The sequence below is a fragment of the Ruegeria sp. YTSC325 genome (assembly GCF_059609525.1).
This window is the reverse complement of the sequence record NZ_JBXWLY010000008.1, coordinates 57,672-113,814: the sequence shown is the minus strand read 5'-3', so window position 1 is coordinate 113,814 and position 56,143 is coordinate 57,672. Positions and strand designations below refer to the sequence as shown.

Below are 56,143 nucleotides of genomic sequence, written 5' to 3'. Positions count from 1 at the left end.
CCCTGTAAACGAGATATGGTGGACGCCCGGATGCGCCGACAGTGCCGCTCCGGCTTCGGCCCCTAAACCTGGCACCACGTTTAGCGCACCAGCTGGCAAACCCGCTTGTTGGGCCAGATGAGCTAAGGCCAGCGCGGTCAGGCAAGCCTCTTCCGCCGGTTTCAGGACGCAGGCATTGCCCATCGCCAGTGCCGCCCCGACCGAACGCCCGATGATCTGCATCGGGTAGTTCCACGGCACAATATGGCCCGTCACCCCATGGGGTTCGCGCAGGGTATAAACGGTATAGCCGTCCAGATAGGGAATCGTCTCACCCATCACTTTATCCGCCGCACCGCCGTAGAATTCGCAATACCGTGCCAAGGCCACCGCATCTGCGCGCGCTTGGGTCAGCGGTTTGCCCACATCCATCGCCTCTAACGCGGCCAGATCGTCCACGCGTTCGAGTACCAACTGACCTAAACGAGTCAGGATGCGCCCGCGTTCCAGGGCGGTTTTTCGGCCCCAATCCCCATCCAGTGCCGCCTGCGCGGCTGCGACCGCCGCGTCGATATCGGACGTGTCCCCCCGAGCGATGTGACAGATTTCCGTCCCGTCCGAGGGGTTGATCAAAGGCAGGTCGACTCCAGCAGAGGGCGCGATCCACTCTCCACCGATCAAACAAAGTGCGGGGTTGAACCAAAGAGGATTGGGCATCTTTCTCTCCATTCAAGCTCTAATCATACATTTCAGCCAACAAGCGCTCCGATATCAGGCAGCACCGGCGCGGCGTCGATCAGGGTGCGGGTATAGGCGTGCTGCGGATTGGCAAAGACCTGCTCAGTCTCGCCTTGTTCCACGATCTTGCCCGCCTGCATGACCATCACCCGATCAGTGATCGTGCGCACCACGCTCAGGTCGTGGCTGATGAACAGATAGGTCAGGTCATAGGTCGCGCACAGCTCGGCCAGCAGATCCAGGATTTGCGCACGAACTGAAACATCGAGGGCCGAGACCGCTTCATCAAACAGAATCAATTCGGGGCGGATGATCAAGGCACGGGCAATGGCGATACGCTGACGCTGCCCGCCCGAAAATTCGTGGATGTATTTCCCCGCATCATCGGGGCTGAGGCCCACGGCGGTCAGCATTTCTGCGATCCGGTCCTGCCGCTCGGTCCCTGTGGGCGGCGTGTCCAGCAAATGAAACGGTTCGGTGATCAAACGCGCGACTTTGTGGCGGGGGTTGAAGCTGCCATAGGGGTCCTGAAACACCACCTGCATTTTACGGCGCACCGCAGGGTTTGGCTTGTGGCCCGTGAAAACGAGTGCACCATCCAGACGGATTTCCCCCGCTTGTACCTCTTCCAAGCCCAGAATAGCCCGTGTTAGGGTCGATTTTCCACATCCAGACTCACCTACCAAACCCAGCCGTTCACCACGATTGAGCGTAAAGCTGACCTGGTTCACCGCGCGGTGATGGCCCGGCTTGTCGAACAGACCCTTGCGCAGCAAGCGATAGTCGCGGACGACCTGAGTGACCTCTAACAACGGGCGATCCCCCGCTGTGTCGGGCAAGGCTACCTGATGATCCGAGGCCTCAAACAGCATACGGGTATAAGGGTGCTGCATGTTGCGCAGCAGATCGTCGGTGGAACCGGCTTCCACGACCTCACCGTGCCGCATCACGACGATCTGGTCTGCCATGTCAGCGACCACGGCCAGATCATGGGTGATCATCAGCAGACCCATGCCATATTCGCGAACCAACCCTTTCAGCAGATCGAGGATTTGTGCCTGCGTGGTCACGTCCAGCGCCGTTGTCGGCTCATCCGCGATCAGCAGCTTGGGCCGCAAGGCAATAGCCATGGCAATGACAACGCGCTGGCGTTGTCCGCCTGACAGCTCATGCGGATAGCGAGACAGGGGAAAGCGGTCCGGGGGAAGGCCCACGCGGCGCAACACTTCCTTTGCGCGGTCCAGAGCCTGCGTGGCAGGCATAGCCTTATGGATCAGGATCGTTTCCATGACCTGATCGCCGATGGTCTTCACCGGGTTCAGGGCTGTCATCGGCTCCTGAAACACCATCCCGATTGCGGCCCCGCGCAGGGCACACATCTCGGCTTCGGGAGTGGTCAGCACGTCGCGCCCTTCCAGCCGGATCTCGCCCTGCGTCTGCGCCCCGTTGGGCAACAGTTGCATCACGGCCAAAGCGGTCATCGACTTGCCCGAGCCGCTTTCACCTGTCACAGCGACGATCTGTCCGGGATCAATGGACAGGTTGACCTGTTTCAGGATCGGCGCCCCGTGGATGGACAGCGACAGGTTTTCGACCTCAAGCAAACTCATGCGCGCGCCACCCTGATCCGAGGGTCCAGCCAATCGCGCAGCCCGTCGCCCAGCAGGTTCAGACCCAGCACCGTGACAATGATCGCCAGCCCTGGAATCAGAGCCAAATGCGGGGCAAAACTGACCATTGTCTGCGCATCGGCCAGCATTCGGCCCCAGCTGGGCGTAGGCGGTTGCGCACCAAGTCCGACGTAAGACAGGCCCGCCTCGGCTAAAATCCCAAGACTGAACTGAATGGTCCCCTGCACGATCAACAGATTGGCGACATTGGGCAGGATATGTTCCGCTGATATGCGCGCAGCACCCTTGCCCGAGACACGGGCGGCTAGGATGAACTCACGCTCCCACAGGGAAAGCGCCGCGCCACGGGTGATGCGGGCGAAGACAGGGATGTTGAAGATGCCGATGGCGATGATGGCGTTTATGGCCCCGGCACCGAATACGGCTGTGATCAGGATCGCAATGACCAGCGATGGGAAGGCAAAGACCAGATCATTGCCGCGCATGATCACCTCATCCAGCCAAGATCCCTTGCGCGCCGCCGCTGTCAGGCCAAGCGGCACGCCCAGCGCCATACCGATCCCCACGGCAACCAGAGCAACCGCAATCGACGTGCGCGCACCGACCATAATCATCGAAAACATGTCGCGGCCGAAATAATCCGTCCCGAACCAGTTCTGTACGCTTGGCGTCTTTAGCTTGCCGGGAATATCCAACGCGGCGTGGTCGTAAGGTGTCCAGACAAAGGACACCAAAGCCGCCAGCAGAACCAGCGAGGACAGCAGGGCGCCAAGGATCAGGTTGCGGCTCATGTCCGGCTCCTGAGGCGGGGATCGACGGCGGCATAGGCCAGATCGACCAGGAAATTCACGGTGATGACGGCAAAGACCAGCAACATGACAACCGATTCCACCACAATCAGATCACGGGCCGAGATCGCCTGAAACACCAAGCGCCCAAGGCCGGGCAGGTAAAAGACCTGTTCGATGATGATCGATCCGGCCAGCAGGAATGAAAACTGCAGCCCAATGATGGTCAGCACAGGAATCAGCGCGTTGCGAACGCCGTGCCGCCACAGGGCCTGACGGCGCGACAGACCCTTGGCGCGGGCGGTACGCATGAAATCCTCGCCCAGAATATCCAGCAGAGAAGACCGCATGACCCGTGCAAGGATCGCGGCTTGCGGCAAGGCCAGCGCGATGGCGGGCAGAGTCAACGAATGCAGCCCGGTCCAAAGCCCCTGATCCCAGCCAGCGAACCCTCCGGCGTTGAACCAGCGCAGGTTGATGGCAAAGATCAGCACCAGCATCATAGCAAACCAGAAATTAGGTACCGCGATGCCCAGCTGCGTCGCCCCCATTACGGTCAGATCGCCAGGCTTGCCCCGACGCGCAGCAGCATAAATCCCGGCGGGAAACGCGATCAGCGTCGACAGGGTCAGCGCGTATAGCGCCAGCGGCAGGGACACCCACATACGGTCGGCGATCATTTGGGAGACCGGCGTGCGATAGGTATAAGAAGTACCGAAATCACCCACCAGCATTCCGCCGACCCAGTTGAAGTAGCGCTCGAGCTTTGAGCCATCCAAGCCCAGCTCGGCCCGCAACGCGGCCAGTGTGTCCTCTTGCGCGTTTACGCCCAGCATGAAAGACGCTGGATCGCCCGGCGCGACCTCGATCACCGCGAAGATCACGACCGAGGCAACGGCCAAGCTGATCATCAGCGATATCAGGCGTTTGAAAGCGTAGCGCAGCATAGATCGCACGTTAGGGTCACAGGTGTCGTTGGTCCAGCGTCTAAGGTATCAGCAAATAAGCAGAAACCGCGTAGCCGACGATCGCGGCATAGCCCAGAGGATAGATCCACTTAACCGCGTAATTGTCCAGCTTGCGCGCCGTGTCTTCGCGCCCGGCGACCTTGAGTCTGCGCAAGGCGACATTGAACACAATCAGCGCCCCGGTCATCAGGAACATCCATTGCAGAACGAAATCCAGAAAGGTCAGATAGCCCAGCTTGGGCAGATCAGCAGAAATCGCCCAGTTGAAAGCAACGAAGACCAGCAGGTTGCCGCCCGCAATCTCGATCCGTTTGCGGTATTCGTCCAGAAAGAACAGCGCCCAGCCAACAGCAACGAGTACCAGCATGGGCATGAACACCCGGATCATGTAGTAGGTTTGATGCCTGCTGCCCTGAAAGGCCAGCGCCAACTGATCGCTATCTTTCCCCGACAGACCCTGAACCTGAGTTTTCACCATTCGCGCATTGCCCAGAACCCATTCTTCCTCGCCCAGCAGATCGCCCAGACCCGAGTAGTCTTCCAGCGGGTAATACGTCACGTAATCCGCGGGAAAGACTGAAACGACCTCGAAATAGAAATCCTGCGTGTCGAACGGGTACTTACGGAAATCGAAGTGAGGTGCCTGCAAGGTGAGCGAGGATTTCTCGACGTAAACCACTCGCCCGTCACTGCGCACCGAGGCGGCGGCCTCGTGTATCCATTTGTTGGATTGCTGATTGTGGATCACGAAAGCGGGCATGACGGCGCCAATCTCGGCCGCGTGGTCCGCCAAGTCAGACGGGTTGAAGACCCGAATGTCCCGCCCCGTCTGCGCTGCGTCAAACGCCAGCAGAGGGTCCGTCCATTCGAACCGCAAAACCGCCACCGCCCCATAGTTTTCCGCTTTTTGATCAACGCCGGTGATCTGGTCGATCCTGATCCCGACGCCCACATTCAGCGGATTTTCAGGGGTGCCAGCCAGTGCGTCCAACCGGGTGCTCAGCGCATTTTGCGCACCGGCCATCGAGGCCAGCCCGCACAGCGTTAACACGCATAGCAAAAGAACACGAAAAGACGTCATGATACCGTTCACCCCGACCCTTGAAAAACTGCGGCCGCAAAATGCGACCCCAGTTCCGGTCATTCAGACCAACTGATCTGCGTCAGATCGATGGCAGCTGTGGGCGCGTTCTCCCACAGGCCCTGCACACCGGCTTTGGCAACACCCAGCTTGGCCAGCTGGAACAGGTAGCCATTGACGAAATCGGTGGCTATCAGGCGTTGCGCATCGCCCAACAGGTTCTTGCGCTCATCAGGGTCCGTGGTCTCGTTCAGAAGTTTCATCAACGCTTGAAAATCGCTGCTGTCATATTGGAAGTAATAGTCGGGCCGCGCATAGATGCCGATATCCATCGGCTCGGTGTGGCTGACGATAGTCAGGCCGAAATCCTTGCCCTTGAACACCGATTCCAACCATTGCGCCCATTCAACATTGATGATCTCGGCTTTGATCCCAACCTCCGCCAGCTGCGCGGCGATGATCTCACCGCCGCGACGGGCGTATGAGGGGGGCGGTAGATGCAGCGTGGTCTCGAACCCGTCGGCATAGCCAGCATCAGCCAGAAGCTGCGCAGCTTTCTCGGGGTTATAGGCCGAATTGCCGGTCAGATCGACATAGGCCGGATTGTGCGGCGCGAAATGGGTGCCGATGGGGGTTCCATAGCCAAACATCGCGCCGTCGATAATTGCCTGACGGTCGATCGCATGGGCCATAGCCTGCCGCACCCTTATGTCGTCGAATGGTGCTTTCTTATTGTTGGTGGACAGGATCGTTTCGCCCTCGGTCGAACCGACCAACACTTGAAAACGGGGGTCGGCCTCGAATTGCGGCAGGTTCTCGGGCGCCGGGAAGTTGTCGAACACGTCCACATCCTCGGCCATCATCGCGGCAAAGGCTGCGGTGGGGTCCGAGATGAACTTGAACGTTGCTGTCTCAAGGCTGGGCTGATCGCCCCAATAGTTCGGGTTGCGATTCACCGTGATGCTGTCGCCCTGCACCCAGTTGCCAAAGGTATAGGCCCCGGTTCCGACCGGGTTGGTCTTGATGTTGTCGATACTCTCAGGCGCGACAATCACTGCGTCGCCCCAAGCCATATTGAACAGGAAATTCCCATTCGGCGCGGACAAAGTGACCTTGACGGTCAGCGGGTCCATGACCTCGACGCTGTCGATCCCGGCGAACAGAGCTTTCTGCGCATTCGCGCTGTCTTCGGCGCGGGCGCGGTCAAGGCTGAACTTGACGTCCTCGGCATCCATGGTCGATCCATCGTGGAACGTCACACCTTCGCGTAGCTTGAACGTATAGATCGTCCCGTCTTCCGAGATCTCCCAACTTTCCGCAAGACCGGGCACGACCGAGCCGTCCCCCATAAAACGGGTCAGCCCTTCGAAGATATTGGTATAGACCACCGAATCGATGGCTTGCGCGGCGGCGCTTGTCGGGTCCAGATGCGGCGGCTCAAGCTGCATCGCAATGGTAATATCTGATTTGGCCAATGCCTCGCCTGCGAACAAGCTGGCACCGACGGCCAAAGCGGACGCAAAGGACCGAAATCTCTGCTTTGTCATGAAAATCACTCCCCACTGAAATATGCAGCCGCGTGTTTTTTCGGGCTATTGTCAGACCAATCTTCCCATAAACCTACAGTCAATCAAGGAAATGTTCGCGCAACCGGGGTTTCTATGCGGTGCCGCAATCTGCTATGCCGCGCTGCAACATAAACCCCGGAGGAGCGATCATGAGCGCCACCGCCCGCAAAAAAGCCCCCAACGCCGAAGATATTCGGGCGCGCAAAGGGGGCGAGCCTCTGGTCTCGCTGACCGCCTACACGACGCCGATGGCCCGATTGATGGACGACCATTGCGACTTCGTTCTTGTCGGCGACAGCGTCGGCATGGTCCTGCACGGACTGGAATCGACGTTGGGCGTGACGATGGAGATGATGGTGATGCACGGTCAAGCCGTCGCCCGCGGACTGAGCAATGCGATGATGGTCATCGACATGCCCTTTGGCAGCTATGAACACTCGCCTGCCGACGCGTTCCGCAACGCAGCGCGACTGATGGCTGAAACCGGCGCGGGGGCCGTCAAACTGGAGGGTGGGGTCGAGATGGCCGAGACCATCCGCTTTCTGGTCAAGCGCGGCATTCCGGTGATGGCCCATATCGGCCTGACCCCACAGTCGATCAACACGCTGGGCGGCTACAAGGTACAGGGCCGCGATGATCAGGCCGAGGCGGTTCTGGCCGACGCCCACGCCGTCGCAGGCGCAGGCGCGTTTTCGGTCGTGTTAGAGAAAGTTCCGCAAGGTCTGGCCGACCGCATCACGGCCGACGTTGCGATCCCCACCATTGGCATCGGCGCCTCGGCTGGCTGTGACGGGCAAATCCTTGTAGTCGACGACATGGTGGGCTTTTTCACCGCCTTCAAACCGAAATTCGTCAAACGTTATGCCGAACTTGGCCCGCTGGCCGAGGCCGCCATCGCCGAATACGCCGCCGAAGTGCGCGCCCGCAGCTTTCCGGCGGACGAACATGTCTTTGCCGATCAGGCCCCGTCCAAAGGACCAAAGACATGACAGCCCCCATCCTGCGCCGCCTTGCCGATCTGCGCGCGTTGACGACAGAATGGCACCGCAAGGGTGAGGTCATTGGCGTGGTCCCCACCATGGGCGCGCTGCATCAGGGGCATCTGTCGCTGGTTCAGGCCGCCAAGGTGGGGGCCGACCGCGTCATTGTCACGATCTTTGTGAACCCCAAGCAGTTCAACAACCCTGAGGACTTGGCCAATTATCCGCGCACGGAACATGACGATGCGCAGAAACTGGCCCCCTTTGACGTGGATGCGATCTATGTGCCCGACCCGGATGAGATCTATCCGCAGGGCTTTGCCACCACTGTGTCCGTCACTGGCCTGACCAATGTGATGGAGGGTGAATTCCGCCCCGGACATTTTGACGGCGTTGCCACCGTGGTTGCGAAACTGTTCCTGCAGACACAGGCAGACAGAGCCTATTTCGGGGAAAAAGACTATCAACAGCTGATGGTCGTGCGCCGTATGGCCCGCGATCTGGATATCCCGATCGAGGTGATCGGCTGCCCCACCGTCCGCGAACGCTCGGGGCTGGCGATGTCCTCGCGCAACCTGCGTCTGTCGCCCGAGGGGTTGGAGGTTGCTGCCCACAAACACCGGATCATGACCGAACTGGCCTCCGCTTTGAAAGATGGCACTGCCTTTGACGTTCTGGCTGCGCAAGCGCAGACCGGTCTGCTGGCCGCAGGGTTCACGCAGGTCGAATATATCCAACTGCGCTGCGCTGACAGCTTAGAGCCGCTGACTCATGCCGACCGCCCCGCCCGGCTGTTTGTGGCCGCTTGGGCAGATGGCGTGCGACTGATCGACAATATTCCGGTCTGAACGCTCTGGCACCCGCGCTATTGTTTGCGCTAAAGTCCTGCAAAACCAATACCGGAGGGGGGCGCGGGGCATGACCTATATTCTCGCTATTGATCAGGGCACCACATCATCGCGGGCCATTCTGTTTGACGCTGAAATGCAGCGTGCGGGCACCGCACAGCACGAATTCACCCAGCATTTCCCGCAGGAAGGCTGGGTCGAACACGACCCCGAGGAAATCTGGGACAGCGTTTTGCGGGTCTGCCGTGAGGCGATGGAAACCAATGGCGTCACCCCCGACCAAATCGCCGGTATCGGCATCACCAACCAGCGTGAAACCACCGTGGTCTGGGATCGCGCCACCGGGAAACCGATCCACAACGCCATCGTCTGGCAGGACCGCCGCACCGCCGATATTTGCGCCCGCTATAAACAAGCAGGGTGTGAGGACGACGTGACGGCCCAGACCGGTTTGCTGCTGGACCCATATTTCTCGGGCACCAAGGTGAAATGGCTGCTGGATACCGTCCCCGGCGCGCGCGAAAAGGCCGAAGCCGGAGAGCTGCTGTTCGGCACCATCGACAGCTTCCTGATCTCGCGTCTAACCGAAGGCCGCAGCCACGCCACAGACGCCACAAACGCCGCCCGCACCCTGTTGTTCGACATCCACAAAGGCGAATGGAGCACGGAGATCTGTGATCTGCTGGACGTGCCGATGAATATGCTGCCGCAGGTCCATGATTGTGCCTCGGACTTCGGGGAAACGACTCTATTAGGGGGGAATATCCCCATTTTGGGCGTGGCGGGCGACCAACAGGCTGCCACCATTGGGCAGGCGTGTTTTCAGCCGGGGATGATGAAATCCACCTATGGCACGGGCTGTTTCGCGCTGCTGAACACGGGCGACAAACCGGTTGAGTCGAAAAACCGCCTGCTGACTACCATCGCCTACCAGCTGGACGGCAAACGGACCTATGCGTTGGAGGGCTCGATCTTTGTCGCCGGGGCCGCGGTGCAATGGCTGCGTGATGCGTTGCAAATCATCGAAACGGCCCCCGAAAGCGGAGAATTGGCGCAACAAGCAGACCCTAATCAGCATGTCGTGCTGGTGCCCGCTTTTACCGGGCTGGGCGCGCCTTACTGGAAACCTGACTGCCGGGGCGCAGTGTTTGGTCTGACCCGCAACTCAGGTCGGGCCGAGTTCGCCAAAGCCACCTTGGAAAGCATCGCCTACCAGACCCGCGATCTGTGGCACGCCATGCAGGGCGACTGGGGCGCGGATACCGATGTGACGCTGCGCGTCGACGGTGGCGCCAGCGCCTCGGATTGGGCGATGCAGGGTTTGTCGGACTATCTGGGGGCCGAAGTTGACCGTCCGGTGATGCAGGAAACAACTGCTCTGGGTGCGGCGTGGCTGGCCGGAATGCGCGCGGGGGTCTATCCCGATCAGCAAGGGTTTTCGGAAACATGGGCGCTGGATCGCCGGTTTAAACCAGAGATGTCGCAAGAGGACCGCGACGCCGCCTATGACCGTTGGAAACGGGCCGTGTCGGCCGCGATGGCGTTCTGAATCCGGTGAAGGATCAGCTGTGATCCTTCATCAGCCGCTGTTTCTGACGTGACCAGTCGCGTTTGGCTTGCGTCTCACGCTTGTCGTGCAGTTTCTTACCCTTGGCGATTCCAATCTTCAGCTTGGCCCGGCCCTTGTGGTTGAAATACAAAACCAGCGGCACCAGCGTCATGCCCTTGCGCTGAGTAGCGTTCCACAGACTCGACAATTCTTTCCGCGAAACCAACAACTTGCGACGGCGGCGTTCTTCGTGTTTGAAGACTTTCGCCTGCTCATACGGGGCGATATAGCTGTTGATCAGCCACAGCTCACCGTCGTCGACCGAGGCATAGCTTTCGGCAATGTTCGAGCCACCTGCGCGCAGGGATTTGACCTCGGAGCCTTCCAGCATGATGCCGCACTCTATATCCTCTTCGATCGCGTAATCGAAGCGGGCCCGCCGGTTTTCGGCGATGACTTTGTAATTCGGGTCGGTCTTCTGCTTTTGCTTGGCCATGACGCGTTGATTTAGGCGGCTTGGGGCGGCCTTGCAAGCCCTCAGGTCTTGGCCGAGATGATCAGGTCGGGGCCGAAAATCGTGTCGGCGTGGTTGTGCAGATAAATCTTGAGCCAGGGCGTGAATCGCGCGGGGTGGCGCTGCACCTCGGCCAGAAGGTCGTGATAGTCGATCCAGCGGATATCCATCACCTCATCTGGGTTCGGTTCGATCTGCAATGGCCCACGTACATGGGCGAGGAACACGTCCACCACCTCATGCTCGATCATCGAATTGCCCACATCAGCGTGGTATTCCAGCCGGTGGCGATACTCTGGATAAAGCCCGGCAATCCCCAACTCTTCGCGCAGGCGGCGCACCGCGCATTCCGAGGGCGTCTCACCCCAGTCAGGATGGGTGCAGCAGGTATTCGCCCACAGGCCCGGCGTGTGGTATTTGCCCATCGCCCGGCGTTGCAGCAAAATCTCGGTGCCTCGCACGACAAAGACCGACACCGCCTTGTGCCGCAAACCCTTTTCATGCGCTTCAAGCTTGTCCACGGGGGTCAACTCGCCATCGACCCAGGCCGGGATCATGATTCCCATCTTTCAACTCCTGCTGCCTGCCCGACGGACAGGTCGGACTCGTTCGGCTGCGTATTTCCAAGGTGGCGATGTTGAGCACTCATATCAATCGCACGAAAGGCCGCAGGGGGACTGCGGCCTTTCGATGAATCTCAGGAGATCGGTGTCAGATATTATTCGCCCGAAACACTTACGATATAGGCATAGACGTCTTCACCGCCGGATTTCAGCCGGAAGGTCATTTTCGACTTGGCCGCTGTATCATCCAGATAGGTTTTCAGGAAGGCTTTGGGGTCCTGAGAGTACTCGACAAAGGTTGTCTCATCCCAGACCAGACCGTTTTCACCTGCGGCCACGATGCTGTCACCGTATTTGAAGTCTTCAACCGTGCCAGCAGTGCGGCCCGCGATACCGTACAGGTTCGGGCCGGTCTTGCCACCTTTGACGATCACTTCGCCATCCGGATCAGCGATCATGTGGCAGGATTTGCACTTGTTGAAGGCTTTCTTGCCAGCTTCTGCGTCACCTTCAGCATAGGCAGGAAGGGCCAGAAGGCCGACAATTGCAGTCGCGAGAATGCGATTCATGGCTTTTGCTCCGATACATATTGGCTGCACCGAATGGAACGCCGGCACAGAAAAGAGTCAACGCGCAGATTGCCGCGCAACGACACAGTGTCACAACCCGACTTTAGTCGTCCTTAACCAAAGTCGTGCTTCTGTGACCAACATGGCAGCAGATCGCCCACCTCGGGTGTGGCCAGATAGACGGTGCGGGCAATGGCCCGTGCAAGGCAGATCGAGGCCGTGTGGCCGATCAGCGCCAGATCCGCATGCGACGTCAGGGGTCGCGCACAGGTGCTGACTCCAAAGACCAGATCGCCATCTCCGGGCGTGTGGGCGGGCAGGATCGCACGGGCGATGCCGTCATGAGCCGCAACCGCCAACCGCTGACATTGCGGCTTCGATAGGGTTGCATCCGTGGCGACAATGGCGATGGTTGTATTGCCCTTGTCAGGTGCTGCCGGGTGCATGACCTGCGCCTTGAGGCTGGGCGCGGGCTGTCCAAGCCCCGCGGTCGGATCAGGCCCTAAACCGCCGAATTCGCCGCCCAGTTCGAACGGGGCGGCCCAGAAATGACGGTCGCTGGCTGTGGTGACACTGCCAAGCGGGTTGGCGGCTACCAATGCGCCGACAGTGACACCGTTTTCCAGCACCACCGAGGCAGAACCCAGCCCGCCTTTATGTCGGGCGGCCAAAGCTCCTGTGCCTGCGCCCGCTGTGCCCAGAGCGAAATCAGAGGCTGCGTTCTCGAACGCGGTGCGGCCCAATGCGCGATAAGGGTTCTCGGTCCATGTCTTATCACCCCCGTTCAGCAGATCGAACAAGATGGCTCCGGGAACGATGGGGACGATGGCGGGGCCGACGGCAAAGCCCCTGCCTTCCGCGCGCAAGGCGTCCGAGACGCCTGAACAGGCGTCCAACCCAAAGGCCGAACCGCCAGAGAGGGTAATCGCATCCACCCGCTGCACCGATTTGTCCGGGGCCAGCAGGTCGGTTTCCCGTGTCCCAGGCGCACCGCCCATCACATGTACCGAGGCGGTAAAGGGCGCGTCCGCCGTCAGCACTGTTGTGCCGGATTTCAACGCGCCGTCTTGCGCGTTGCCGACGCGCAGGCCGGGGATATCGGTGATCAGGTTTTTCGGTCCGGGCGTCATTTCTAGGTGATCCTGTGGGGAGGGGAAGCGCGCAAGCGCGCTGCCTCCGGCGGAGGTATTTTTGGCCAGATGAAGAGCGGATCAGATACAGCGGCCACCGTCGACTTCCAAAGCTGTGCCGGTGATCATGCTGGCCTCGTCCGAGCACAAGAACAGGGCGGCGTTCGCCATATCCTGCGGGGTTGAGAAGCGACCCAGCGGGATGGTGGACAGAAATTTGGCGCGGATTTCGGGGGTGTCCTCGCCCATGAAGGATTTCAGCAGCGGAGTTTCGCCCGCCACGGGACAGATGGCGTTGACGCGGACGCCTGATGGGGCAAGTTCGACGGCCATGGTTTTGGTGGCGGTGATCATCCAACCTTTCGAAGCGTTGTACCAGTTCAGGTTCGGGCGCGGTGACAGGCCCGCCGTCGAGGCCACGTTCAGGATTGCACCCGCTCCGCGCGCCTTCATCTGCGGAACAAAAGCGCGCGCTGTCAGGTAGACGGATTTCATATTCACGTTGAAGACACGATCGAAATCATCTTCGGACACGTCCTCGAGCGGGGTTGGCAGATGGGTGACGCCCGCATTATTGACAAGAATATCGACGGGGCCGAAAGCATCGCTGGCCGCATCTGCCATGGCCTGAACCGAGGCGGAGTTGGCCACATCGACCGTTTGGGCGGTGGCGTTTTCGTGCTGTTTCGCCAATGCTTGTGCCGCATCGCCATTGATATCGGCGATCATGACCCGTGCGCCTTCTGCCAGGAACCGCTCGACGATACCGGCACCAAAACCCGACGCGCCGCCGGTTACGATTGCGGTTTTGCCCTTAAGCCTCATGGTCTTGCCCTCCCGTTTGGAGGTCAGACTAGCAAGGCGTGGTGAAACTGCCAGTTCAATCTTCGCTGACCCGCCCACGCAGCGCCTTGACGTCTCCGCGCGCTTTTTTCGCCGCCAGCCGCCGTTTGACCGAGCCATAGGTGGGCTTGGTCGCAACCCGTCGTTTGGGCTTGATCAGTGCGCGGGCGATCAGCTCGGCCAGACGGGCACGGGCCAACTCGCGGTTGCGGGCCTGGCTGCGGGTTTCCTCGCACTGGATGATGATCGCGCCCTCTTTAGTCCAGCGTCGCCCGGCCAGCTTTTTCAGCCGGTTTTTCACCGGATCAGGCAGCGACGGAGACCGCGCAGCTTCGAACCGCAGCTCAACGGCAGTTGAGACCTTGTTCACGTTCTGCCCGCCGGGACCGGAGGACCGCACAAAGCTTTCGGTCATTTCCCAGTCTTGCAGAATGATATCGTCGGTGATGCGCAACATAGGCGCGACCTTAACTGCCCGAGCACAAAACAAAAAGGGCCGCCCCGGCGGGACAGCCCTTCGAAAGTTCAGGAGGTTGGGTCGGTTAGATCAATCGACCAGCCGGAGCGAGCGCTCCGCCAAGGGCTGCCCTAACAGGCGATCCCCCCGGTTGTTCCGACACCTCTCTCCAATCTCTTTCTCGACACTGGATCACCTCCTTATCTATCTGTTGCGGTTGATAAGGATGGTGACACAAGATGCGCCAATCTCCAAACGTTTTTTTACGCAGGCTGTGCGGTCAGGCGCGAGACGATCACTTTGAACGGGATTAGCGCGATCATGGCCAGCGACAGTTTCACCAGCCAATCCGCGAAAGCCAACGTCACCCACAGGGGGGCCATTGGACCGGTCAGCATGAAGGGTACCGGCTCCCACGCCCAGTTGATCGCGGCGTCGGCATTGGCGCCAAACACGGTGATCGAGGCCGAGAACGCGATGGTGAAGAACAGCGCCGTATCCAGCGCCGATCCGACCAGGGTCGAGACCAGCGGCGCGCGCCACCAGCGGCCTCCGCGCATTGCATTGAACACGGTGACGTCGGTCAGCTGCGCGATCAGGAACGCGGTGCCCGAGGCCACGGCGATGCGCAGCGGCACGGCGGCATAGGTGAACCCGTCGCCCTGCAGCATGATCTGGCTGCCGATCAGCGAGCAGATGATACCGGTGATGAAACCTGCGAACACGACCTTGCGGGCCGTGGCCACGCCGTAGACGCGGTTCATGATGTCTGTGACCAGAAAGGCCAGCGGATAGGTGAAAGCACCCCAGGTCAACAGCCCGTCAAAGATCAGGAACTGGACCAGAATGTTCGAGGCCACGACGATGGCGGCCATGGCAAGAATGCCGGGAATGTAAGCGCGTTGCATATTTTGATGCCCGTTTTGTCAAGGTAGCGGCGACTTGGCCAGGGGGTATCCCAAGGCAAGCCGTGCGTTTAGACGCTTGGGGGACCTAAGTCAATCGGGCAGCAGGTATTCCACCAGCTCGGTGCGTTGTAAGGCCAGAAAGTTGTCATCCGAGATCATCGTTGCCCGCAGCCGCCCCTGATCGTCGCGCCAGATGGACAGACCTTCCAGGTTGTCATGCGCGCCGGTGCCGGTCTGGAACAGGGTTTCTTCGGTCTGAGGCCCGTCTGCGTCAATCTGCCAGCGCCGCAACCGGGACTTAAACCCCGTCCACCCCAAGGCACGCTCCAACACGTAAAGCCTGCCGTCGGGGTCGAAATCGGCCGATACAGGCAGGAATTTTCCGCTCTGCGGCAGCACAAACGGTGTCGACCACGCTTGCCCATCCCAGCGATAGACGGGGATGTCGCCATGCGGAGTCCGGCTTTTCTCGGGCATGGTGTAAAGCTGACCTGCAGCGTCAATTGCCAAAGCTTCGAAAGACCCGTTCAGGTCATGGGTTTGGAATGCTTGCGACCGGGGTAGCACACTGGCTTTGGCACTTGGGGCGCGATAATGCGCCACGCGGTGCAGGGCCTCGAATGAGATGTAAAAGCTGCCATCGGACGCAAAGGCGATACCCTCGGAATCGCCAACCCTTCCTGTCAAAGGTCGCCCCTTGCTGGACAGAACCGGCCAGTGGCCTGTGATTTGGATATCTCGGATACCGTTCTTATCCCGCGCAATGGTCGCGCTCACCAACGTCGCCCGATCGCTAAGCACGACCATCTTGCGGCCACCCTCTGACATCTGCAGGGCCGAAAACCCGCCGAACCAATCAGCGGTGTGACGCCACACATGGCTTTGCAGATGGGTCGCGGACTTGACCTCGACCGCTGTTGCTGCCCCCGCAAAGGGCAGCGCGCAGATCAGTTGGATTGCAGAACGGCGGCGCATTGCTGAGGCAGATCGGCCAAACGATATTCACGCCGGGGCTTCGGTGCAGGCGCATTGGGATCGGGCGGAGGCGGGTTGAGAATGTTGTTCACCCATTGCTGCGCTTGATCACAGCCATCGCCCTTGGGTGGCGGGTCCTGATTGACGCATCCTTTCGAACCACGCGGACAGGCCAGTCGAACATGGAAATGATAGTGATGCCCCCACCATGGCCGGATTTTTCGCAAATAGGCGCGGTTGCCCTTTTCATCCTTGCACATTTGCACCTTGGCGCCAGGAAAGACAAAAATCCGCGCCACGCGCTTGTCCTTGGCGGCGGCTTTCAGGATCTCGTGGTGTTGTCGGGTCCAGTTGTCATTCACAAAGGCCCCTGCGGACCGGCGCAGGGAAATTGACGAGATGTTCTCGCGCGCTTTGCGCCCCAGTCGCATGTTGTCGCCGGGCAGCATCCAGATGTCGATATCGAGGCCCAACTGGTGCGAGCGGTGACCGGATGTCATCGGCCCGCCCCTCGGCTGGCTGATATCCCCGATATAAAGCCCATTCCAGCCTGGCTGTTTCGCAGCAAACCGGCTGAGATCCTGCACATAGTCGATCGCCACTGGGTGCCCCCAGTTGCGGTTGCGCGACAGGCGCATGGCCTGCCAGGTAGGTCCAGTTTCGGGCAGCTGCACCGAACCGGCGGCACATCCGCGCGAATAACTGCCGAACGCGGCTGGTTTTTGCTGCGAACTTTGCTTTTGCGCCCCGAAAAGCTGTTTGGCCAGCGGCTGTGCGCCCACTGCGCCCGCCCATGCAATGGCCGCCAATACGGTCAAAAAACGTAATAAAATCATCTGCTCTGATCCCCTTCCGGTTTAACCCAGCGCATTAGGAACAAGCCCAGAATAAACAAAGCAATGATCGGTGACACCCCCAGACGCGCACTTCCTGTGGCCGCCGTGACAATCCCCACCAACAAAGGCGCGGCAAATGCGGTGGCCCGGCCCGACAGGCCATACAGGCCAAAGCTCTCGACCGGGGCTTTTGGGTCCGTGTGGCGCACCATTAACGACCGGCTGGCCGATTGCAGGATGCCCCCCATACCGCCGATCAGGACGCCACAACCAAAGAACACCATATCCGGCAGGCCCGACCCCTCGGTTAAAGCAATGCCGTAAATCTGTGTCCGGTCCATCGACACCACGGTGATACAGACAAAGATCAGCACCCAGATCGCGATCAAAATCACTGGTTTAGGGCCGTATTTCTTGTCCGCCTTGCCCCCGATCCACGCAAAGATGGCCGAGGCCAGAACGCTGACAATCCCAAAGACGCCGATCTTGATCAGATCCCATTCCAGCACCAACCGTGCGTAAACGCCACCGAAGCTGTAAAGCCCGTTCAGCGCATCGCGGTAGAACATGGATGACCCCAGATAGGTCGCCAGACTGACCCGGTGCCGCAGATCCGAGATGGATTTGCCCAGCAACCGCAGCGCCTCAGCCAGGCTACCCGTTTTCTGGGTCTGCGGATCGTCGCGAACCCACAAGAAATAAGGCGCCATAAACAGCACGAACCACAACGCGGTGAAGGGGCCGACAAAGCGCGTCCCCTCCTGCGCGGCGGCGTCTAGTCCAAAGGCTGGGTCCAGGCCGATCAGTGTTTTGCCATTGGGCTGTTCCACAAACAGCAGCAACATAATCGCCAGCGAGATCAGCCCGCCAAAATAACCGAAGGCAAAGCCCGATCCCGAAATCTCACCCACTTCGCTGTCATCGCCCAGATCAGGCAATTGCGAGTTGATGAAGATCAGCGCGTATTCCGCCCCCACAAAGCCCAGACCAAAGGCTGACAGCATCAGCCACATGTTCGACCCATCAGGCAACGTATACCACAGCGCAGCCGAGCCCACCGCATACATCACCGAGAACGCAAATATCCACGGGATGCGCCGCCCTGATACATCCGCCATAGCGCCCAGCAAGGGGGCACCAAAAGCGATGATCAGCCCGGTGATCGTCAGGCAATTGGCCCAAACCGTTTGCGCCCGCGCGGCGGCGGCCTGTGCATCCAGCCCGGTGCCGCTGAAGTACCCCGCCGCAACGCCCGCAAAATAGGGGCCAAAGACAAAGGTGACCAACAACGTGTGATAGGGCTGACTGGCCCAGTCAAAAAACCACCAGCCCCAGATGCGCTTGCGCTTGGAAATCTCTGCCATGACTGCCCCTGTTATCGTTGTCTTTATAAGACGGGGCTTTACCCCAATTCGCAAGGGTTGTGTTGGCGCGGGCTTGCTCTTTGACGCCGGGGCGCTTACGTCTCGACAAAGCAATACCCCGGAGGCCCCATGCTGTCGCTGATCCAAATCCTTCTGCTGATCCTGGACATTGTCTGGTTCATCATTCTGGCCCATGTGATCATGAGCTGGCTGATCAATTTTCAGGTGCTAAACCTGCATCAACAGCTGGTGGCGCAAATCTGGTACGGCCTGAACCGCATACTCGAGCCGATATACGGACCGATCCGCCGTATCCTACCCGCGATGGGCGGGCTGGACCTGACGCCTCTTGTCGTGCTGGTCGGCGTCTATGCGGCGCGGATCATTCTGATCAACAATATGGTCTATTTCGTCTGACCTCTTGTTCACCGAATCTTAGTGTGTGATTGTCCTGTCTTAAGAGCAGATAAACCTTAAAACAGGGCAACCCCGCAGATGTTCGACTCCGCGCCTTTGCTGCGAGATGTCTTTGGATTCGACGATTTCCGACCCGGTCAGGAAGAGATCGTCGACGCCGTGACGGCAGGCGAGAACGTTCTGGCCATCATGCCCACGGGTGGCGGTAAATCCCTTTGTTTCCAACTGCCTGCCCTGCTGCGCGACGGCGTGACGGTGGTGATTTCCCCCCTGATCGCCCTGATGCGCGATCAGGTGCGCGGGTTGCAAGAGGCCGGGGTTGAGGCTGGCGCGCTGACCTCGGGCAACACTCCCGAAGAAACCGATGCGGTCTGGGAGGCATTGGAGGCCGGGCGGCTGAAACTCCTATACATGGCCCCCGAACGTCTGGCCGCCGGGTCGGCTTTGGGAATGCTGCGCCGGATCAATGTCAGCCTTATTGCGGTGGACGAGGCGCATTGCGTCAGCCAATGGGGCCATGACTTCCGCCCCGATTACCTGCGGATCGGAGAGCTGCGGCGCGCGCTGAACGTCCCCTTGGCAGCCTTCACCGCCACAGCGGATGCCGAAACGCAGGACGAGATTGTCGAGAAACTGTTCGACGGCACCGCGCCCCGCAAATTTCTGCGCGGGTTTGACCGACCCAACATCCATCTGGCCTTTGCTGCCAAAGACGGGCCACGCAAACAGGTGCTGGATTTCGCCGCCGCGCGCAAAGGGCAATCCGGCATCGTCTATTGCGGCACCCGCAACAAGACCGAAGTGCTGGCGCAGGCCCTGCGCGCCGAGGGACACTCGGCCTGTCACTATCACGGCGGTATGGACCCCGAAGATCGCCGCATTGTCGAAACCCGCTTTGCGCGCGAAGATGGACTGATCGTGGTCGCGACCGTCGCCTTTGGTATGGGCATCGACAAACCCGACATCCGCTGGGTCGCCCATGCGGACCTGCCCAAATCCATCGAGGCATACTATCAGGAGATCGGCCGCGCGGGCCGCGACGGCGGCCCGGCCGAGACTCTGACCCTGTTTGGACCGGATGACATCCGCCTGCGCCGCTCGCAAATCGACGAAGGGCTGGCCCCGGCTGAACGGCGTATGGCCGACCATGCCCGTCTGAATGCTCTGCTTGGGTTGGCCGAGGCGCTGGTCTGTCGCCGTCAATCCCTGCTGGGCTATTTCGGCGAAAAGGCCGAGCCCTGCGGCAAATGCGATCTCTGCGACACCCCGCCCGAAGTGTTCGACGGCACCACCCCCGTCCGCATGGCCCTATCCGCGATCCTGCGCACCGAGGAATGGTTTGGATCGGGCCATCTGATCGACATCCTGCTGGCCAATGAAACCGACAAGGTCCGCGCGCGGCGGCACGACGCCCTGTCCACATGGGGCATTGGCAAGGACTGGTCCCGCCCGCAATGGCAGGCAATTTTCCGGCAGATGATGGGACATGATCTGGTCCGTCCCGATCCCGACCGCCACGGCGCGCTGCGCATGACCAAGGCCGCCAAGCCGATCCTGAAGGGCGAGGCGCAGATCAACCTGCGCAAGGACACGATCCGCAAAGCCACCCGGCGCCCCGCCGTCAAGGCTATGGTGGCCGAAGAAGACGCGCCGCTGCTGTCGGCGCTCAAGGCCAAACGCCGCGCGCTGGCAGAATCCCAACGGGTTCCGGCCTATGTCATCTTTCCCGACCGCACCCTCATCGAAATGGCGGAAACCCGCCCGATGACGCTGGACGATATGGCCCGGATCGTGGGTATTGGCGCGAAAAAGCTGGAACGCTATGGCGATACTTTCCTTGAGGTGATCGCGGGTGAGGCCGCCGCCCTGCACCCGGCCCGCCGCAAACTGGCCGGGCGCGATCAGGGCGAGATCTACGACCAGCTTCTGGCCGCACAGAATGACCTGACCCGCGGGCCGGATGGGATCGACAAACCGCTGACGTGTTCGGCCTCGCAACTGGCCAAGGTGGCCCAACTGCGGCCCGGCGATCAGCGCGGGCTGGAACAGGTGCTGGGCGACCGTCGTCACGAAAGGTTTGGCGCCGCCTTTCTGGACGTGCTGGAACAGGCGGGCTAAATACGCCCTATCAGGCAAGGAGTAAGGGCGGATATGCTGGTAGTGATTTCCCCGGCCAAGCGGCTGGACTGGGCCGAGCGCGATGTGACGGTCACTCAACCCGATTTTCAGGACGACGCGATCCGGCTGTCGAAAACCGCCCGCAACCTGACGCTGGGCGATCTGAAAAAGCTGATGGACCTCAGTGATGATCTGGCACGCCTGAACCGCGACCGCTATCGCGCCTTTTCTGATGCGCCCGAGGCCGATCTGACCCGCCCCGCAGCGCTGGCCTTTGCCGGTGACACCTATCAGGGGCTTGAAGCCGCATCTTTGGATGCCGACGAAATGGCATGGGCACAGGATCACCTGCGCATTCTGTCGGGGCTTTACGGCGTGCTGCGTCCGCTGGACGCCATTCAGGCCTATCGGCTTGAGATGGGCAGCAAGCTGAAAACCCGGCGCGGCAAGAACCTGTATGAATACTGGCGCGATCAGCTGAGCAAGGCTTTGAACGCGCAGGGCGCGCAGATCGGGTCGGACGTGCTGGTGAACTGCGCCAGTCAGGAATATTTCGGCGCGGTTGATCCACAAGCGCTGAAACTGCGGGTGATCACTCCTGTGTTCATGGAGGACAAGGCGGGCACCCCCAAGATCGTCAGCTTTTTCGCCAAGAAAGCGCGCGGGGCCATGGCTCGCTATATCATTCAGCACCGCCTAACCGATCCGGCTGGTCTGTTGGATTTCAACACTGGCGGATATGCCTATCGTCCCGACCTTTCGTCTGACGATAAACCGGTCTTTGTGCGCCCCTATTCGTCCTGATTCAGCATTGAAGGATCATAGGCTACCAACTCCACAGTGTTGCCCTCGGGGTCTTCGGTGAAAATCCCTCGCCACCCGATCCAGCCGAACTGCTCAACCCGGTAGGGTTGGCCCATTTTGTCATACCAGCGCATCACGGCCTCTTGCTCTTCGAACGGTAGCGACAGCGCGATGTGGTGCAGCGATGATCCGGCCCCTGTGGCAGGTCGGTCGGCACCGCTGGGGTGCAGCCCCGGTCGTGGGGCGGCAGCATGATGGAACAGGGCCAGCACCTGCGTATGACCTGAAAAGCCTTCGGCAATGCGGAAAAAGGTGATGGCGCTGTTGTAGTCGCCGCTCAGGCGCTGCAGGCCGATGACGTCTTCGTAAAACGCCACCATCGCCGCCATATCAGCGCAGCGGATGGCGATCTCGCCCAAGGCGCGAGGGTGAAAGCCGCGGAGTTCAGTCATTGTGAAAGCCTAGCCCGGCACATGCGCATCGGCAATCAACGGGTGTGTCCCATCAGGTTGGTGGTTTTGGATCATCAGATGAATTTTCCGCTTTTGCAGCGGCTTGGTCAGATAATGGTCCAACCCCGCCGACAGGATACCCTGATCATCTCCTGCCATTGCATGCGCCGTCAGGGCGATGATGGGAACGTGGCGGCCTGTCTCAATCTCTCGTCGTCGGATTTCTGCCGTCGCCTGTTTGCCGTCCATGCCTGGCATAGATATGTCCATGAAAACAAGATCGGGGTCGAAGTCCTGATAAGCCTCAACAGCCTCAGTTCCGTTTGCTGCAAAGCGCAGATCGATGTTCAGATCTTTAACCATTTTTTGCAGGATCAATTGGTTGGTCCTGTTGTCTTCGGCGGCCAGAACCCGCATGAGCCGTTTTTGCGATCCGTTGGACAAGGAAGCCGCTATGGTTGTAACAGGCGGTACGTCATCCGTTTGCGCTGCGCGACCCAAAGCGGTCAGTCGCGAATAGAGTTCGGCTCTGGGTATGGGTTTCTGCAGAACACCTTCAATAAGATGGCGGGCTGGATTGGCGTGGATCATTGCTGGGTTGGCCGACATCAGGACAATGGGCAGGTCGTCCCGTCCCCGGTCCTTGAGTGTGGTGGCAAGCTCTAATCCATCCATGTCAGGCAGATCGTGATCGCACAGAATAAGTCCCACGCTGTCTTCAATCTTCGACAACGCTTCGCTGCCAGAGCTACAAACCGTTACCCGAGCCCCCAGACGACTGAACTGTTTGGCCAGGATGGCACGGTTTACAGCCATATCTTCGGCCACGATGACGTGCCTCAGCCCCTCCGCCAGATCGGGCGGTTCGGGCTGGGGGCCTTCAATTGTCGGCAGAGAAATTCGGAACCCGAAGCACGAGCCCTCGCGTGGTTCACTTTCAACCCAGATCATGCCACCCATCAAAGCGATCAACCGTTTAGTGATGGCCAGACCCAACCCTGTTCCTTCAAACTGCCGGTTGCGTTCATCCTCGACCTGGTTGAATTCACCAAAAATATGGTCAATTTTCTCGGCATCGATGCCTATCCCGGTGTCCTCGATTGCCACATGGATATCGCAGGTGCGCAGATCCGTATTGGGTACTCCTGTTACCCGAATGAGCACATGACCGTGTGACGTGAACTTGACTGCGTTGCCAACCAGATTGGTCAAAACCTGACGCACGCGCCCCGGATCACCCATGAAGAGAGTTGGCAGGAAAAGGTCGTAGTCGACCAGCAATGTCAGCCCCTTGTCCCGAACACTGGGCTGCAGCAGCATAGATACTTCCAGTATGCATCGCTCAAAATCGAATTGTTCGGGATGCAGGATCAGCTTGTCAGCTTCGATCTTCGAATAGTCCAAAACATCATTGATGATGACCAACAATGCCTCGCCCGAATTGCGGATAGTATTGAGATAGAGCCTTTGTTCTTCATCCAGTGGCGTTTCCGAAATCAGTTCGGTCATGCCCACGATACCATTCATCGGGGTTCTGATTTCGTGGCTCATATTTGCCAAAAACGCAGACTTTGCGCGGTTTGCGGCTTCAGCCCTTTCACGTGCGGCTTTCAGCTCGGCCTCGTGTCGGACCGACGCAGAAATGTTCAGCGCCAGGCTGACCACGTCCCCCCCGTTGCCGCGCTGGTCAATCAGTTTGAAGTAGTGGCCGTTCCAAAGGCGAATAATTTCAGGCTCGGGGTTCGTTTTCGCCCACCTGGCCTGCATTCGCCGTATCCAATCGCACGCAGCTTCATCGCCAAGATCAATCAATCCCTCGGTCGTGAGAATTTCCAGAATACGGGGATAGGCGATACCGGGCGCAACCTCGTCAATACCTTCGAACACACTCAGGTAGGCCGTGTTCGCTCCGATCAGGCGATTGTCGCCATCGAAAAACGCAAACCCGTCATGGAATGTCTGTATCGAATGCCACAGCCGACGCTCGGCCACTTCGATCTTGGCATTGGCCAGCGTCAGATCAGATTTGACCTTTTCGTTCTCATCGCGAACGGTCTCAACCTCGGCCTGCGTTTCGCCAATACGTTTGGTCAGGGCCATCGCGTGCAAGCCAAGTTTGCGATTGGCCGCCGACAGCTCGGCCTGTTTCATCTCAAGCAACCGTTCGGCAGCCAGCCGCGCGCGTCTTTCCTGTGCCAGTTTTGTTGCAAGACTCATCCGTGACGATCCCAAAGCATTTCCAACCCAGCATCGCGGCAGAGCGTGAAGAAGTGTTTAAGCCGTCACCTGAGCAGCTGATCGTGGATCAGGGATTGGATGAAACCTAAGGAGCTTCATGCCGCGCACAGAAAATTGTCAGCCATCGGCCCTGTCGCTCGACGCTGTCAGAATGCGTAACAGACGGCCAGATCGGTTTGCCCAAGCTTGCATGCCAAATACTCTGACCACCCTGTTGCCAGCGGGCGGAACGACGCTCGGTGCTCTGACCAAACGGGGCCTTGTCGTCAGAGACTTCGGGATCAACGCCGCCCTTCGCGCATCCATCCACCAATCAGGAAACCGCCAGCCAACAGCAAAACCAACCATGGCGGCAACAATCCGGCCTGATTCACATCCCGCGTTTCATAAGCGTTGCGCGGCGTCAGGCCGATCCAACCGCGACCCGAGGCCGGTCGACCGGCCCGCACATTGCGGATTGACGGCATACCATCCTCGATCCGGATGGTGCCTCCGCGCAGCTCCGCCAGAATAGGGTCCAGCACCTCCGAGGTGGCAATCGTGCGCTCGAACTCTTTTGGCGCGGCCGGGCCAAGGCCGATCACCGCCGAGTGCTCACCCTCCTGCAAACGGTAAAGGCCAATCTCGGGCCCGTAATATTGCGCTTCGAACCGACCGGGTGAGACCTCGTCCAATGTCACCTCAAGCGTTTCGCCATTGGGTTGCGTGACAGTGACCGGGCCAACTTCATCTTCCAAAGTCTGGCGAATAATGCGCATGACTTGGCCGTTGGCTTCGGCCCACAGGGCCTCTTCTTCCAGCTCGGGCTCTTTCATCATCCAATGCGCCAGACGGCGCAACAGTTCTAACTGCGGCCCGCCGCCTTCGAAACCGCGACTCCACAGCCAGGCGTGATCCGAGGCCAGCATGGCCACGCGACCCTCGCCCACCCGGTCCAGCACCAACAATGGCCGGTCTTCCACTCCGGTCATCAGCACGTCACCCTTGCGTTGCTTGACGTCGATCTGGCGTAACCACGCCCCCCATTGATCCGAGTCGCCCAAATCGGTCGTCACCGGATGCCTGCGACCCAGATCACTTACCATCGGAACAAACCGCTCCTCGATCACACGCGCGGTCGGCTGTGCGGGAAGTATGGGCGCAAGCGGAGATCGAAAGATACTGTCGGCGCTGGCAAAATCCGGCCCCGCGGCGATCAGCACAGCGCCACCTTCGTTGATATAGTTGCTGACATTGTCCAGATAGATCGCCGGAAGAATGCCGCGACGCTTGTAGCGGTCAAAGATGATCAGGTCGAAATCGTTGATCTTCTCGAGAAACAGCTCGCGCGTTGGAAAAGCGATCAGCGAAAGTTCGTCAACCGGTACACCGTCCTGTTTCTCGGGTGGGCGCAGAATGGTGAAATGCACCAGATCAACCGAGCTGTCGGATTTCAGCAGGTTCCGCCAAGTCCGCCCGCCGGGGTGCGGCTCGCCCGAGACCAGCAGCACCCGCAACCGGTCGCGCACACCGTTCATTTGGATCAGCGCTGTATTGTTGCGGTCGGTCAGCTCGCCCTCGGCCTGTGGTACCGTGAACTGCAGAACATTGCGCCCGCCATGGGGCAGCGTGATGGGCAACTCGACATCGACACCGATGGGAATGGTAAAATGCTCTGCCTCGGCGCCATCGACCGAGATTTCTAGCGGGGCGGTTGCCGCACCCGCCGGAGCGGCACCGCTGTCTTCGACCCGCAATGTCAGGGTGACGGGCTCGCCGATAATGGCAAAGGCCGGAGCGTTACGAACGATCAGACGACGATCCCAATCATCGGCACGTCCCGTCTGCAAAAGGTGCATTGGCGCAGGAAGGTCCGGCGCCTGCTCTGCGTCGTGGATGATACCGTCCGAGACGACCAGAATGCCCGCAATTCTGGCGCGGGGCTCTTCGGCCAGCGCTTCGTTCAGCGCAGCCATGACCTGAGTACCCTCGTCGCCCTCACCGTCGCCAACTTTGATACGACGCAGTTCGGTGTTGTCGCGAGACTCGATCTCGGCGGCCAGATTATCGGCGGTTTGGACCGTTTGTTCAGCCCGGTCCGACAAAGTCTGGCTGGCGCTTTCGTCTTCGATCATCAATACGATGTCGGTCAGCGGAGCGCGATCTTCGACCTGATAAACGGGCCCAGTCAATGCCGCGACCACCACCAGCGCCGCCAAACCACGCAACGCCCAGCCCGACAGCCCACGCCACAGGGCCAACGCCACACCCGCCACGGCAATGGCAGCCACAACAGCCAAAACCGTCCACGGGATCAACGGGTCAAAAAGTACGGTTCCGGTCATTGTCCCAACCTGTCCAACAGCGCAGGTACATGTACCTGATCCGATTTGTAGTTTCCGGTCAGCACATGCATCACCAGATTGACCCCGAAGCGGTTGGCCAGCTCACGCTGACGTTCCCCAGCATAGCCGCGCCCAACGGGCAAAAGCGCCTGACCATTTCGATCCACGGCCCATGCCCCGGCCCAGTCATTGCCGCCGATCACCACAGGCGTCACATTGTCGTTGAGGTTCCTGAACGGCATCCCGTCGATCTGCTCAGCATCCAGCGGTGCAGACTCGACCCAAACATCCGTGCTTGCATACCGACCGGGAAAATCCTGCAGCAGATAGAAGGTCCTCGTCAGCACATGGTCACGGGGAATAGGTTCGAGCGATGGGATGTTCAGCGGTCCTGCCAGTTGCTGCAACTTGCGGCCATTGGGACTGGCGGCGCCGAACCGCGCCACATCTGAATCGCGCGTGTCAAACAGGATCATCCCGCCCGACCGCAAATAGGCGTTCAGCTTGGAATATGCCTCGGCCGAGGGTTGCGGTTGATCCGGAGTGATCGGCCAGTAGAGCAACGGGAAAAAGGCTAGCTCATCACGTTCCAGATCCACTCCGATTGGGTCGGCCGGTTCGACCGATGTGCGGTAGAACAGCGTCTGCGCCAGCCCGCGCATGCCCGCGCCTGCGATATCGTCAACCTCTGCGTTGCCGGTCAACACATGCGCCAGCACCAGCTCGGTCGTGGCATTCAAGGCAAACTCGGTATCTTCTGGCGTCTGCGCCTGCGCGTCGGGGGCAATCAGCACAGCGCCCAGCGCCACAGCCGCAGCGCGCGCCAATCCCAGACGTCCTGACAGCGCAAGTGACGCTATAACATCCAACGTCAGCAGCAAAAGCGCGAGGCTAAGGAGTATGCCGCCGATCGGGGTCTCGCTACTGATCTCTTGCCCCTTGATCGGCACATCAGCTGGCCAGGAAATAGGGGTCAGAGCCGCATCCTCGGTCAGAACGTTAAGCGCCAGCTTTTGTTTACCACTTTCATACAGCCCCGGACGCAGATCCGGGCCGATCTGGCCCAAGACAAGATCGACACCGTCCACACCGGACAGGTTGCCTGCATCCGTTAGGGTACCAAAGCCGTCCATTACCTGAATCGGCTCCCACGTGGTGCCCTGCAACTGTGACTCTTGCCGTGACTTGGCCGCCGACGCGACCGCCAGACGGTCCAGCATTTCGACGAACAGACCCGACAGCGGCAGGCTGGACCATTCCGCATCTGCAGTCACATGAAACAGCACCACCTGCCCCAGACCCAAAGCCTTGCGTGTCACCAGCGGTGTGCCATCCGAAAGCGAGGCAATCACCCGATCCGCCAGATTAGGGTCGGGTTGGGCCATTACTTGCGTGGTCACCGAAACGTCCGACGGCACCTCGAGCCCGTAAAAGGGCGATTCTTCCGGGAACGGAGCCAGCCCCTTGGCCTCGCCCCAGCTCATCGCACCTCCGACCGAGCGGCCCCCGCTGCGCAGGCGCACCGGCAGCAAAGCATCCTCGGCGTCGCGACCCAGATCGCTGGCGGCCATACGTGGCCCGGCAAAGCGCAACAGCAACCCGCCCTGTTCAACCCATTCGACCACGGCCTCTTGCTCACCCGCGGACAGTTTCGCCACATCAGCCAGAACGATCACGTCCGGGTTGGCGGGCAAAACGTCCAGCAAACCACCCTCGACGAAATCTGCCGTTGGGATCAGCACCTGCGTCAGGTAGTGCAGCGGTGACAACAGCTCGAGCCCTTCGCGGTTCAAGGTGCCGGCGATCAGGGCAACTTCGCGTCGCCGCAGGCTGTCATCGGTCAGTGTCAAAGCGCCGGCCGAGCGTTGGCCCTGGATTTCGAACCGCGTGATGCGGGCGCGCAACTCGGACGGTAAGGAAAGATCGACCTGGGCCTGTGTTTCACCGCTGTCGAACGTCATATCCACCGACTGCAGAACACGCATCGCACCGGCTGGATCGCGGCCCTGTGCTAGAACAGAGATTTCCTCAGCCGGTCCGGCCTCAGACCGTTGCGCGGTCAGTTGTATAAGCCCGTCCTGATAAGACGCCGGCAGGATCGCAAATACAGGCGAGGCAGACTGATACACCGTCACTTCGCCCCGCCGCTGCAACTCTGCAAGGATCGCGTCATACCCGTCATAGTCCAATCGGTCGCTGAACCAATGCGTATCGAACCCGCCATCTAGCTGGTTCAACGCAGCAGCGCTTTGTTCTATCTGGATCTCGGTTGGCTGCCACGGGGCGGGCGCCAGACCGGGCAACCTGCCGCGCCAGTCTTCGGCAGACTGGAACACCGGCATCTCAGGTTGGGTCAGGCTCAGGATTGCAACGGTCCGCCCAGCGCGCCCAGCCTCAGCCAGTTGCGCATCGATCTGGTCCAGCGTCGACGACCACTGCGTGGCCCCGGCCCAACTGGCATCCAGCACCAACATCAACGGTCCTGACCCGGCTTGATCACGCGAGGGGTTCAGAACCGGACCTGCAAGCCCGATGATGATCGCCGCAGCTGCCAGCATTCGCAACAGCAATAGCCACCAGGGTGTCCGATCCGAGACGCTTTCTTCATCTTTCAAGCCCAGCAGCAACGTCACCGCCGGGAACAACCGACGGATCGGCGCAGGTGGCACAGCACGCAGGATCAGCCACAGGATCGGCAAGGTCAGCAAACCCAGCAGCACCCAAGGCGCAGTAAAGCCAATACCCGCCAAAACCGTCATACAGACCCCCGATCCAACGCACGATAGAGCCACAGCAGAGCCGCCTGCGCGCTGTCACCCGTGTGGTGCAACCCAAGCTGCCAGCCAGTCGCGCGACACAACTGCGTCAGCGCGTCCTTGCGTCTGGCAAGCCGATCCAGATAGCGGTCGCGCAGCTCTCCGGCTTTCAATGTCTCGTGGCGGGTCGTGCCGCCGACGCTTTCGAATATGGTCCGACCGCGATAGGGAAAACTTTCCTCGTTTGGGTCCAGAACCTGCAACAGAACACCGCGCACGCCCCGGTCGGCAGCCTTGGTCAGGGCCAGTTCGACCTCATCCATCGGTCCGAGAAAATCGGAAATGAACACAGCCCGCGCATGTGGGATCATGGCGCGGTGTTCGGGCGGCGCATAATCGGCCTCGGCATCTTCGGACCAGGCCTGCGCCAGCCGCACGATCTGTGCGTTGCCGCGCCGTGGCGGTAGGGTGGTGCCGGTCAGGCCCACGCGTTCTCCGCCTCGCACCAGTAGGATGGCCGTGGCCAGCCCCAGCAGACGCGCACGGTCGGCCTTGGTAGGGTGGTTATTGTCAGACGCAAATCGCATCGAGGCCCCCTGATCGACCCACAGCATCACCGATTGCGCAATCTGCCATTCGCGTTCGCGCACAAACTGCTGATCCCCGCGCGCCGAGCGGCGATGGTCGATCATCCGGCGACTGTCCCCGATCTGGGCCGGGCGGTACTGCCAGAAATCATCACCCAGCCCCGAACGCCTACGCCCGTGATCGCCCAGCAGAACGGTTCCGGCCAGATGCTCAGCCCGCGCCAACAGCGGCGGCAGCCGAGACGCCTCGGCCTCGGATCTTTCACGAAGGGTCAGCGCAGCATTCACGCCGCAGCCTCGGTGCGGATCAAGCCGGCAGCGGTGCTTTCGATCAGATCAGCAAGGCTGTCCCCGCGCGCCCGGGCGGCAAAGTTCAGCGCCATCCGGTGGCTGAGCACAGGGCGCGCCATATCCAAGACGTCCTCGGCATTCGGGGCCAACCGCCCTTGCAGCATTGCGCGCGCGCGCACTGTCATCATCAGCGCCTGCGCCGCACGTGGACCCGGCCCCCAAGCGACCGTTTCCGCCACACGTTCGGACACGCCAGCCTCATCCGGGCGGAAGGCGCGCACCAGATCGAGGATCAGCTCAACCACCGAATCTCCGACGGGCATGCGCCGCAACAGAACCTGAGCGGCTAGCAATTCCTCTTTGGTGAAAATCTCATGCGCGTCATCTTCTTCGACGCCCGTGGTGGCCAGCAGAATGTCACGTTCGGTCTGGCGATCGGGGTATTCCACGTCGATCTGCACAAGGAACCGGTCCAACTGCGCCTCGGGCAGCGGATAGGTGCCTTCCTGCTCAATCGGGTTCTGCGTCGCCAATACATGAAAGGGCGTACCCAGCGAGCGATCCTCGCCCGCCACTGTCACTGTTCGCTCCTGCATCGCTTGCAGCAGCGCCGATTGCGTCCGGGGACTGGCGCGGTTGATCTCATCCGCCATCAGCAGTTGGCAAAAGATCGGACCAGAAATGAACCGGAAATGGCGGCTGCCATCTTCAGCGGTATCCAGAACTTCGGACCCCAGAATATCAGCAGGCATCAGGTCCGGTGTGAACTGGATGCGGTTGCCATGCAGGCCCATCACGGTCGACAGCGTTTCAACCAGTCGCGTCTTACCCAGACCGGGCAGACCGATCAGCAACGCATGCCCGCCGCACAGCAGCGCGGTCAGGGTCAGGTCCACGACCCTCTCCTGTCCGATAAAGCGACGGGTGATCGAGGCCTTCGCCTCTTGCAGTTTCGATTCCAGCGCTTCGATCTCGGACACGAGGTCGGCAGGTTCGGTCATGACTTTCCCTTCCGTGGACTATTATAAGCAGAGTGTATCGCGCTGAGAGGAAATGGCAAAAGCAATGAGCGGACAAAAACCTGTGACCCCGTCACCAGATGGCATTGAAGCATCAGTCAAAGCTGCCAAAACGCGGGGTTTGCCGCCGGTTCACCTTTGGAATCCTCCGTTTTGTGGCGATCTGGACATTCATGTCGCCAAAGATGGCTCTTGGTCTTATCTAGGGTCGCCGATCAACAGGTTCGAGCTTGTGAAGCTGTTTTCGTCAATTCTTAAGAAAGAAGACGGGAAATATTACCTCGTCACCCCGGTCGAGAAGGTGGGAATCACTGTCGAGGACGTGCCTTTCGTAGCCGTCGATTTCGAGGTCGAGGGCAGCGGCCAGACGCAAAAGCTGACATTCACCACACATGTGGGCGACACGGCAGTCGCAGGTGCCGACCATCCGCTCCGGATTGTCATTGATACCGAAACAGAGGAGCCTGCCCCCTATATATTGGTACGCGCAAACCTAGAGGCGCGGATCGACCGCAAAAGCTTTTACCGGCTGGTCGACATCGCCGAGCATAGTGGTGAGTGGTTCGGCGTCTGGTCCGGCGGGCAGTTTTTTCCTCTGATCCGCTCGGATGATCTACCGGATTAGGCCGCCTGCGCCTGACGCTCTTGTGCCAGGATCACGGCCACTGCCACGATCCCCGCGCCCAGCGCGCGGGTCCAGTTCCACTCCTCGCCCAGCACCAGCATGATCAGCATCACGTAAAATGGCGCGATGTTGATGTGGAATGAGGCCAGCGCCACGCCGATCTTGCCCACGGACGCGATGAAAAACACCTGACTCAACCCCATGGAGATCAGCGCATAAATCACCAGCATCCCCGCCTGCTGCATGTCGAGTGCGGTGGTAGGCATCACCTCCATCCCCATCTGCGCGGCACCGGCGAACAACACGGCAGCGGTTCCCAGCCCCCCGACAAAGGTGATGGTGCTGCGCCCTGTCTGGCTGAGATCGGGGAAATCCCGCGCAATCGCCATGCTGGCCCAGCAGAACAGGCCCGTGGACGCAATGGCGCAAACCGCACCCAAGCCCAGCTGCGCCGGGGCCACCGCGCTGGTGGCAATTAAACCACCGACAATCGACACGATCACGCCCAACGCAAAATTCCACCGCAGCCGCCGTGCGCCCGTCGCCACTTCTAATACCGTTGCGAACAAGGGCGCGCAGGATGCAATGATCGCCACGGTCACGGGATCGGTCAGCTTCTGCGCGAGGATGATCAGGAACATTGCCACGCCCAGCGTGCCGCCGACCCGCATCGCATGACCCCAACGTGCTCGCAGCACACGGGTCGGGCCGTCAAACAGCACCCAGATCGGCACCATAACCAGCACCGCCAACGCCAGCCGCGCCACCAGCAACGCGACCGGAGGCCAGCTTTGCAGCAGCACCTCAGCCGCCGGAAACCCAGCCGCCCACGTCAACATACTGGCGACCGCCAAGCCATTGCCCGATAAGGCAGAACTGCGCCCGGCAGACACAGAGAGGGCGTTCCCGCGCACGGGGTCAGGGCTCATCGCCATGGTGTCAGACCTTCTGTTGGATCGGCGACCGGAAATGATTCGCCGCATTGTCCCGAATGTCTCTGATCCGCGCCGGGCGTTCTGGCCGATTTTCGACAATCTGTCGTTTTCAAGCCCTTTCACCGCCAAACCCGGCCCGCTAAGGTCCAGCCACCATCAAACCGGGTCTGATCATGCCGAAATTTGCCGCCAATATCTCATTGCTGTTCGCCGAACTGCCCTATCTCGACCGGTTCCAAGCAGCGGCTGAGGCCGGGTTCAAAGCCGTCGAAATCCTGTTTCCCTATGATTTGGCCGCCAAGGAAACCCGCCGCGCCCTACTGGCCAATGGGCTTGAACTTGTGCTGATCAACGCACCACCTCCCAACTATACCGGCGGGCAGCCGGGCTATGCGGCCGTACCAGGCGGCGAAGGGCGATTTCAGTCCGATATCCGCCGGGTGATACGCTATGCGGAAGTGCTGAAACCGGGGCTGATCCACATCATGTCGGGCTATTCTTCGGGCCCTTTTGCGCTTGAAACGTTTGTGCGTAACCTGCAATGGGCCGCCGATGCCGCGCCACAGCAGCAGTTCACGATCGAGCCGCTGAACCCTGTCTCGCAACCGGATTACTTCCTGAACGACTACGCGCTTGCCGCCGAGGTTCTGACCCAGGTGGATCGCCCGAATATAGGCCTGCAATATGACAGCTTTCACGCGCATATGATCCATGGCGACGCGCTGGAAATCTGGAACCGCTATCGCCCACATGTTGTTCATGCTCAGATCGGTGCCGCGCCGAACCGGGCTGAACCGGGCAAAGGCCCAACGGACTTCGTGGCCCTGTTCGCGGCAATGGACCACCATGGGTACACAGGTTGGGTCAGTGCCGAATACACCCCGTCCACGCAAAATTCCGCAGACAGTCTTGGTTGGATGACTCCGTAACTCTGGATTCTTGACAAAAAATCCAGCAAATGAAGAACGTCTCGACTTCGAAAGCGCCTTCAATGATACCAGCCCGTTTCGCCCACGCCCTTTTCGGTCTGATCATGTCAGGACTGATGTCCTGTATCGTTACAGGTATCGCAACCGTCAAGGCAGTTGGTTTTGGTCCCACCACCCTGGGTGACTGGTTCGGGTCCTGGGCCTTTTGTTGGCCCATCGCATTTCTTGTTATTCTAAGCCTTGGACCTTTCGTCAAACGTATGGTCGAAGGTTGGGTCAAGACGCAGGATTGACCCGCTGCAAAGAGGGCCCGCCGGGCCCGATGAGCAGCGCGCACTTAATGCGCTTCGGCCCAGTTGGCGCCCTGCCCGGCATCGACACTCAACTTGACATCCAGTTTAACGGCGGGATCCGATGCTCCCTCCATCACGTCGCGCGCCACACCGATCACCTGATCCACCGCATCCTCGGCCACTTCGAACAGCAATTCGTCATGCACCTGTAGCAGCATCTTGGCAGGCAGCCCATTGATGGCGTCCGGCATCCGCACCATCGCCCGCCGGATCACATCTGCTGCTGTCCCCTGAATCGGTGCGTTGATCGCCGCTCGACGCGAGAACCCGGCATGCGGCCCCTTGGCATTGATCTCGGGCGTGTGGATTTTACGGCCAAACAACGTCTGCACATAGCCATGCTCTTTGGCGAACGCGACGGTGTCGTCCATATAGGCTCTGATACCCGGGAACCGCTCAAAATACCGATCGATGAAACCCTGCGCCTCGGCGCGTGGAATGCGCAAGTTGCGCGCCAAACCAAAACCCGAGATGCCGTAAATCACGCCAAAGTTGATCGCCTTAGCCTGGCGGCGGATATCAGGCGTCATCTCATCCAGCGGCACGTCGAACATCTCGGACGCGGTCATGGCGTGAATGTCCAGACCATCGGCAAAGGCCTGTTTCAACGCCGGTATCTCAGCGATATGAGCCAGAATGCGCAGCTCGATCTGGCTGTAGTCGAGGCTGACCATCACATTACCCGGCTCGGCGATAAAGGCCTCGCGGATGCGGCGACCTTCTTCGGTGCGCACCGGAATGTTCTGCAGGTTCGGATCGGTCGAGGCCAGACGTCCCGTGTTGGCCCCCGTGATCGAATACGACGTGTGCACCCGGCCTGTATCCGGGTTGATATGGGTTTGCAGCGCATCCGTGTAGGTCGATTTCAACTTTGAAAGCTGCCGCCAATCCAGCACGCGACGGGGCAACTCGTGTTCGGTGGCGAGGTCTTCCAGAATGTCCGCCCCGGTCGAATACTTCCCGGTCTTGCCTTTCTTACCGCCCTCAAGCCCCATCTTGTCGAACAGGATCTCACCCAGTTGCGCGGGCGAACCGACATTGAAGTTCTCTCCCGCCAATTCGTGGATTTCAGCCTCTAACCCGGCCATTTTCTGCGCAAAAGCGTTAGACATGCGGGACAGCACATCGCGGTCCACCTTGATGCCATGCATCTCCATCTCTTTGAGAACCGGCACCAGCGGGCGTTCGAGCGTCTCATAAACCGTCGTCACCTGCACCTGATGCAGTTGCGGTTTGAACAGCTTCCACAGGCGCAGGGTGATATCCGCATCCTCGGCGGCGTAAGCCGTCGCCTCGTCAATCGGCACCTTGTCGAAAGTGATGGCCGATTTGCCGGACCCCAGCAGCGGTTTGATCGGAATCGGCGTGTGATTCAGGTAACGCTCGGACAGCGTATCCATCCCATGCCCGTGCTCACCGCCATGCATCGCATAAGACATCAGCATCGTGTCGTCGATCGGCGCCACTTCTACGCCATAACGCGCGAAAATCTTGGCGTCGTATTTCATGTTCTGCCCGATCTTCAGGATCGAGGCGTCCTGAAGCATCGGTTTGAGCAAAGTTAGAGCCTCATCCAACGGCATCTGCCCCTCGGCCAGTGCATCCGACCCGAAAAGATCATCAGCGGCCCCATCGCGGTGGGTCAGCGGGATGTAGCAGGCCTCGCCCGCCGTGACACACAGAGAAATGCCCACCAGATCGGCGATCATTTCGTTCAATCCGGTGGTCTCAGTATCGACAGCCACCCAGCCGGTTTCATAGGCCCGGTCGATCCACGCCTGCAGCGCCGCCGCATCGCGCACACATTCGTATTTCGAGGCGTCAAAGGGGATATCCTCAGCCTCGGTCACCACTTCGGGCGCAGGCGCATCAGCGATCACCGGAGCCTCGGCCCCCAGCTTGTCGGCAATGCGTTTGGTGAGGGTGCGGAACTCCATATCCGCCAGGAACCCCAGCAGGGTTTCGGGGTCGGGGTCCTGCACCTCCAAATCGTCCAGCGTGAAATCCAGCGGCGTGTTTTCGTCCAACTGCACCAGTTTCTTCGACAGCTCGATCTGGTCGCGCTTTTCGATCAGGGTCTGGCGGCGTTTGGGCTGCTTGATCTCTTCAGCGCGATCCAGCAGGGTCTCCAGATCGCCATATTCATTGATCAGCAAGGCGGCGGTCTTGACCCCGATCCCCGGCGCGCCGGGCACGTTATCTACGCTGTCGCCTGCCAGCGCCTGCACATCAACCACGCGTTCGGGACCCACACCGAACTTCTCGAACACGCCATCCTTGTCGATACGTTTGTTCTTCATCGCGTCCAGCATCTCAACGCCGCCGCCCACAAGCTGCATCAGGTCTTTGTCCGAGCTGACAATAGTCACCCGCCCCCCAGCCTCGCGCGCCTGCACGGCCAGCGTGGCGATGATGTCATCGGCCTCATAGCCTTCCAACTCTTTGCAGGCGATGTTGAAGGCGCGGGTCGCCTCGCGGGTCAGGGGCATCTGCGGGCGTAGATCTTCGGGCATGGCCTCGCGGTTGGCCTTGTATAGGTCATAGAGATCGTTGCGGAACGTGTGTGACCCCTTGTCGAAGATCACCGCCACATGGGTCGGCGCATCCGGCCCCGCGTTCCCTTCGACATATTTCTGCAGCATGTTGCAGAAACCTGACACCGCGCCAATTGGCAAACCATCCGACTTACGTGTCAGCGGAGGCAGCGCGTGATAGGCCCTGAAAATAAAGGCCGATCCGTCGATCAGATGCAGGTGACATCCTTTTCCGAAGTTGCTCATGCGCGCTCTCCCTGTCGGTCAGGGGACGTTGTGCCACAGGGCCGCTCAGGTGGCCAGTCAAGAACGCGCGTCAGCCACCGAACAAGCCGCTGAACACGTCAGAAAAACTGTTGAGCAGCGCCATGATAACCAGCACGCCCAAAAAGGCGAAGAAGGCCATGGCAAAAAACTGAAACAGAATCGCACCTACGCCAATCACGGTACCGGCAATTGCAGGGCGCCGTCTTTCGTGACGCAGCAGCCCAATCACAGATACAACGATTGCCAAGGCCCCAAGCATGGCCACGCCGATCTGTAGAAAGTCATCCAGATCACGGCTGCGCGCGACGGGCTCGGGCTGTTCCAGCCCCGCGGCCGAGCGCAGGGTGGACTTGCCGATCTCGGCGGCCAATTCGCCCAGTGAAACGCCCGTCGATTGCTGCGGCGCAAACTGCCCTGCCCAAAACACGAACAACGCGGCAAACAGCGCAAGGGCACCAATACCAAACCCGATCCAGCCGAAAACCGGACTAGCAGTGTCAGTAGATGCAACATCCGTCATCGAACTCATCCCAATATCTGCAAATCGGCCATAGCATAAAACCACGGTAGCATTTGGGAGAACATTATTGCTTGCGGAAAACGCACCGCAACTGTGCCTGTATGACCATATCTCTTCGATTCAGCGATCCGCCGTCAGGCAAGCAGCAAACCAAAGCTATGGGGCGCTGAACGCTCTGGTCGCCGCATCCCATCGCAATCCGGTTTTTTCAGCGATTCCGTGCATCTGCTTGTTCAACGACCTGTCATTCAGTCGACGGCTCAGGCTGCGCAATGGGACCAGATTGCGTTCCCCGTACCCGTCGATCAGCACGAACATCGACACTGAGTCGCGCGTGCCGTAAACGATATTTTGCGCATGAATATCGCGACCCACGATCTGAAAGTCGAACAGCTTGTGAACAAAATCATTCAGCTTGTTCAGAACCTCGGGGGGCAGCCGGCGCTGCTGGCACAACGACATCAGATCCTGCGCCAGCGAGCCGTCCTCAGATTCCATACGCTCGACCACAATGCCCGGCCCGGCATCCGTTTGCACAACGCCAAAAGACCGGGCCAATGGCATTTTCGCGATATCCGGGCCGCTTTTCAACGCCGCCTTCATCTCGCACTCCAGCTCTTGCAATGCATTGCGATAGACCGAGTCCGGCAGCAAATACCGCACAAAGCGCTTGGCAAAAGATCGGTTGGGCCGCGTGCGCGAGCGCGTCACCTTGATCAGAAGATCGGATTGGTCAGGGTAGGCGTAGACGTTTCTGTGGCCACCTGTGGCAACAAGATCTTTGTCGGACAGGTGAACCAGTTGCACTGGAAAGATCATTCCGGATCCGCGTGGAAATGACACAAGAATTCTGACGCAGCACGCTACAGCATATCCTGCCCGGCGTCAGCCCTTGTAACAGTTTTATGTCAGATTGATTGCGCCTCTTCGGCCGCGGACCCTTTGAGAATGTATTTGCAATCGCAATAGGGGCATTCGACCCAACCAGTGTCTTCAGGGATTTGCAGCCAGACACGTGGATGGCCCAGTGCCCCTTCGCCACCGTCACAGGCGACACGGGTGGTTTCCACGATCTTGGTTTCCGGCGCTTCGATGGTCACGGTTGGCGATCCTTCTTCGGTTGTCGGCCTCGCGGGCATGTATTAGGTGCGTTTATGAGCGATGAGCAAACCGGGGGCAAGAGCCACATGAGCGATGCGGCAATCAGGATCGAAGGTCTGCACAAGACCTATCGCGGCAGCAAGGCACAGCCCGAGAAACACGCGCTAAAAGGCGTTGACCTGACGGTCCCGCGCGGGTCGGTCTTTGGATTGCTGGGGCCAAACGGGGCCGGGAAATCGACATTGATCAACATTCTTGCCGGGCTAGTGGTTAAATCGGCCGGAACGGTCTCTATCGGCGGGTTTGATCAGGATAAAAATCCGCGCCAGTCCCGCGCAGCAATTGGCGTAATGCCGCAAGAGCTGAACCTCGATCCGTTCTTCACCCCGCGTGGCGCCTTAGAGGTTCAGGCCGGTCTTTATGGCGTCCCCAAGGCCCAGCGCCGCAGCGACGAGATTCTGGAACTGGTCGGCCTTGGCGACAAGGCCGAAGCCTATGCGCGCACTCTGTCTGGGGGTATGCGTAGGCGGCTGCTGTTGGCGAAGGCTCTTGTGCACCATCCCCGCATTCTGGTCCTGGATGAACCCACGGCGGGCGTGGACATCGAACTGCGCCAGATGCTCTGGACCAATGTGCGCAAACTGAACGAACAGGGCATGACGATCATCCTGACCACGCATTACCTGGAAGAAGCGCAAGAAATGTGTGACGAGATCGCGATCATCAACCACGGCGAAAAGATCGCGCAGGACAGCACCGCCAACCTGCTGAGTCGCATGGACAGCCGGACAATGGTCATTGCTCCGGACAGCCCGGTGACCGAACTGCCAACAGCGCAAGGGGTCGAGGCCACTCTGCGTGACGATGGCAGCCTGGTGCTGCAATATCGCAGCGCTGCGACCAGCGCCGAACAAGTTCTGGAATCGGTCCGCACCGCAGGCATCCGTATTCGCGACGTCCGCACCGAAGAGGCAGACCTCGAGGATGTGTTCCTCGCCCTGACATCCGCACGCGGATAAGAATTTGACCGTTAGACTCGATCTATCCGCGCCTGATAACAGTTGTTCCGCGCGGACCGGATGTGGATATAGGCCACATCGGGACGAGCAAAGATATCACTGATCTTTGCGCCGATCCGATCTGTGGGCGTAATCTCTCCGGTGCCATAGACGATCCGATCATCCAACCCGTACCCTTTGATCAGATAGTCGGGAGAGGTGGTCAGAATCTCGGGCATCTCATCCCCTTCATACTGTTCACACGGGGCGGCACACAGAAAGATCGGACCCGTTTCCGCGTAGGGTTGTGTCTCAGAAAAAGGGCGATGCGCCAATATCAGCATCTCTTTTCCTTCCGGAATGTTCTGCAGGCAATGGCGGCATGGATTGCCCGCACCTTCGGAAACGGCGCGCTCGGGCGAGGCGCCATATGCGTCCGGCCCTCCGGCCTGAAGCGCGCGGACTTGGCGGGTGGGCAATGCTGTGATCTTGAACATCTCGGGTCTCCTTTTTCTGCCACCCTGCCCAGAGGGGACACTGCAAGCGACCCGTTTCCTGCGCAAAGGACTCGAAAAAGAACAAAAGGTGAATATAATGTGGAATCGCCATGTATGCCGAATTGTCGATCACGTCGAATTTCACCTTTCTCACCGGGGCCTCGCACCCCGAGGAGTATATGCAGCGTGCCGTCACACTTGGTCTGCCCGCCATCGCGATTGCCGATGACAACTCGGTCGCCGGGATCGTGCGTGCCCATACCCAGGCGCGCGAGATCACCCGAAAGGTGCGCGAACGTATCGAATGGGAAGGGCAGAACACGCCCATCGGCCCGCCCTGCCCCGATCATATCCCCAAACCGCCCTCCTACCCGATCCACGCCGTGCCGCGCCTGATCCCGGCAGCCCGGCTGATCTTCACCGACGCGCCCACCGTCACCGCCCTGCCCCTGAACCGGCAGGGTTGGGGCAACCTGTGCCGTATCCTGTCGAAAGGCCGCCTGCGTGCGGAAAAAGGCGACTGCATCCTGCACCTGTCCGACCTGTTGGAATTCTCTGACGGTCTGCACCTGCTGCTCTGGCCACAAGCGACCCGGTCGCAGGGCGGCGCGAGTGCTTGGCGGACACAGGCGCAACAGCTGACGCGCCGCTTTGCCGGGCGGATGCATCTGTTGATGCATCCTCGGTATGATGGCGCAGACAGTGAATATTTCATTTTATTAGAGACTGAATCAAAGCAACTCAACCTTCCCACCCTCGCCAGCGCTGCGCCGATGATGCACCATGGTACCCGTCGCAAACTGGCCGATGTGCTGACCGCCATCCGACTGCGCCGCAAGGTCGACGATCTGGGCCGCGACGCGCTAGCCAATGGAGAGCAGCGCCTGCGTTCGGAATCCGAGATGCTGCGCATTTTCAAAGGCCATGAAGGCGCTGTCACCCGCGCCCATATGCTCAGCGAACAGTTGCAATTCTCGCTGGATGAGCTGCGTTACGAATACCCCAGCGAGGGCAGTGACCAGGAAACCCCGACCCAACGCCTGCACCGTTTGGCGCATGAGGGGCTGAAATGGCGGTATCCGGCAGGAGCCTCGGAAAAAGCCAAAAAGATGCTGGCGCATGAACTGACCCTGATCGGCAAGCTGAAATATGAACCCTATTTCCTGACCGTCCGTGACATCGTCACCTTCGCCCGATCCCGCGATATCCTGTGTCAGGGACGCGGCTCAGCAGCCAACTCCGTCGTCTGCTACTGCCTCGGCATCACCGAGGTCAGCCCCGAGCTGGGCACGATGGTGTTCGAACGCTTCGTCTCCGAGGCGCGGGACGAACCCCCCGACATAGACGTCGATTTCGAACATGAACGCCGCGAAGAGGTGATTCAGCACATCTATGACCGCTATGGCCGCCACCGCGCGGGCCTCTGCGCAACTGTGATCCACTATCGCGGCAAGCGCGCCATCCGCGAAGTGGGCCGGGCGATGGGCCTGACCGAAGACACGATCTCGGCTCTGTCCTCACAGCTATGGGGGTTCTTCTCGGCCAAGGGGCTCGAGGCGGAACGGATGCGCGAAATCGGCCTTGATCCCGAAGATCGCCGCTTAAAACAGACTCTAACATTGGTTTATGAGATCGACGGCTTCCCCCGTCACCTCTCGCAACACGTCGGCGGGTTCATCATCACCGAGGGGCGGTTGGACGAACTCGTCCCCATCGAAAACGCCACGATGGAGGACCGCACAGTCATCTGCTGGGACAAGGACGATATCGACAGTCTTGGTATTCTGAAGGTCGATGTCCTCAGCCTTGGGATGCTGACTTGTATCCGCAAGGCGTTCGATTTGATCACCCAGCACCATCAGACGGGCTATACCCTCGCCACCCTGCCGCCCGAGGACCCGGCGGTGTATGACATGCTGTGCAAGGCGGACTCGGTCGGGGTGTTTCAGGTGGAATCGCGCGCGCAGATGAACTTTCTGCCACGAATGCGTCCGCGCAATTTCTATGATCTGGTGATCGAGGTCGCCATCATCCGCCCCGGCCCCATTCAGGGCGACATGGTCCACCCGTACATCCGCCGCCGGAATGGCGAAGAGGAGGTCAGCTTCCCCTCGGACGCGCTGGGTGAGGTGCTGGGCAAAACGCTGGGCGTGCCGCTGTTTCAGGAACAGGCAATGCAGATCGCCATCGTTGGCGCGGGCTTCACCCCCGAACAGGCGGACCGGCTGCGGCGGTCGCTGGCGACGTTCAAGAAACATGGTAATGTCAGCGAATTCCGGTCCTTGTTCCTGCGCGGGATGGAGCGGAACGGCTATGAACAGGATTTCGCCGAACGCTGTTTTTCGCAGATCGAAGGCTTCGGCTCTTACGGTTTCCCCGAAAGTCACGCGGCCAGCTTTGCGCTGCTAGTCTATGCCTCGGCCTGGATCAAATGCCACCATCCGGGGATTTTCGCCTGCGCGCTGCTGAATTCACAGCCCATGGGGTTCTATGCCCCAGCGCAGATCGTGCGCGATGCGCGTGAACATGGGGTTCAGGTGCGCCCCGTCTGTATCAATGCCAGTTTCTGGGACAATGTGATGGAACCCGACGGTCACGGCGGGTTGGCTCTGCGGCTGGGGTTCCGCCAGATCAAGGGCCTGAGCGAGGAAGATGCCAGCTGGCTGACCGCCGCGCGCGGTAATGGCTACCATCAGGTGGATGATGTGTGGCGTCGTGCCGGACTTGGCCCCTCGGTAATCGAACGGTTGGCTGAGGCCGATGCCTTCTCCGCCTGCGATCTGACAAGGCGCGAGGCGTTGTGGCAGGCCAAAGCGATTGCCACCGCGAAGCCCTTGCCGCTGTTCTCGCAGGATCTGGAGGGCGAGGCGATGGACGAGCCCGCAGCCTATCTGCCACAGATGACGCTAGGCGAGCAGGTAGTCGAAGATTACGTGGCCACCCGCCTCAGCCTCAAGGCGCATCCAGTGGCCCTGATCCGGCATCTGCTGACGCCCGAGCCGCGCGACAAAACCACACCTGTTGCGTGACGCCCAAACCGGGTATCGCCCAGAACAGAGTCGAAAACGGACCAAACATGACCCGCCCCACGCTGCCGCCGCGCTTTCCCGCGACCCCAGATCAGATCAATGCTCAGGTCGCCGCCTTTTACGCCCGCGTGCGCGAGGACGCGGTGCTAGGACCGGTCTTCAACACACATGTCCAAGACTGGTCCACGCATGAGGAAAAGATCGCCGCCTTCTGGCGCAACGCCATCCTGTATGAGCGCAGCTATGACGGCAATCCGCAGCGGGTCCATATTGAACGGCCCGACGTGCAGCCCGACATGTTCGCGTATTGGCTGGACCTGTTCGAAGAGGTCGCAATCCAGACCTTGCCGTCTGAAACCGCGACTCCTTGGGTTGCTCTGGCCCGGCGGATCGGTGTGGGGATGAAGGCCGGTGTGCAATCTGCACGCCAACCCAAAGACGCCCCTCCCATCCTGCGTTGATCCCAGGACATGGCGGTTTTGCCATGTTAGCGGTAAAATAGGGGCTATGCGGGTCGGCCAAATGGGTTTACTCAGGGGTACGACAGCCCCAATGCGCTGCGCCCCTACACCGACACATCACCCGAGGCCGCCTCATGAGCACTCAGAACACCACCCTTCGGGGGCTTGGCTATGCGTTTGCGGGCTTTGCCGTTTTTGCGAGCCACGATGTGCTGATCAAAGTGCTGGGTAGCACCTATTCGGTGATGCAGATCATTTTTTTCGCAACGCTGTTTTCCTTTGTGCCAATGGCGGTGACGATCCTGACCGACCGGACAACGGGCAATTTCCGACCACATCATCCGTGGCTGGTCCTGCTGCGCTCGGCCCTGATGGTGACATCCATGGTCTGCGCCTTCTACGCTTTCTCGGCGCTGCCGCTGGCCGAGGTCTACTCGCTGTTATTCGCCTTCCCTCTGTTCGTCACCGTCCTGTCGATCCCGATCCTGGGGGAAGTCGTGCGCGCACAGCGTTGGGCCGCCGTCGGCTGTGGCCTGATCGGAGTTCTGATCGTCCTGCGCCCAGGTGCCACGGATATCACTCTGGGGCATCTCGCGGCCCTGACTGCGGCGTTTTCCAGCGCGTTAGGGTCTGTTTTGGTACGCAAGATCGGGAATGAGGAACGCTCGGCCGTACTGATCCTTTATCCGATGCTGCTGGCCATTGTGGTCATGAGCTTGATGCAGCCCGCTGTTTACCAACCACCCTCGCTGCTGCATCTGGCGATGATGGCGCTGGTGGGCGTGTTTTCGGTCATCGCCCAACACCTGATCATCCTTGCCTATCGCGCCGCGCCTGCAGGCGTGGTCGCCCCCAGCCAATACAGTCAGATCATCTGGGCCACATTGTTCGGCATGGTCTTTTTCAACGAGCGGCCGGATGGCTGGGTCGCTGTTGGGGCCAGCATCATCATCGCCTCAGGCGTCTATGTGGTCTGGCGCGAAAGCCGGGCGAACACCTCGTCGGTCAATACCCCGGTTCTGAGGGTCCGCTCGCCCCGGTCCGACACAGGCGCAAGCCGTCCCGGCAAATAAAAACGGCGCGCCATTCACAGCGCGCCGTCCTCAAAATCGCAGGTTCAGGGCCTTAGTAGACCACAACCGAGCGGATGCTTTCGCCCTTGTGCATCAGGTCGAAACCGTGGTTGATGTCGTCTAGACCCATGGTGTGGGTGATCATCGGGTCGATCTCGATCTTGCCTTCCATGTACCAGTCGACAATTTTCGGCACATCGGTCCGGCCCCGCGCGCCACCAAAGGCCGTCCCTCGCCACGAGCGGCCCGTGACCAGCTGGAACGGACGGGTCGAGATCTCGGCCCCCGCAGGTGCCACGCCGATGATGATCGACTCACCCCAGCCCTTATGCGCCGATTCCAGCGCAGCGCGCATTACGCCCACATTGCCGGTGGCGTCAAAGGTGTAGTCGCCGCCGCCTTTGGTCAGGTTGACCAGATAAGGAACCAGATCGCCTTCAACCTCGGCCGGATTCACAAAATCGGTCATACCGAAGTTGGTCGCCATCTCGACCTTGGCCGGGTTCAGGTCAACGCCAACAATCTGATCGGCCCCAGCCAGACGCAGGCCCTGAATCACGTTCAGACCAATGCCGCCCAGACCGAATACGATGGCACGGCTACCGATTTCCACCTTGGCAGTGTTTATGACAGCGCCGATACCGGTGGTCACACCGCAGCCGATATAGCAGATCTTGTCGAAGGGCGCGTCCTCACGCACCTTGGCCAGCGCGATCTCGGGCAGAACCGTGTGGTTGGCGAAGGTCGAGCAGCCCATATAGTGCAGGATCGGATCACCATCCAGGGTCGAAAAGCGCGAGGTGCCATCAGGCATCAGGCCCTGTCCCTGCGTTTCACGGATCGCCTGACACAGGTTGGTCTTGGGATGCAGACAGTATTCACACTCACGGCATTCCGGCGTGTAAAGCGGGATCACGTGGTCGCCCGGCTTCAGGCTGGTGACGCCTGGGCCGACCTCAACCACGACGCCTGCGCCTTCATGGCCCAGAATCGCGGGGAACAGCCCCTCAGGGTCGGCACCCGACAGGGTGAATTCATCGGTGTGGCAGATGCCGGTGGCCTTGATTTCCACCAGAACCTCACCCGCTTTGGGGCCTTCAAGGTTCACATCCATCACTTCCAAAGGTTTGCCCGCCTGAACGGCGACGGCGGCACGGGTACGCATATCGTTGTCTCCCTGTCTTCTTTGCCCCGACCCTGCGGCAATCGCAGGAGGTTTTCAACTGCGCTTTGGTGACAGGTTTGTTAAACATCTGATATTGCAGAAACGACATTGCCGGAAAAAGGAACGCCAATGTACCGTTTTATCCCCACGCTGGCCTTGCTGGTCGCCTGCACCCAGACACCCGCGCCCGAGGACGCGCCCCTGTCGCCCGAACCTGCGCCGGTTGATCTGGCGTTTTGTCTGGGTGAGCCCTTTGCCAATTCCATTGGTCAACCTGTCTCGACCATTCAGGCCCAATTGCCTGAACGGTCCCGCGTTCTGGGGCCCGACGGCATTGCTACGCAAGATTACCGGATCGACCGGCTGAATGTGTTTGTAGATGAGACCGGGATCATTCAGCGCCTGACCTGCGGCTAGGCGTGGACTCGGCAGACGATTCTACGATAAGAACAAAATGGGAACATTTTGATGTCTGCCGATGCCAAAACGCCGAATACTCTCGCTCTGGTTTCCTCGTCTGGGGGCTGAACGGCTGATCCGCGCTGCGCGGGGGCTGCAGGATGGGCCTTTGGCTGTGGTGACCGAGCAGTCGAACATGCAGGTGATCACATCGCTGAACGCCACGGCGCAGACCGTCGGGTTGCGCGTGGGCCAACCAGTGCGCGATGCCCATGCCATGTGCGCCAATCTGGTGACACGCCCCCGCAACGCCCCGGCCGAGGCTGCGTTTCTGACCGCCCTGCGTCGGTGGGTAGGCAAGTTCAGCCCATGGGTTGCCGAAGAAGCCCCCGACGGCCTGATCGTGGATCTGTCAGGCTGCGCGCATCTCTTCGGCGGGGAAGAAGCGTTATTGAACGTGATCGAAACCGACTGCGCAGATATGGGGCTCAGCGTGCAGATGGGCATCGCCGACACGTTGGGCGCGGCCTGGGCGCTGGCGCGTTATGCGGGGCAAGAGGCCACCTCCGACCGCAATGGCGACGCCATCAGCCAAGAGGCCCGCGCCACCCGCGCCCGTGCCGTCAAACGGCGGCACTGGACCAAGGGCGGGGCCGCGCCGCAGGTGGTCGCCTTGGGCGGCGGCGCGCGGATCGCAGCGCCGGGGCAATCCTATGGCGCGCTCAGCCCCCTGCCCATCGCGGCGCTGCGGCTTGAGGATCAGGTGGTCGCACAGCTGAACCGTCTGGGTCTGCGCCGGATCGGCGATCTGTTGGGGCAGCCGCGTGCCTCGCTGGCGCGGCGATTTGGGCGGGGGCTGGTGCTACGGCTAGATCAGGCGATGGGCAGCGCGCCCGAGCCGGTCTCCCCCGCCCGCCCGCCGCATCACTTTGCGGTGCGGATGACCCTACCCAACCCGATCGGCCTGACCGAGGATGTGATGGCCGCCATCGACCGCGTTCTGCCAACGCTCTGCACCAAGCTAGAGGAGAAAGCGCGCGGGGTACGCACCCTACGGCTGGAAGCTCATCGCGCCGATCAGGCCGCCGAGGTTATCGAGGTCGGACTGGCCCGCCCAACCCATGACAAACACCGTATTCGACCTTTGTTAGAGATGAAAATTGACCAGATCGACGCGGGCTATGGCATCGACATGCTGCGGCTTGAGGCGGTGCAGACGGAACCCCTACACGCCCGTACCATGGCCGGCCATGCCGAGGCGCGCCGCGTCGCCCGCAACCGGTTGGACGGCAACACCGCCGTCGAAGACCTTACGGCCAAGCTGGGGGCGCGGGTCGGGTTGGAGGCGATCACAAGGCGGCACCCGGCGGCCTCGCATATCCCCGAGAAAACCGCACAGGTGCTGGCCGCTGCGTGGTCGGAGCCCGCGTCCGACTGGCCCGCGCCGCCGCGCCCGCGCCCCTTGCAGATGTGGCAGCCCGAGCCGGTAACGGCCCCAGATACCCCAGACGTGCCCAGCACCTTCCGCTGGCGCGGGCGAGACTGGCAGTTGGCGCAGGCGACGGGGCCGGAACGGATCGCACCCGAATGGTGGCTGGATGACCCCAACTGGCGCAGTGGTGTGCGCGATTACTGGGTGGTTGTGACCGAACAGGGCGAACGGCTGTGGCTGTTTTATGGCCACGGAGGCACCATGTCGGCGGGCTGGTTTTGCCACGGTCAGTTTGGATAAATACCTAATTAGGGTCTATTTTCCGCGATATACCAGCCAATCCGGCAGGTAATCGATCAGTCGGATCACCCAGGAAAACGGCGCGGGAAAATCGGTGCGGAACCGGCGACGCCCCATCGCTTTGGCCACGCGATTTGCTGCATCCTCGGGCGTCATCAGCATGGGCATCTTGAAGCTGTTCTTCTCGGTCAGGCGGGTCTTGATGAAGCCCGGATTGACGATCCGCACAGTCACACCAGTTCCAGCCAAATCATGCCGCATCGTCTCCGCCAGAGACACCAGCGCCGCTTTGCTGGCCCCATAGCCAATTGCAGCAGGCAACCCATGGTATCCGGCCAGAGACCCGATAAGCGTGATCTCACCCTGCCCGGCCTTGACGAAACCGGGCACGGTTTCTCCCAACACGCGCATGGCCCCGAGATAATTCACATCGACCATCCTCAGCGCGGTTTCCGTGTCCCAATCGCCACTGCGCATGGGATCATAGGCCCCGGCGTTATAAACCAGACCATCCACCGCGCCCGCCCCGGCCACTGCGGCGCGAACCGAATCCAGATCAGTCACATCCATAGGGATTGCGCGAGCGTTGGGCAAAGTTTCACACATCTCGGCCAGACGGTCGGCATTGCGCGCGGATAAGATCAGATGCGCGCCCTGACGGCTGAGAGCTTGGGCTAAAGCCCGCCCCAGACCTTCGCTGGCACCAATGATCCAATAAGTTTTTCCGTCAAAGCTGCTCATTCCGCGACCGTTTCATATGTTGTGTTTCTTTTACGACCGCGACGGGGCGCTGGATCAAAAGCAGATCCGCCAAGTCTTCTGTAACCCGAGGTCACAAAATAGTGCATTCAAGAAAAACACCTAATCCGATTGATCCACCCAGGCCCATTCTGCGTATCTTATTGTAATACGTTACATAACGAGGCTTGAATGTTCGACGAATCCCGGGGCGGCCGGAAAAAAATCGCAGTCATTGGCGCAGGCATCTCGGGTCTCTCCGCAGCTTACTACCTGTCAGAAAACAACGACGTAACCGTCTTTGAGGCCGAACCCCGACTGGGCGGCCACGCGCGCACGGTTATGGCCGGAAAGAACGGCGATCAACCGGTGGATACCGGGTTCATCGTCTTCAACTATGTGACTTATCCCTACCTGACCGCGCTATTTGACGAGTTGAACGTCCCGGTCATCAAGTCGGAAATGAGCTTTGGCGCCACCATTGACAATGGCCGCATCGAATACGGGCTGAACAACCTGCGCACCCTGACGGCGCAGAAACGCAACTTGGCCCGTCCCGCCTATTACAAAATGATCGCCGACATCCTGCGGTTCGGAAAAGAGGCCCCAGAGGCCGCCCAAGACGATGACACCACAATCGGAGAGTTGGTGGATCAGCTACGCCTGGGCCATTGGTTCCGCCACAACTATCTGATGCCCATGTGTGGCGCGATCTGGTCGACCCCAGTTGAGTTCGTGGATCAGTTCCCGGCCCGCTCGCTAGTGCAATTCTTCCGAAACCACGCTCTGCTGGCCAGTGGACGCGCGAAGCAGCATCAATGGTATACCGTCAAAGGCGGTAGCATCGAATATGTGCGTCGCATCGATGCCGCCCTGCGCGCGCGCGGATGCGATATCCGATTGGCTGCACCGGTTGATCACGTGAAACGCGACGATGTGGGTGTTACGGTCCACAGCCAAGGTCACGCGGATCAGTTTGACGAGATTATCCTAGCCACGCATTCCGATCAATCGCTGGCCATTCTGGGCGATGCCGCGACCGAAGCCGAGCGCGCGGCACTTGGCGCAATCCGGTATCAGCCCAATACAGCGATTCTGCATTGCGACGAACGCCAGATGCCACGGCGACGCGCCTGCTGGTCCAGTTGGACCTATCGGTCGCAGGCTGGAAATGTTGGCGTAACCTACTGGATGAACCGGCTTCAGAATATTCCGGACAGTGACCCCCTTTTCGTGTCGCTGAATGCTTCATCAGAAATTCCTGCGGATAAAATCTATGATCAAGTCGAATTTGCCCACCCGGTATTCGACAAAGCAGCCCTGAAAGCACAAGGGCAAATCCGCGAGATGCAGGGACAGAACCGAACCTGGTTTGCCGGCGCCTATAACAGGCACGGCTTTCACGAAGACGGGATTGCCAGCGCGATGCATGTTGTTGCGCAGCTGAACGGCACCCCGCAAACCCTCGGAGCTGAAAATGACACTCTTGCAAAAGGCCCGGCCATCCCTGCCTAAGGGTGGCTTCCGCGCGGCGTTGATTTCGGTGTTGCTGCTGGCCTCTGGCGGGCTTGCAGCCTCACCGGGCCTGAACACGCTGGACAACCCTCAACTGCATGGCACGGCAACCTACCGGTACTTGGGATTGCCTCTGTATAATGCACAGCTGTTCACACAGCGCGGTGCGTCGTTTGATTGGGGGCAGGACTTTGCTCTTGAACTTCAATACCGCCGCAACGTGACGAAAAAGGCGCTGATCAATTCGACACTGGATGAGATGGAGCGCATCGGCAGCCCGGCCCCAGTGCGCGATCAGCTTGAAACCTGCTTCAAGGCCGTGAAAAAAGGCGACCGATATCTGGCCGTATCAGATGGACCAGATCGCGTGTCTTTCTGGCTGAATGGCGCCAAGACCTGCACGATGTCCTATCCGGGCATCAAGCGCAGTTTCATGTCTGTTTTCTTGGGTGAAAACACGCGCTCGGCCTCCTTCTCGCAGAAGTTGCGGGGAAAATAATGCTGTATCCGCGGGTCAGCCTCTATGCGCTGATGCTCGCGGCAGCGGGTATCCCGCTTTATATTCATCTGCCGCGTTTCGCCGCCGTCAATCTTGGTATCGGACTGGGTGTAATCGGTACTGTCCTGCTGGTGATCCGGTTGGTCGATTTGGTGCAGGATCCTTTGATCGGCTGGGCCATCGACCGTTGGCCCAAGGCCCAACTTGTATTCGCAGCAATGGCTGCGCTGGGATTGGCCATTGGCTTTCCGGTCCTCTTTAACTTGCCCGAAGGCGCAAGCATCGCAGCATTAGTCTCTGTTCTGGTGTTACTGTTTTCGGCCTACAGCCTCGGCACGATCCTTTTGTATGGCCGCAGCGCCACCCTTGCAAAACAGACAGATCCGAAAGAACTGATGACATTGGCCGCATGGCGCGAAGGCGGCCAATTGTTGGGAGTGGTCGTCGCAGCCAGTGCCCCTGCTCTGTTTCTGGCGTTCGGAGCGGCCGCTCAGGGATATCCAGCTTTCGGCATATTCTTGGGCCTGTTAGCGGTGCTGACATGCGCGGTGACGTACCCCATTTGGCTGCGTACGCCGATTACCGGCGATGGGTTATCTTTTGCAGGGCTGGGTCAGGCAGGTGCGCTGCGTCTGTTGGCTTTGGCGCTGGTGAACAGTTTGCCTGTGGCCATCACATCAACCTTGTTTTTGTTCTTCGTTGAAGATCGCCTGCAATTGCCTGGAAAAGCCGGGCCGCTATTGATCCTGTTTTTCCTCAGCGCCGGGGCAAGCGTTCCGCTTTGGGCGCGCCTAAGCAACCGAGTTGGCCCGAAACAGACTCTGATAATCGCCATGCCCCTTTCGATCGCAGGCTTCATCGGTGCCGCCACTCTGTCGGCGGGGAACCTGACTGGGTTCGCAGTGATCTGTATTGCATCTGGTGCCGCATTGGGCGCGGATATGGTCGTGTTGCCAGCGATGTTCTCGGTCGTACTGACGCGCGCTGGCCTGAACGCATCCGCGGCGTTTGGCATCTGGTCATTTGCGGGCAAACTGGGCCTTGCATTGGCCGCCTTCTTCACTTTGCCGCTGCTCGAACGCAGCGGATTCGCTCCGGGACAAGCAAACTCGGCCGAGGCTCTGAATACGCTCAACCTCGCTTACGCAGTGCTGCCCTGCATCCTGAAACTCGGCGCGTTCGGACTGGTTCTGACGTTGCCAACGGAGGTCACTTCCAAATGACACTTGTTGCCATCCTTCTTGCCGCCATCCTTTTGGTGATCATTGCAAAGCGGAGGTTCCTGAGCTTTCGCTCACAGGTGCCTGCGGACTACGCAAGCACAGGCCCTGCCTTTAACATGAAACAGAACCTGAACGGGGAAATCCTGTCCGAGGGGTTGATCTATGGACCCAACGGCAAGATGACCAACAGCTTTGTTGCCCGTATGGTTGGCGAATGGGACGGAAACACCGGTACACTGGCCGAGTATTTCACCTATTCCAACGGCCAGCAGATGACCCGCAAATGGTATCTGACACTGGGCACTGGCAACACATTTACCGCCACTGCAGATGACATCGTGGGCGAGGGTCAAGGCACGATCTCGGGGTCTACAGTCAAGTTGAAGTACCGGATCATTTTGCCGCAAGATTCAGGCGGGCATACTCTGGACGTGACCGATTGGATGTATCTGACCGAAAACGGTGTGATCATGAACCGATCCGAGATGCGCAAGTTCGGAATAAAGGTTGCCGAACTGGTTGCCACGATGCGCCCTGCGCCCGAGGTCAAGACCGCGTATCTGAACGGGGCAAACGGATATGATGCAGACAGCGACGTGAGGCCGCTGCAATGATGATCCGGAGGCTTACTGTCTCAGCTCTGGCGATCGTGGGGATTGTGGCTTTAGCATCTTGTTCGGCCAAGCCGCGCGTTCCAAAGACGTTCCTGTCAGACCGGCAATTGAATCTGGAAGAGTTCTTTGAGGGCGAAACCGTAGCCTATGGGCAGTTCCAAGACGTTCTGGGCAATGTCCCGCGACGGTTTACTGTGGATATAGACGGCACATGGGACGGCAAAACGCTGACGCTTGTCGAAGATTTTGTTTATGACGATGGTGCCACGGAACAGCGGATCTGGACTCTGACCAAAACAGGTGAAGATACGTGGACAGGAACCGCTCCGGGTGTGCTTGGCACCGCCTCGGGTGTCGAGCGTGGGGATACGTTCAACTGGAAATACAAAATCGACCTGCCCATCAAAGAAGGCACAATGCGCGTGAACTTCGACGATTGGATGTGGCTGTTGTCGGATGACCGTTTGCTGAACCGCGCTTATGTTTCGCGTTACGGCGTGCGGTTGGGCGAAGTCATTCTGTTCTTTGAAAAGAAATGAAAAAGGGCGGATCTAAGGACCCGCCCAATAGTCTGTATGGTTCAGATCAACTTAGAAGTTGAACTGAGCACCAAAGTCAGCGCGGATGCGGCCGTCTTCGTCACCGTCTTTGATCTCGCCAACAGCGCCACGCAGGGTCGCACCGTTGCCCAGGTCGTAGATGGCACCAACACCGATGTTGCGCGTATCGTCATCCGCATTGCCGTCACCGTAAACGAACTGCAGGGTGGTTGCTGCGCCAACGTTGTAAGATGCCGACAGACCATAGGCAGTGCCGTTTTCGGCATCGTCAGCAACGTCGTCGTCTGCCAGGAACAGGGTGCCGTAGAAATCGCCCAGTTCTGCGCCGATGGTCAGAACGGCCAGGCTTTCTTTTTCAACGCCAGCGCCTTCGTCGGTCTCACCATAGGCCAGCGACGCGGTGATGTTGTTGAATGTGTACGAACCGCTTACGTCCCAGCGATCGCGATCGTCAGTCTGACCCGCGCCCAAGAATTGAGTGTCCTGATCATACGAGGCCGAGAACGCGAAATCGCCGACGGTGTAACGGAAGAATACCGCGTTTGCACCGGAACCGGTCGAGCTGTACTCGAGGAACGAGTAGTTAACGCCAACGTACTGGCCAAGGAATTCTTCCAGGCCGGGTTCGTTGCCGAAATAGTCATCCAGGTTGTCGAACGAACCCGAGACGTTGCCCGCGTCAACACGCAAGCCGCCGTAGATGACCGAGAAACGGGCGCCGTTCAGACCAGCTTCGTTCTGTTCACCGGTGGACGAGTCGTCGTCGGCCTGCAAACGAACGCGGCCCTGGAATTCGACACCGCTGTCGGTTTCGACATTGGCGTCGATGTTCAGGCGGAAACGCGACACCAGAATGGTATTGTCGGTCGAAGGATTGTTCACGTTGACGGCGCCGCCGGCGGTCGTGGTTGTGGTTTGTGCAGAACGATCTTCTTCGTAGCCAATACCAAAACGACCGTAGCCGCTGAATTTAACTTCCGCGGCAGCAACGCTTGCGGTTGCGATCAGCGCGGTCGATGCGATGAGGAGTTTTTTCATGGTGTGATTCCATAAATTTCGAGAGGAGGACAGCCGCGCAATTGCGACTTGAGCTTCCATTCTTAGATTTACAGAAATTACGCAATATGTATCTTGCGTTTTTTTGTCAGCGCAATGGAGTCTGTTGCATCTTTGCACTGATCGTTGATCCCGCCGCATGCGGTTAGCGTTTATTTAAGAACCATTCGGGGATTCACCAGAAACATTACAAAGGTGTGATCAACAAAAGTGGCGGTGGGCCTTGAAACGGCCAAGCGCCGGACTGTCGCATTGAAAATAAAGGTAAATTCAAAACCCAAATTTTTGAGTGCAGATAAAACGATCTGCATGTCCGATGGTGGTCAATTGCTGGTGTAAAAGAACGACAAACTGCGGCTGGTTCCTCCGGGTGGCAGAGGGAACGGCTCGGCGGCGCGAACTTGCGCGCGGGCAGCGCGGTCGACTTCGGGCGAGCCGGAACTGTCCACCACATCGACAAAGGCCAGTGATCCGTCAGGGTTGATCCGGAAGAAAACCTGCGCAAAGCCGCGCGCCGAGACAAAGACGACCGGGGCGCGGTTCAGATGGACCAGAACCTCGCCCGCATAGTTGGTGGTGTCCGAATTCCCGGGCCCCCGCCCACCAGACCGAGTGCCACTGTTGCCTCGGGTGAAGTTATCGACCCCGCTGCGCCGATAGGTGGATAAGGGCGACTCGATCTCTTGCGAAGGGAATCTCAGATCACTGAAATCCCGCGCGCCATTACTTGCGCCCTGCCGTCGGGGTGTCGGCTTGCGTTCGGGCCGTTGTGGCCGGATCGAGGACCGAACAGCCAGTTCCGAATCCGCCTCGGTCTCTTCCGGCTCGGCGGTTGCTTCGGGCAGAACGGGATCGACCGCTTCATCTTCAAGCGGCACAACCGGCACGACAGAAATTTCGGGCACAGGTTCAGCGTCGGGTTCAGGAAGCGCTGCCAGTTCTTCGACCTCCGGTGTCACGGGCGGCGTTTCGGTGGGGGCCTCAAGTTCCTCGGGCAAAACGTCCGGATCGCCTTCGGGTATCTCGACCACCTCTGCTGTTTCCACGGACGGAGTTTCTTCAATTTCATCGCTCGCGGCTTCTTCGCCTTCAGATGTATCTTCGGTCTCAGCCACATCCGGTTCGACTGGCTCGGTTTCTACGGGCTGCACAACTTCGGCCTCACCAACATCCGGTGAGAAGGTCTGCTGAGGGTTTTCCGAGGCGACTAGCGCCTCGCTGACCGGCACTTCAGGTTCCTCTGGCAGTTCTTCGACAACTTCTTCTTCGGCTGGCGGCTCGGGCTCGGGGACAGGCTCCGGCTCTTCCGGTGCTGATGCGGGTTCGGCAAGGTCTTCGAAACTGTTGCCCAGTTCAACCGTATCTTGCGCGTCCGAAGTGCCAGCATCCTGAACCAGATTTGGCGTCGTAAAAGCAAGCCCCATGAAATGCAGAAGCAATGACACCAGCACGGCGACAACCGCGATGAAAATGGACCCCCGGATCATTCCAACGCCTTTTGGGTCACCACGAATACAGATGTTGCCCCAAGACGACGCAATGTCCCCGTAACTTCGACCAGACGCGCGCCCAGCGCCTCGCGATCGGGGACGATCCGCACCGGGCCGGGCTCTCGACCTTGCATATAGGCTTCGGGCTCAATCTCTGTTCCGCGAAAACTCAGGCTGCCGTCACTGTGCATTACCAAAGCATCGGGAGGTTCGCGCCCATCCAATTCGGACGTATCCACAAGCTGAAGATCCGGATCCAGCGGCACCGCAACCGTTCCGGCGATCAGAAAGAAGATCAACATCAGAAAGATGACATTGATCAGAGCGATCGTGGAGTCGCGTTTACGGCGGGGACGGATTGAGCGGATCATTCCAGCACCAAAACGCTGAGACCTTCGCGCCCCCTGAGCCGGACCAAAAGGTCCACCAACCGCTGCGAGGTGGTCGCCTCGCCCAAACTGATCAGAATCTGGCCGGTTTCGACCTGCGCCGTCAGATCATCGAACGTAATGTCAGCACCGTTCAAAGTCAGCGT

At 59.7% G+C, this 56,143-nt stretch carries 54 protein-coding genes (2 of these 54 only partly in view); 20 read left to right on the top strand and 34 right to left on the bottom strand.

Annotation, left to right across the window (positions count from 1 at the left end; translation table 11 throughout):
* The 6 genes in view from AC2FF7_RS13140 to AC2FF7_RS13115 are tightly spaced (at most 59 nt apart) and all read right to left on the bottom strand, a layout consistent with a single transcriptional unit that may run on beyond the window.
* Positions 1–696: the start of an aldehyde dehydrogenase family protein gene (locus tag AC2FF7_RS13140; protein WP_480869097.1), read on the bottom strand. Its footprint begins 756 nt before the window's first position; the window shows 696 of its 1,452 coding nt (coding positions 1–696); the start codon lies at positions 694–696; the stop codon falls past the left edge of the window.
* Between the two features lie 32 nt (positions 697–728).
* Complete coding sequence (locus AC2FF7_RS13135) at positions 729–2,327, bottom strand: ABC transporter ATP-binding protein (RefSeq protein ID WP_496905767.1); 1,599 nt, start codon at positions 2,325–2,327, stop codon at positions 729–731.
* Positions 2,324–3,139 carry an ABC transporter permease gene (locus AC2FF7_RS13130; RefSeq protein WP_496905766.1) on the bottom strand — a complete coding sequence of 272 codons (816 nt, stop codon included), beginning with the start codon at positions 3,137–3,139 and terminating at the stop codon, positions 2,324–2,326. The genes AC2FF7_RS13135 and AC2FF7_RS13130 overlap by 4 nt, the downstream gene beginning before the upstream one ends.
* The gene (locus AC2FF7_RS13125) at positions 3,136–4,083 is read right to left on the bottom strand and encodes an ABC transporter permease (protein WP_480869094.1); all 948 of its coding nucleotides are present in this window, start codon (positions 4,081–4,083) and stop codon (positions 3,136–3,138) included. Before AC2FF7_RS13125 ends, AC2FF7_RS13130 begins: the two co-directional genes overlap by 4 nt.
* 40 nt (positions 4,084–4,123) lie before the next feature.
* Entirely contained in the window at positions 4,124–5,185 is a 1,062-nt protein-coding gene (locus AC2FF7_RS13120) for a ligand-gated ion channel (protein WP_496905765.1), read from the bottom strand.
* A 59-nt stretch (positions 5,186–5,244) separates the two neighbouring features.
* On the bottom strand, positions 5,245–6,732 hold the full coding sequence (locus AC2FF7_RS13115; RefSeq protein WP_496905764.1) for an ABC transporter substrate-binding protein: 1,488 nt from the start codon (positions 6,730–6,732) through the stop codon (positions 5,245–5,247).
* Between the two features lie 170 nt (positions 6,733–6,902).
* On the opposite strand from AC2FF7_RS13115, the gene panB reads away from it, so the two are divergent.
* The 3 genes from panB (at position 6,903) to glpK (ending at position 10,130) form a co-directional block, all read left to right on the top strand.
* Positions 6,903–7,742 carry a 3-methyl-2-oxobutanoate hydroxymethyltransferase gene (gene panB / locus AC2FF7_RS13110; protein WP_480869092.1) on the top strand — a complete coding sequence of 280 codons (840 nt, stop codon included), beginning with the start codon at positions 6,903–6,905 and terminating at the stop codon, positions 7,740–7,742.
* The gene (gene panC / locus AC2FF7_RS13105) at positions 7,739–8,581 is read left to right on the top strand and encodes a pantoate--beta-alanine ligase (RefSeq protein WP_496905763.1); all 843 of its coding nucleotides are present in this window, start codon (positions 7,739–7,741) and stop codon (positions 8,579–8,581) included. Before panB ends, panC begins: the two co-directional genes overlap by 4 nt.
* 70 nt (positions 8,582–8,651) lie before the next feature.
* Positions 8,652–10,130: a glycerol kinase GlpK gene (gene glpK, locus AC2FF7_RS13100; RefSeq protein WP_496905762.1), complete on the top strand. Its 1,479-nt coding sequence runs from the start codon at positions 8,652–8,654 to the stop codon at positions 10,128–10,130.
* Between the two features lie 13 nt (positions 10,131–10,143).
* On the opposite strand, the gene smpB is transcribed toward glpK, so the two are convergent.
* The 10 genes from smpB to AC2FF7_RS13050 all read right to left on the bottom strand — a co-directional run bounded on the left by smpB (position 10,144) and on the right by AC2FF7_RS13050 (position 18,289).
* A complete protein-coding gene (gene smpB, locus AC2FF7_RS13095; protein WP_170755184.1) occupies positions 10,144–10,626 on the bottom strand; it encodes an SsrA-binding protein SmpB in 483 nt (160 codons plus the stop codon).
* Between the two features lie 41 nt (positions 10,627–10,667).
* The gene (idi, locus tag AC2FF7_RS13090; protein ID WP_480869089.1) at positions 10,668–11,210 is read right to left on the bottom strand and encodes an isopentenyl-diphosphate Delta-isomerase; all 543 of its coding nucleotides are present in this window, start codon (positions 11,208–11,210) and stop codon (positions 10,668–10,670) included.
* A gap of 152 nt (positions 11,211–11,362) precedes the next feature.
* Positions 11,363–11,776: a c-type cytochrome gene (locus tag AC2FF7_RS13085; protein ID WP_170755183.1), complete on the bottom strand. Its 414-nt coding sequence runs from the start codon at positions 11,774–11,776 to the stop codon at positions 11,363–11,365.
* Positions 11,777–11,889: 113 nt separating this feature from the next.
* Positions 11,890–12,906 carry a P1 family peptidase gene (locus AC2FF7_RS13080; protein WP_480869088.1) on the bottom strand — a complete coding sequence of 339 codons (1,017 nt, stop codon included), beginning with the start codon at positions 12,904–12,906 and terminating at the stop codon, positions 11,890–11,892.
* 81 nt (positions 12,907–12,987) lie between these two features.
* The gene (locus AC2FF7_RS13075) at positions 12,988–13,731 is read right to left on the bottom strand and encodes an SDR family oxidoreductase (RefSeq protein WP_496905761.1); all 744 of its coding nucleotides are present in this window, start codon (positions 13,729–13,731) and stop codon (positions 12,988–12,990) included.
* A 55-nt stretch (positions 13,732–13,786) separates the two neighbouring features.
* Positions 13,787–14,206 carry an alternative ribosome rescue aminoacyl-tRNA hydrolase ArfB gene (gene arfB, locus AC2FF7_RS13070; protein WP_480869086.1) on the bottom strand — a complete coding sequence of 140 codons (420 nt, stop codon included), beginning with the start codon at positions 14,204–14,206 and terminating at the stop codon, positions 13,787–13,789.
* A gap of 263 nt (positions 14,207–14,469) precedes the next feature.
* Positions 14,470–15,114 (bottom strand): queuosine precursor transporter, encoded by a 645-nt coding sequence (locus AC2FF7_RS13065; protein ID WP_170755180.1) that lies wholly within the window; start codon positions 15,112–15,114, stop codon positions 14,470–14,472.
* Between the two features lie 90 nt (positions 15,115–15,204).
* On the bottom strand, positions 15,205–16,089 hold the full coding sequence (locus AC2FF7_RS13060) for an esterase-like activity of phytase family protein (protein WP_480869085.1): 885 nt from the start codon (positions 16,087–16,089) through the stop codon (positions 15,205–15,207).
* The gene (gene mepA / locus AC2FF7_RS13055; protein ID WP_170355862.1) at positions 16,062–16,925 is read right to left on the bottom strand and encodes a penicillin-insensitive murein endopeptidase; all 864 of its coding nucleotides are present in this window, start codon (positions 16,923–16,925) and stop codon (positions 16,062–16,064) included. The genes AC2FF7_RS13060 and mepA overlap by 28 nt, the downstream gene beginning before the upstream one ends.
* Entirely contained in the window at positions 16,922–18,289 is a 1,368-nt protein-coding gene (locus tag AC2FF7_RS13050) for an MFS transporter (protein ID WP_480869083.1), read from the bottom strand. The genes mepA and AC2FF7_RS13050 overlap by 4 nt, the downstream gene beginning before the upstream one ends.
* 129 nt (positions 18,290–18,418) lie before the next feature.
* Between AC2FF7_RS13050 and AC2FF7_RS13045 the strand changes: the two genes are divergently transcribed.
* The 3 genes from AC2FF7_RS13045 to yaaA all read left to right on the top strand — a co-directional run bounded on the left by AC2FF7_RS13045 (position 18,419) and on the right by yaaA (position 21,628).
* Positions 18,419–18,706 (top strand): YggT family protein, encoded by a 288-nt coding sequence (locus tag AC2FF7_RS13045; RefSeq protein ID WP_480869082.1) that lies wholly within the window; start codon positions 18,419–18,421, stop codon positions 18,704–18,706.
* 78 nt (positions 18,707–18,784) lie between these two features.
* A complete protein-coding gene (gene recQ, locus AC2FF7_RS13040) occupies positions 18,785–20,824 on the top strand; it encodes a DNA helicase RecQ (RefSeq protein WP_480869081.1) in 2,040 nt (679 codons plus the stop codon).
* Between the two features lie 33 nt (positions 20,825–20,857).
* The gene (yaaA, locus tag AC2FF7_RS13035) at positions 20,858–21,628 is read left to right on the top strand and encodes a peroxide stress protein YaaA (RefSeq protein ID WP_480869080.1); all 771 of its coding nucleotides are present in this window, start codon (positions 20,858–20,860) and stop codon (positions 21,626–21,628) included.
* Here yaaA and AC2FF7_RS13030 read toward each other — a convergent pair.
* The 6 genes from AC2FF7_RS13030 to AC2FF7_RS13005 form a co-directional block, all read right to left on the bottom strand.
* Entirely contained in the window at positions 21,616–22,080 is a 465-nt protein-coding gene (locus AC2FF7_RS13030) for a VOC family protein (protein ID WP_496905760.1), read from the bottom strand. The two genes, yaaA and AC2FF7_RS13030, sit on opposite strands and share 13 nt — an antisense overlap.
* Before the next feature lie 9 nt (positions 22,081–22,089).
* The gene (locus tag AC2FF7_RS13025; RefSeq protein ID WP_496905759.1) at positions 22,090–24,297 is read right to left on the bottom strand and encodes a response regulator; all 2,208 of its coding nucleotides are present in this window, start codon (positions 24,295–24,297) and stop codon (positions 22,090–22,092) included.
* A 302-nt stretch (positions 24,298–24,599) separates the two neighbouring features.
* Entirely contained in the window at positions 24,600–26,642 is a 2,043-nt protein-coding gene (locus AC2FF7_RS13020; protein ID WP_496905758.1) for a hypothetical protein, read from the bottom strand.
* Positions 26,639–29,401: a DUF4159 domain-containing protein gene (locus AC2FF7_RS13015; protein ID WP_496905757.1), complete on the bottom strand. Its 2,763-nt coding sequence runs from the start codon at positions 29,399–29,401 to the stop codon at positions 26,639–26,641. The genes AC2FF7_RS13020 and AC2FF7_RS13015 overlap by 4 nt, the downstream gene beginning before the upstream one ends.
* The gene (locus tag AC2FF7_RS13010) at positions 29,398–30,273 is read right to left on the bottom strand and encodes a DUF58 domain-containing protein (protein ID WP_480869076.1); all 876 of its coding nucleotides are present in this window, start codon (positions 30,271–30,273) and stop codon (positions 29,398–29,400) included. The genes AC2FF7_RS13015 and AC2FF7_RS13010 overlap by 4 nt, the downstream gene beginning before the upstream one ends.
* Positions 30,270–31,277, bottom strand: coding sequence for an AAA family ATPase (locus tag AC2FF7_RS13005; RefSeq protein WP_170755170.1), 1,008 nt, complete (start codon positions 31,275–31,277; stop codon positions 30,270–30,272). Before AC2FF7_RS13005 ends, AC2FF7_RS13010 begins: the two co-directional genes overlap by 4 nt.
* Before the next feature lie 64 nt (positions 31,278–31,341).
* Here AC2FF7_RS13005 and AC2FF7_RS13000 point away from each other — a divergent pair, with 64 nt between their 5' ends.
* On the top strand, positions 31,342–31,920 hold the full coding sequence (locus AC2FF7_RS13000; RefSeq protein ID WP_496905756.1) for a DUF1285 domain-containing protein: 579 nt from the start codon (positions 31,342–31,344) through the stop codon (positions 31,918–31,920).
* Here the strand turns inward: AC2FF7_RS13000 and AC2FF7_RS12995 are convergent.
* Positions 31,917–32,855 (bottom strand): DMT family transporter, encoded by a 939-nt coding sequence (locus tag AC2FF7_RS12995; RefSeq protein WP_480869074.1) that lies wholly within the window; start codon positions 32,853–32,855, stop codon positions 31,917–31,919. The two genes, AC2FF7_RS13000 and AC2FF7_RS12995, sit on opposite strands and share 4 nt — an antisense overlap.
* Positions 32,856–33,028: 173 nt before the next feature.
* Here AC2FF7_RS12995 and AC2FF7_RS12990 point away from each other — a divergent pair, with 173 nt between their 5' ends.
* Positions 33,029–33,784, top strand: a complete 756-nt coding sequence (locus AC2FF7_RS12990) for a hydroxypyruvate isomerase family protein (RefSeq protein WP_496905755.1) — start codon at positions 33,029–33,031, stop codon at positions 33,782–33,784.
* A 62-nt stretch (positions 33,785–33,846) separates the two neighbouring features.
* A complete protein-coding gene (locus tag AC2FF7_RS12985) occupies positions 33,847–34,077 on the top strand; it encodes a DUF2798 domain-containing protein (RefSeq protein ID WP_170356052.1) in 231 nt (76 codons plus the stop codon).
* 44 nt (positions 34,078–34,121) lie between these two features.
* Here the strand turns inward: AC2FF7_RS12985 and polA are convergent, their stop codons facing one another.
* The 4 genes from polA to AC2FF7_RS12965 form a co-directional block, all read right to left on the bottom strand.
* Positions 34,122–36,917, bottom strand: coding sequence for a DNA polymerase I (gene polA / locus AC2FF7_RS12980; protein ID WP_170355839.1), 2,796 nt, complete (start codon positions 36,915–36,917; stop codon positions 34,122–34,124).
* 70 nt (positions 36,918–36,987) lie between these two features.
* Positions 36,988–37,458 (bottom strand): hypothetical protein, encoded by a 471-nt coding sequence (locus AC2FF7_RS12975; protein WP_496905754.1) that lies wholly within the window; start codon positions 37,456–37,458, stop codon positions 36,988–36,990.
* A gap of 156 nt (positions 37,459–37,614) precedes the next feature.
* Positions 37,615–38,277 (bottom strand): YrbL family protein, encoded by a 663-nt coding sequence (locus tag AC2FF7_RS12970; RefSeq protein WP_480869071.1) that lies wholly within the window; start codon positions 38,275–38,277, stop codon positions 37,615–37,617.
* Between the two features lie 89 nt (positions 38,278–38,366).
* Positions 38,367–38,558, bottom strand: coding sequence for a zinc-finger domain-containing protein (locus AC2FF7_RS12965; RefSeq protein WP_170355833.1), 192 nt, complete (start codon positions 38,556–38,558; stop codon positions 38,367–38,369).
* A gap of 87 nt (positions 38,559–38,645) precedes the next feature.
* Between AC2FF7_RS12965 and AC2FF7_RS12960 the strand changes: the two genes are divergently transcribed.
* The gene (locus AC2FF7_RS12960) at positions 38,646–39,578 is read left to right on the top strand and encodes an ABC transporter ATP-binding protein (protein WP_480869212.1); all 933 of its coding nucleotides are present in this window, start codon (positions 38,646–38,648) and stop codon (positions 39,576–39,578) included.
* A gap of 11 nt (positions 39,579–39,589) precedes the next feature.
* On the opposite strand, the gene AC2FF7_RS12955 is transcribed toward AC2FF7_RS12960, so the two are convergent.
* The gene (locus AC2FF7_RS12955; RefSeq protein ID WP_170755163.1) at positions 39,590–40,054 is read right to left on the bottom strand and encodes a DUF1203 domain-containing protein; all 465 of its coding nucleotides are present in this window, start codon (positions 40,052–40,054) and stop codon (positions 39,590–39,592) included.
* Positions 40,055–40,164: 110 nt separating this feature from the next.
* On the opposite strand from AC2FF7_RS12955, the gene AC2FF7_RS12950 reads away from it, so the two are divergent.
* From AC2FF7_RS12950 to AC2FF7_RS12940, 3 genes are all read left to right on the top strand, one after another.
* Positions 40,165–43,083: an error-prone DNA polymerase gene (locus tag AC2FF7_RS12950; RefSeq protein WP_496905753.1), complete on the top strand. Its 2,919-nt coding sequence runs from the start codon at positions 40,165–40,167 to the stop codon at positions 43,081–43,083.
* A 47-nt stretch (positions 43,084–43,130) separates the two neighbouring features.
* Complete coding sequence (locus AC2FF7_RS12945; RefSeq protein ID WP_496905752.1) at positions 43,131–43,544, top strand: group III truncated hemoglobin; 414 nt, start codon at positions 43,131–43,133, stop codon at positions 43,542–43,544.
* A gap of 134 nt (positions 43,545–43,678) precedes the next feature.
* Positions 43,679–44,617 (top strand): DMT family transporter, encoded by a 939-nt coding sequence (locus AC2FF7_RS12940; protein ID WP_170355825.1) that lies wholly within the window; start codon positions 43,679–43,681, stop codon positions 44,615–44,617.
* Between the two features lie 52 nt (positions 44,618–44,669).
* Here the strand turns inward: AC2FF7_RS12940 and AC2FF7_RS12935 are convergent, their stop codons facing one another.
* Positions 44,670–45,782, bottom strand: a complete 1,113-nt coding sequence (locus AC2FF7_RS12935) for an S-(hydroxymethyl)glutathione dehydrogenase/class III alcohol dehydrogenase (protein WP_496905751.1) — start codon at positions 45,780–45,782, stop codon at positions 44,670–44,672.
* 129 nt (positions 45,783–45,911) lie between these two features.
* Between AC2FF7_RS12935 and AC2FF7_RS12930 the strand changes: the two genes are divergently transcribed.
* Positions 45,912–46,199 (top strand): I78 family peptidase inhibitor, encoded by a 288-nt coding sequence (locus AC2FF7_RS12930; RefSeq protein WP_170755159.1) that lies wholly within the window; start codon positions 45,912–45,914, stop codon positions 46,197–46,199.
* A 61-nt stretch (positions 46,200–46,260) separates the two neighbouring features.
* Entirely contained in the window at positions 46,261–47,913 is a 1,653-nt protein-coding gene (locus tag AC2FF7_RS12925; RefSeq protein WP_170355820.1) for a Y-family DNA polymerase, read from the top strand.
* Between the two features lie 15 nt (positions 47,914–47,928).
* Here AC2FF7_RS12925 and AC2FF7_RS12920 read toward each other — a convergent pair whose 3' ends face one another.
* Entirely contained in the window at positions 47,929–48,654 is a 726-nt protein-coding gene (locus tag AC2FF7_RS12920) for an SDR family NAD(P)-dependent oxidoreductase (protein ID WP_170355818.1), read from the bottom strand.
* A gap of 189 nt (positions 48,655–48,843) precedes the next feature.
* Here AC2FF7_RS12920 and AC2FF7_RS12915 point away from each other — a divergent pair, with 189 nt between their 5' ends.
* Genes AC2FF7_RS12915 through AC2FF7_RS12895 form a run of 5 tightly spaced genes read left to right on the top strand, consistent with a single transcriptional unit; the run spans position 48,844 to position 53,041 of the window.
* The gene (locus AC2FF7_RS12915; RefSeq protein WP_170755156.1) at positions 48,844–50,166 is read left to right on the top strand and encodes an NAD(P)/FAD-dependent oxidoreductase; all 1,323 of its coding nucleotides are present in this window, start codon (positions 48,844–48,846) and stop codon (positions 50,164–50,166) included.
* Entirely contained in the window at positions 50,129–50,665 is a 537-nt protein-coding gene (locus AC2FF7_RS12910) for a chalcone isomerase family protein (protein ID WP_496905750.1), read from the top strand. The genes AC2FF7_RS12915 and AC2FF7_RS12910 overlap by 38 nt, the downstream gene beginning before the upstream one ends.
* Positions 50,665–51,888, top strand: a complete 1,224-nt coding sequence (locus AC2FF7_RS12905) for an MFS transporter (RefSeq protein WP_496905749.1) — start codon at positions 50,665–50,667, stop codon at positions 51,886–51,888. The genes AC2FF7_RS12910 and AC2FF7_RS12905 overlap by 1 nt, the downstream gene beginning before the upstream one ends.
* Entirely contained in the window at positions 51,885–52,502 is a 618-nt protein-coding gene (locus AC2FF7_RS12900; RefSeq protein ID WP_496905748.1) for a DUF3833 domain-containing protein, read from the top strand. The genes AC2FF7_RS12905 and AC2FF7_RS12900 overlap by 4 nt, the downstream gene beginning before the upstream one ends.
* Positions 52,499–53,041 (top strand): DUF3833 domain-containing protein, encoded by a 543-nt coding sequence (locus AC2FF7_RS12895; protein WP_170355810.1) that lies wholly within the window; start codon positions 52,499–52,501, stop codon positions 53,039–53,041. The genes AC2FF7_RS12900 and AC2FF7_RS12895 overlap by 4 nt, the downstream gene beginning before the upstream one ends.
* Positions 53,042–53,092: 51 nt before the next feature.
* On the opposite strand, the gene AC2FF7_RS12890 is transcribed toward AC2FF7_RS12895, so the two are convergent.
* The 4 genes from AC2FF7_RS12890 to AC2FF7_RS12875 all read right to left on the bottom strand — a co-directional run.
* The gene (locus AC2FF7_RS12890; RefSeq protein ID WP_170355807.1) at positions 53,093–54,100 is read right to left on the bottom strand and encodes a porin; all 1,008 of its coding nucleotides are present in this window, start codon (positions 54,098–54,100) and stop codon (positions 53,093–53,095) included.
* Positions 54,101–54,441: 341 nt separating this feature from the next.
* A complete protein-coding gene (locus AC2FF7_RS12885) occupies positions 54,442–55,605 on the bottom strand; it encodes a TonB family protein (RefSeq protein WP_496905747.1) in 1,164 nt (387 codons plus the stop codon).
* Positions 55,602–55,979, bottom strand: coding sequence for an ExbD/TolR family protein (locus tag AC2FF7_RS12880; RefSeq protein WP_170755151.1), 378 nt, complete (start codon positions 55,977–55,979; stop codon positions 55,602–55,604). The genes AC2FF7_RS12885 and AC2FF7_RS12880 overlap by 4 nt, the downstream gene beginning before the upstream one ends.
* Positions 55,976–56,143, bottom strand: partial view of a biopolymer transporter ExbD gene (locus tag AC2FF7_RS12875; protein WP_170356050.1) — the 3' portion only. 159 nt of this gene lie beyond the right edge of the window; 168 of the gene's 327 nt are visible here — the last part of the coding sequence; its start codon lies off the right edge, out of view — the gene reads right to left on this strand; its stop codon occupies positions 55,976–55,978. Before AC2FF7_RS12875 ends, AC2FF7_RS12880 begins: the two co-directional genes overlap by 4 nt.

Excerpts from the sequence above, each read along its gene's own strand:
- AC2FF7_RS13135 (WP_496905767.1), bottom strand. The coding sequence starts at position 2,327 with ATGAGTTTGCTTGAGGTCGAAAACCTGTCGCTGTCCATCCACGGGGCG.
- AC2FF7_RS12890 (WP_170355807.1), bottom strand. The coding sequence starts at position 54,100 with ATGAAAAAACTCCTCATCGCATCGACCGCGCTGATCGCAACCGCAAGC.
- AC2FF7_RS13125 (WP_480869094.1), bottom strand. The coding sequence starts at position 4,083 with ATGCTGCGCTACGCTTTCAAACGCCTGATATCGCTGATGATCAGCTTG.
- AC2FF7_RS12925 (WP_170355820.1), top strand. The coding sequence starts at position 46,261 with ATGCCAAAACGCCGAATACTCTCGCTCTGGTTTCCTCGTCTGGGGGCT.
- panC (WP_496905763.1), top strand. The coding sequence starts at position 7,739 with ATGACAGCCCCCATCCTGCGCCGCCTTGCCGATCTGCGCGCGTTGACG.
- AC2FF7_RS13065 (WP_170755180.1), bottom strand. The coding sequence starts at position 15,114 with ATGCAACGCGCTTACATTCCCGGCATTCTTGCCATGGCCGCCATCGTC.
- AC2FF7_RS12990 (WP_496905755.1), top strand. The coding sequence starts at position 33,029 with ATGCCGAAATTTGCCGCCAATATCTCATTGCTGTTCGCCGAACTGCCC.
- AC2FF7_RS12960 (WP_480869212.1), top strand. The coding sequence starts at position 38,646 with ATGAGCGATGCGGCAATCAGGATCGAAGGTCTGCACAAGACCTATCGC.
- AC2FF7_RS12885 (WP_496905747.1), bottom strand. The coding sequence starts at position 55,605 with ATGATCCGGGGGTCCATTTTCATCGCGGTTGTCGCCGTGCTGGTGTCA.
- AC2FF7_RS12895 (WP_170355810.1), top strand. The coding sequence starts at position 52,499 with ATGATGATCCGGAGGCTTACTGTCTCAGCTCTGGCGATCGTGGGGATT.
- AC2FF7_RS13080 (WP_480869088.1), bottom strand. The coding sequence starts at position 12,906 with ATGACGCCCGGACCGAAAAACCTGATCACCGATATCCCCGGCCTGCGC.
- AC2FF7_RS12950 (WP_496905753.1), top strand. The coding sequence starts at position 40,165 with ATGTATGCCGAATTGTCGATCACGTCGAATTTCACCTTTCTCACCGGG.
- AC2FF7_RS12940 (WP_170355825.1), top strand. The coding sequence starts at position 43,679 with ATGAGCACTCAGAACACCACCCTTCGGGGGCTTGGCTATGCGTTTGCG.
- AC2FF7_RS13120 (WP_496905765.1), bottom strand. The coding sequence starts at position 5,185 with ATGACGTCTTTTCGTGTTCTTTTGCTATGCGTGTTAACGCTGTGCGGG.
- AC2FF7_RS13050 (WP_480869083.1), bottom strand. The coding sequence starts at position 18,289 with ATGGCAGAGATTTCCAAGCGCAAGCGCATCTGGGGCTGGTGGTTTTTT.
- smpB (WP_170755184.1), bottom strand. The coding sequence starts at position 10,626 with ATGGCCAAGCAAAAGCAGAAGACCGACCCGAATTACAAAGTCATCGCC.
- AC2FF7_RS12900 (WP_496905748.1), top strand. The coding sequence starts at position 51,885 with ATGACACTTGTTGCCATCCTTCTTGCCGCCATCCTTTTGGTGATCATT.
- AC2FF7_RS13020 (WP_496905758.1), bottom strand. The coding sequence starts at position 26,642 with ATGACCGGAACCGTACTTTTTGACCCGTTGATCCCGTGGACGGTTTTG.
- idi (WP_480869089.1), bottom strand. The coding sequence starts at position 11,210 with ATGGGAATCATGATCCCGGCCTGGGTCGATGGCGAGTTGACCCCCGTG.
- panB (WP_480869092.1), top strand. The coding sequence starts at position 6,903 with ATGAGCGCCACCGCCCGCAAAAAAGCCCCCAACGCCGAAGATATTCGG.
- AC2FF7_RS12955 (WP_170755163.1), bottom strand. The coding sequence starts at position 40,054 with ATGTTCAAGATCACAGCATTGCCCACCCGCCAAGTCCGCGCGCTTCAG.
- AC2FF7_RS13045 (WP_480869082.1), top strand. The coding sequence starts at position 18,419 with ATGCTGTCGCTGATCCAAATCCTTCTGCTGATCCTGGACATTGTCTGG.
- AC2FF7_RS12995 (WP_480869074.1), bottom strand. The coding sequence starts at position 32,855 with ATGGCGATGAGCCCTGACCCCGTGCGCGGGAACGCCCTCTCTGTGTCT.
- AC2FF7_RS13000 (WP_496905756.1), top strand. The coding sequence starts at position 31,342 with ATGAGCGGACAAAAACCTGTGACCCCGTCACCAGATGGCATTGAAGCA.
- AC2FF7_RS13085 (WP_170755183.1), bottom strand. The coding sequence starts at position 11,776 with ATGAATCGCATTCTCGCGACTGCAATTGTCGGCCTTCTGGCCCTTCCT.
- AC2FF7_RS12945 (WP_496905752.1), top strand. The coding sequence starts at position 43,131 with ATGACCCGCCCCACGCTGCCGCCGCGCTTTCCCGCGACCCCAGATCAG.
- AC2FF7_RS12975 (WP_496905754.1), bottom strand. The coding sequence starts at position 37,458 with ATGACGGATGTTGCATCTACTGACACTGCTAGTCCGGTTTTCGGCTGG.
- AC2FF7_RS12905 (WP_496905749.1), top strand. The coding sequence starts at position 50,665 with ATGCTGTATCCGCGGGTCAGCCTCTATGCGCTGATGCTCGCGGCAGCG.
- AC2FF7_RS13060 (WP_480869085.1), bottom strand. The coding sequence starts at position 16,089 with ATGCGCCGCCGTTCTGCAATCCAACTGATCTGCGCGCTGCCCTTTGCG.
- AC2FF7_RS13115 (WP_496905764.1), bottom strand. The coding sequence starts at position 6,732 with ATGACAAAGCAGAGATTTCGGTCCTTTGCGTCCGCTTTGGCCGTCGGT.
- AC2FF7_RS12930 (WP_170755159.1), top strand. The coding sequence starts at position 45,912 with ATGTACCGTTTTATCCCCACGCTGGCCTTGCTGGTCGCCTGCACCCAG.
- AC2FF7_RS12910 (WP_496905750.1), top strand. The coding sequence starts at position 50,129 with ATGACACTCTTGCAAAAGGCCCGGCCATCCCTGCCTAAGGGTGGCTTC.
- polA (WP_170355839.1), bottom strand. The coding sequence starts at position 36,917 with ATGAGCAACTTCGGAAAAGGATGTCACCTGCATCTGATCGACGGATCG.
- AC2FF7_RS12920 (WP_170355818.1), bottom strand. The coding sequence starts at position 48,654 with ATGAGCAGCTTTGACGGAAAAACTTATTGGATCATTGGTGCCAGCGAA.
- AC2FF7_RS13130 (WP_496905766.1), bottom strand. The coding sequence starts at position 3,139 with ATGAGCCGCAACCTGATCCTTGGCGCCCTGCTGTCCTCGCTGGTTCTG.
- AC2FF7_RS12985 (WP_170356052.1), top strand. The coding sequence starts at position 33,847 with ATGATACCAGCCCGTTTCGCCCACGCCCTTTTCGGTCTGATCATGTCA.
- yaaA (WP_480869080.1), top strand. The coding sequence starts at position 20,858 with ATGCTGGTAGTGATTTCCCCGGCCAAGCGGCTGGACTGGGCCGAGCGC.
- arfB (WP_480869086.1), bottom strand. The coding sequence starts at position 14,206 with ATGTTGCGCATCACCGACGATATCATTCTGCAAGACTGGGAAATGACC.
- glpK (WP_496905762.1), top strand. The coding sequence starts at position 8,652 with ATGACCTATATTCTCGCTATTGATCAGGGCACCACATCATCGCGGGCC.
- AC2FF7_RS13005 (WP_170755170.1), bottom strand. The coding sequence starts at position 31,277 with ATGACCGAACCTGCCGACCTCGTGTCCGAGATCGAAGCGCTGGAATCG.
- AC2FF7_RS13075 (WP_496905761.1), bottom strand. The coding sequence starts at position 13,731 with ATGAGGCTTAAGGGCAAAACCGCAATCGTAACCGGCGGCGCGTCGGGT.
- AC2FF7_RS12970 (WP_480869071.1), bottom strand. The coding sequence starts at position 38,277 with ATGATCTTTCCAGTGCAACTGGTTCACCTGTCCGACAAAGATCTTGTT.
- recQ (WP_480869081.1), top strand. The coding sequence starts at position 18,785 with ATGTTCGACTCCGCGCCTTTGCTGCGAGATGTCTTTGGATTCGACGAT.
- AC2FF7_RS13030 (WP_496905760.1), bottom strand. The coding sequence starts at position 22,080 with ATGACTGAACTCCGCGGCTTTCACCCTCGCGCCTTGGGCGAGATCGCC.
- AC2FF7_RS13025 (WP_496905759.1), bottom strand. The coding sequence starts at position 24,297 with ATGAGTCTTGCAACAAAACTGGCACAGGAAAGACGCGCGCGGCTGGCT.
- mepA (WP_170355862.1), bottom strand. The coding sequence starts at position 16,925 with ATGATTTTATTACGTTTTTTGACCGTATTGGCGGCCATTGCATGGGCG.
- AC2FF7_RS12935 (WP_496905751.1), bottom strand. The coding sequence starts at position 45,782 with ATGCGTACCCGTGCCGCCGTCGCCGTTCAGGCGGGCAAACCTTTGGAA.
- AC2FF7_RS12915 (WP_170755156.1), top strand. The coding sequence starts at position 48,844 with ATGTTCGACGAATCCCGGGGCGGCCGGAAAAAAATCGCAGTCATTGGC.
- AC2FF7_RS12880 (WP_170755151.1), bottom strand. The coding sequence starts at position 55,979 with ATGATCCGCTCAATCCGTCCCCGCCGTAAACGCGACTCCACGATCGCT.
- AC2FF7_RS13015 (WP_496905757.1), bottom strand. The coding sequence starts at position 29,401 with ATGACGGTTTTGGCGGGTATTGGCTTTACTGCGCCTTGGGTGCTGCTG.